At 59.2% G+C, this 57,671-nt stretch carries 53 protein-coding genes (1 of these 53 cut by a window edge); 36 read left to right on the top strand and 17 right to left on the bottom strand.

Features of this window, described 5'->3' with window-relative positions; all coding sequences use genetic code 11:
• Positions 1-110 precede the first annotated feature (110 nt).
• The 10 genes from Q7C20_RS00745 to arnC all read right to left on the bottom strand — a co-directional run bounded on the left by Q7C20_RS00745 (position 111) and on the right by arnC (position 10,725).
• Positions 111-821, bottom strand: coding sequence for an HPP family protein (locus Q7C20_RS00745; RefSeq protein ID WP_375064461.1), 711 nt, complete (start codon positions 819-821; stop codon positions 111-113).
• 164 nt (positions 822-985) lie between these two features.
• Positions 986-1,201, bottom strand: coding sequence for a hypothetical protein (locus tag Q7C20_RS00740; RefSeq protein WP_348055178.1), 216 nt, complete (start codon positions 1,199-1,201; stop codon positions 986-988).
• Positions 1,202-1,410: 209 nt separating this feature from the next.
• The gene (locus tag Q7C20_RS00735) at positions 1,411-3,033 is read right to left on the bottom strand and encodes an ArnT family glycosyltransferase (protein ID WP_375064459.1); all 1,623 of its coding nucleotides are present in this window, start codon (positions 3,031-3,033) and stop codon (positions 1,411-1,413) included.
• Positions 3,034-3,036: 3 nt separating this feature from the next.
• A complete protein-coding gene (locus Q7C20_RS00730; RefSeq protein ID WP_348055174.1) occupies positions 3,037-4,416 on the bottom strand; it encodes a UDP-glucose/GDP-mannose dehydrogenase family protein in 1,380 nt (459 codons plus the stop codon).
• The gene (arnF, locus tag Q7C20_RS00725) at positions 4,413-4,826 is read right to left on the bottom strand and encodes a 4-amino-4-deoxy-L-arabinose-phosphoundecaprenol flippase subunit ArnF (protein ID WP_348055172.1); all 414 of its coding nucleotides are present in this window, start codon (positions 4,824-4,826) and stop codon (positions 4,413-4,415) included. The genes Q7C20_RS00730 and arnF overlap by 4 nt, the downstream gene beginning before the upstream one ends.
• Positions 4,823-5,170: a 4-amino-4-deoxy-L-arabinose-phosphoundecaprenol flippase subunit ArnE gene (gene arnE / locus Q7C20_RS00720; RefSeq protein ID WP_348055170.1), complete on the bottom strand. Its 348-nt coding sequence runs from the start codon at positions 5,168-5,170 to the stop codon at positions 4,823-4,825. The genes arnF and arnE overlap by 4 nt, the downstream gene beginning before the upstream one ends.
• A complete protein-coding gene (arnT, locus tag Q7C20_RS00715; RefSeq protein WP_375064456.1) occupies positions 5,167-6,822 on the bottom strand; it encodes a lipid IV(A) 4-amino-4-deoxy-L-arabinosyltransferase in 1,656 nt (551 codons plus the stop codon). The genes arnE and arnT overlap by 4 nt, the downstream gene beginning before the upstream one ends.
• Positions 6,819-7,703, bottom strand: a complete 885-nt coding sequence (gene arnD, locus Q7C20_RS00710) for a 4-deoxy-4-formamido-L-arabinose-phosphoundecaprenol deformylase (protein ID WP_375064455.1) — start codon at positions 7,701-7,703, stop codon at positions 6,819-6,821. The genes arnT and arnD overlap by 4 nt, the downstream gene beginning before the upstream one ends.
• Positions 7,703-9,694, bottom strand: coding sequence for a bifunctional UDP-4-amino-4-deoxy-L-arabinose formyltransferase/UDP-glucuronic acid oxidase ArnA (gene arnA / locus Q7C20_RS00705; protein WP_375064453.1), 1,992 nt, complete (start codon positions 9,692-9,694; stop codon positions 7,703-7,705). The genes arnD and arnA overlap by 1 nt, the downstream gene beginning before the upstream one ends.
• Positions 9,691-10,725, bottom strand: coding sequence for an undecaprenyl-phosphate 4-deoxy-4-formamido-L-arabinose transferase (gene arnC, locus Q7C20_RS00700; RefSeq protein WP_375064451.1), 1,035 nt, complete (start codon positions 10,723-10,725; stop codon positions 9,691-9,693). Before arnC ends, arnA begins: the two co-directional genes overlap by 4 nt.
• A 472-nt stretch (positions 10,726-11,197) precedes the next feature.
• On the opposite strand from arnC, the gene Q7C20_RS00695 reads away from it, so the two are divergent.
• Together Q7C20_RS00695 and xerC are read left to right on the top strand one after the other, a co-directional pair.
• Positions 11,198-12,016: a M949_RS01915 family surface polysaccharide biosynthesis protein gene (locus Q7C20_RS00695; RefSeq protein WP_348055160.1), complete on the top strand. Its 819-nt coding sequence runs from the start codon at positions 11,198-11,200 to the stop codon at positions 12,014-12,016.
• Between the two features lie 108 nt (positions 12,017-12,124).
• Positions 12,125-13,039 (top strand): tyrosine recombinase XerC, encoded by a 915-nt coding sequence (gene xerC / locus Q7C20_RS00690; protein WP_375064449.1) that lies wholly within the window; start codon positions 12,125-12,127, stop codon positions 13,037-13,039.
• 216 nt (positions 13,040-13,255) lie between these two features.
• On the opposite strand, the gene Q7C20_RS00685 is transcribed toward xerC, so the two are convergent.
• The 4 genes from Q7C20_RS00685 to Q7C20_RS00670 form a co-directional block, all read right to left on the bottom strand.
• The gene (locus tag Q7C20_RS00685; RefSeq protein ID WP_375064447.1) at positions 13,256-14,113 is read right to left on the bottom strand and encodes a glucose 1-dehydrogenase; all 858 of its coding nucleotides are present in this window, start codon (positions 14,111-14,113) and stop codon (positions 13,256-13,258) included.
• A gap of 179 nt (positions 14,114-14,292) precedes the next feature.
• The gene (locus Q7C20_RS00680) at positions 14,293-15,501 is read right to left on the bottom strand and encodes a multidrug effflux MFS transporter (protein ID WP_375064445.1); all 1,209 of its coding nucleotides are present in this window, start codon (positions 15,499-15,501) and stop codon (positions 14,293-14,295) included.
• A gap of 123 nt (positions 15,502-15,624) precedes the next feature.
• A complete protein-coding gene (locus tag Q7C20_RS00675; RefSeq protein WP_375064443.1) occupies positions 15,625-16,227 on the bottom strand; it encodes a TetR/AcrR family transcriptional regulator in 603 nt (200 codons plus the stop codon).
• Positions 16,228-16,539: 312 nt separating this feature from the next.
• On the bottom strand, positions 16,540-17,094 hold the full coding sequence (locus Q7C20_RS00670) for a hypothetical protein (protein WP_375064441.1): 555 nt from the start codon (positions 17,092-17,094) through the stop codon (positions 16,540-16,542).
• 324 nt (positions 17,095-17,418) lie between these two features.
• Between Q7C20_RS00670 and Q7C20_RS00665 the strand changes: the two genes are divergently transcribed.
• The 24 genes from Q7C20_RS00665 to Q7C20_RS00550 all read left to right on the top strand — a co-directional run bounded on the left by Q7C20_RS00665 (position 17,419) and on the right by Q7C20_RS00550 (position 45,172).
• A complete protein-coding gene (locus tag Q7C20_RS00665) occupies positions 17,419-17,550 on the top strand; it encodes a hypothetical protein (protein ID WP_375064440.1) in 132 nt (43 codons plus the stop codon).
• Positions 17,551-17,729: 179 nt separating this feature from the next.
• Positions 17,730-18,311, top strand: coding sequence for a DedA family protein (locus Q7C20_RS00660; RefSeq protein WP_375064438.1), 582 nt, complete (start codon positions 17,730-17,732; stop codon positions 18,309-18,311).
• Between the two features lie 676 nt (positions 18,312-18,987).
• Positions 18,988-20,748 (top strand): AMP-binding protein, encoded by a 1,761-nt coding sequence (locus Q7C20_RS00655; protein WP_375064841.1) that lies wholly within the window; start codon positions 18,988-18,990, stop codon positions 20,746-20,748.
• A gap of 34 nt (positions 20,749-20,782) precedes the next feature.
• Entirely contained in the window at positions 20,783-21,877 is a 1,095-nt protein-coding gene (locus Q7C20_RS00650) for a hypothetical protein (protein WP_375064436.1), read from the top strand.
• 26 nt (positions 21,878-21,903) lie between these two features.
• Positions 21,904-22,158, top strand: a complete 255-nt coding sequence (locus Q7C20_RS00645; RefSeq protein ID WP_348055145.1) for an acyl carrier protein — start codon at positions 21,904-21,906, stop codon at positions 22,156-22,158.
• 139 nt (positions 22,159-22,297) lie between these two features.
• Positions 22,298-23,056, top strand: coding sequence for a hypothetical protein (locus tag Q7C20_RS00640; RefSeq protein WP_375064434.1), 759 nt, complete (start codon positions 22,298-22,300; stop codon positions 23,054-23,056).
• Positions 23,053-23,625, top strand: a complete 573-nt coding sequence (locus tag Q7C20_RS00635; protein ID WP_348055141.1) for a hypothetical protein — start codon at positions 23,053-23,055, stop codon at positions 23,623-23,625. The genes Q7C20_RS00640 and Q7C20_RS00635 overlap by 4 nt, the downstream gene beginning before the upstream one ends.
• 2 nt (positions 23,626-23,627) lie before the next feature.
• Complete coding sequence (locus Q7C20_RS00630; RefSeq protein ID WP_348055139.1) at positions 23,628-24,617, top strand: ferritin-like domain-containing protein; 990 nt, start codon at positions 23,628-23,630, stop codon at positions 24,615-24,617.
• 13 nt (positions 24,618-24,630) lie between these two features.
• Positions 24,631-25,608 carry a hypothetical protein gene (locus Q7C20_RS00625; RefSeq protein WP_375064431.1) on the top strand — a complete coding sequence of 326 codons (978 nt, stop codon included), beginning with the start codon at positions 24,631-24,633 and terminating at the stop codon, positions 25,606-25,608.
• Positions 25,609-25,615: 7 nt separating this feature from the next.
• Positions 25,616-26,779, top strand: coding sequence for a PLP-dependent decarboxylase (locus tag Q7C20_RS00620; protein ID WP_375064429.1), 1,164 nt, complete (start codon positions 25,616-25,618; stop codon positions 26,777-26,779).
• 10 nt (positions 26,780-26,789) lie between these two features.
• Positions 26,790-28,355, top strand: a complete 1,566-nt coding sequence (locus tag Q7C20_RS00615; RefSeq protein ID WP_375064427.1) for an acyl-CoA ligase (AMP-forming), exosortase A system-associated — start codon at positions 26,790-26,792, stop codon at positions 28,353-28,355.
• A gap of 4 nt (positions 28,356-28,359) precedes the next feature.
• Positions 28,360-29,355, top strand: a complete 996-nt coding sequence (locus Q7C20_RS00610) for a hypothetical protein (protein ID WP_375064425.1) — start codon at positions 28,360-28,362, stop codon at positions 29,353-29,355.
• 36 nt (positions 29,356-29,391) lie between these two features.
• Positions 29,392-32,388 carry a citrate/2-methylcitrate synthase gene (locus tag Q7C20_RS00605; protein ID WP_375064423.1) on the top strand — a complete coding sequence of 999 codons (2,997 nt, stop codon included), beginning with the start codon at positions 29,392-29,394 and terminating at the stop codon, positions 32,386-32,388.
• Between the two features lie 54 nt (positions 32,389-32,442).
• Positions 32,443-33,105 (top strand): class I SAM-dependent methyltransferase, encoded by a 663-nt coding sequence (locus Q7C20_RS00600; RefSeq protein ID WP_375064421.1) that lies wholly within the window; start codon positions 32,443-32,445, stop codon positions 33,103-33,105.
• Positions 33,106-33,130: 25 nt separating this feature from the next.
• Positions 33,131-34,180: a TauD/TfdA family dioxygenase gene (locus tag Q7C20_RS00595; RefSeq protein ID WP_375064419.1), complete on the top strand. Its 1,050-nt coding sequence runs from the start codon at positions 33,131-33,133 to the stop codon at positions 34,178-34,180.
• A gap of 2 nt (positions 34,181-34,182) precedes the next feature.
• Positions 34,183-35,160 (top strand): ATP-binding cassette domain-containing protein, encoded by a 978-nt coding sequence (locus Q7C20_RS00590; RefSeq protein WP_375064417.1) that lies wholly within the window; start codon positions 34,183-34,185, stop codon positions 35,158-35,160.
• Positions 35,153-36,244 carry an ABC transporter permease gene (locus tag Q7C20_RS00585; protein ID WP_375064415.1) on the top strand — a complete coding sequence of 364 codons (1,092 nt, stop codon included), beginning with the start codon at positions 35,153-35,155 and terminating at the stop codon, positions 36,242-36,244. Before Q7C20_RS00590 ends, Q7C20_RS00585 begins: the two co-directional genes overlap by 8 nt.
• A 48-nt stretch (positions 36,245-36,292) precedes the next feature.
• Complete coding sequence (locus Q7C20_RS00580; protein ID WP_375064413.1) at positions 36,293-36,835, top strand: permease; 543 nt, start codon at positions 36,293-36,295, stop codon at positions 36,833-36,835.
• Complete coding sequence (locus Q7C20_RS00575) at positions 36,832-38,247, top strand: FAD-binding oxidoreductase (protein ID WP_375064411.1); 1,416 nt, start codon at positions 36,832-36,834, stop codon at positions 38,245-38,247. The genes Q7C20_RS00580 and Q7C20_RS00575 overlap by 4 nt, the downstream gene beginning before the upstream one ends.
• 50 nt (positions 38,248-38,297) lie before the next feature.
• Positions 38,298-39,872, top strand: a complete 1,575-nt coding sequence (locus Q7C20_RS00570; RefSeq protein WP_375064409.1) for an aldehyde dehydrogenase (NADP(+)) — start codon at positions 38,298-38,300, stop codon at positions 39,870-39,872.
• 290 nt (positions 39,873-40,162) lie between these two features.
• Positions 40,163-40,888, top strand: coding sequence for a gluconate 2-dehydrogenase subunit 3 family protein (locus Q7C20_RS00565; protein ID WP_375064407.1), 726 nt, complete (start codon positions 40,163-40,165; stop codon positions 40,886-40,888).
• Between the two features lie 82 nt (positions 40,889-40,970).
• Positions 40,971-42,749: a GMC family oxidoreductase gene (locus tag Q7C20_RS00560; protein WP_375064405.1), complete on the top strand. Its 1,779-nt coding sequence runs from the start codon at positions 40,971-40,973 to the stop codon at positions 42,747-42,749.
• Entirely contained in the window at positions 42,746-44,101 is a 1,356-nt protein-coding gene (locus Q7C20_RS00555) for a c-type cytochrome (protein WP_375064403.1), read from the top strand. The genes Q7C20_RS00560 and Q7C20_RS00555 overlap by 4 nt, the downstream gene beginning before the upstream one ends.
• 60 nt (positions 44,102-44,161) lie before the next feature.
• Positions 44,162-45,172 carry a LacI family DNA-binding transcriptional regulator gene (locus Q7C20_RS00550; protein ID WP_375064401.1) on the top strand — a complete coding sequence of 337 codons (1,011 nt, stop codon included), beginning with the start codon at positions 44,162-44,164 and terminating at the stop codon, positions 45,170-45,172.
• 482 nt (positions 45,173-45,654) lie between these two features.
• Here Q7C20_RS00550 and Q7C20_RS00545 read toward each other — a convergent pair whose 3' ends face one another.
• The gene (locus tag Q7C20_RS00545; protein ID WP_375064399.1) at positions 45,655-46,119 is read right to left on the bottom strand and encodes a DUF3429 domain-containing protein; all 465 of its coding nucleotides are present in this window, start codon (positions 46,117-46,119) and stop codon (positions 45,655-45,657) included.
• A 196-nt stretch (positions 46,120-46,315) separates the two neighbouring features.
• Here Q7C20_RS00545 and Q7C20_RS00540 point away from each other — a divergent pair, with 196 nt between their 5' ends.
• The 9 genes from Q7C20_RS00540 to Q7C20_RS00500 all read left to right on the top strand — a co-directional run bounded on the left by Q7C20_RS00540 (position 46,316) and on the right by Q7C20_RS00500 (position 55,034).
• A complete protein-coding gene (locus Q7C20_RS00540) occupies positions 46,316-46,780 on the top strand; it encodes a thiol-disulfide oxidoreductase DCC family protein (RefSeq protein WP_375064839.1) in 465 nt (154 codons plus the stop codon).
• Positions 46,781-46,860: 80 nt separating this feature from the next.
• Positions 46,861-47,421, top strand: a complete 561-nt coding sequence (gene folE / locus Q7C20_RS00535) for a GTP cyclohydrolase I FolE (RefSeq protein WP_375064397.1) — start codon at positions 46,861-46,863, stop codon at positions 47,419-47,421.
• A gap of 36 nt (positions 47,422-47,457) precedes the next feature.
• Positions 47,458-48,168 (top strand): SDR family oxidoreductase, encoded by a 711-nt coding sequence (locus Q7C20_RS00530; RefSeq protein WP_375064395.1) that lies wholly within the window; start codon positions 47,458-47,460, stop codon positions 48,166-48,168.
• A 388-nt stretch (positions 48,169-48,556) separates the two neighbouring features.
• A complete protein-coding gene (gene ltnD, locus Q7C20_RS00525) occupies positions 48,557-49,570 on the top strand; it encodes an L-threonate dehydrogenase (RefSeq protein ID WP_375064393.1) in 1,014 nt (337 codons plus the stop codon).
• 10 nt (positions 49,571-49,580) lie between these two features.
• Positions 49,581-50,873, top strand: a complete 1,293-nt coding sequence (otnK, locus tag Q7C20_RS00520; protein ID WP_375064391.1) for a 3-oxo-tetronate kinase — start codon at positions 49,581-49,583, stop codon at positions 50,871-50,873.
• A complete protein-coding gene (locus Q7C20_RS00515) occupies positions 50,870-51,508 on the top strand; it encodes an aldolase (RefSeq protein ID WP_375064389.1) in 639 nt (212 codons plus the stop codon). Before otnK ends, Q7C20_RS00515 begins: the two co-directional genes overlap by 4 nt.
• A gap of 132 nt (positions 51,509-51,640) precedes the next feature.
• Positions 51,641-53,101, top strand: a complete 1,461-nt coding sequence (locus tag Q7C20_RS00510; RefSeq protein WP_375064387.1) for an SLC13 family permease — start codon at positions 51,641-51,643, stop codon at positions 53,099-53,101.
• A gap of 22 nt (positions 53,102-53,123) precedes the next feature.
• A complete protein-coding gene (gene otnI, locus Q7C20_RS00505; protein ID WP_375064385.1) occupies positions 53,124-53,906 on the top strand; it encodes a 2-oxo-tetronate isomerase in 783 nt (260 codons plus the stop codon).
• Positions 53,907-53,972: 66 nt separating this feature from the next.
• A complete protein-coding gene (locus tag Q7C20_RS00500; RefSeq protein WP_375064383.1) occupies positions 53,973-55,034 on the top strand; it encodes an alpha/beta fold hydrolase in 1,062 nt (353 codons plus the stop codon).
• On the opposite strand, the gene Q7C20_RS00495 is transcribed toward Q7C20_RS00500, so the two are convergent.
• Both Q7C20_RS00495 and Q7C20_RS00490 read right to left on the bottom strand, forming a co-directional pair.
• A complete protein-coding gene (locus Q7C20_RS00495; protein ID WP_375064381.1) occupies positions 55,031-55,852 on the bottom strand; it encodes a DeoR/GlpR family DNA-binding transcription regulator in 822 nt (273 codons plus the stop codon). The two genes, Q7C20_RS00500 and Q7C20_RS00495, sit on opposite strands and share 4 nt — an antisense overlap.
• Before the next feature lie 84 nt (positions 55,853-55,936).
• On the bottom strand, positions 55,937-57,034 hold the full coding sequence (locus Q7C20_RS00490) for an NADH:flavin oxidoreductase (RefSeq protein WP_375064379.1): 1,098 nt from the start codon (positions 57,032-57,034) through the stop codon (positions 55,937-55,939).
• 102 nt (positions 57,035-57,136) lie between these two features.
• Between Q7C20_RS00490 and Q7C20_RS00485 the strand changes: the two genes are divergently transcribed.
• Positions 57,137-57,671: the 5' portion of a LysR substrate-binding domain-containing protein gene (locus tag Q7C20_RS00485; protein WP_375064377.1), read on the top strand. The gene runs 362 nt beyond the window's last position; 535 of the gene's 897 nt are visible here — the first part of the coding sequence; it begins with the start codon at positions 57,137-57,139; its stop codon lies off the right edge, out of view.

Raw genomic sequence — 57,671 nt, 5'->3', positions numbered from 1 at the left:
GTTCTTTATCAAGATGTTCGCGGGCGAACCTTCTCGCGATCGTACCAGTGCAAATTTGCCCCGTACAACCCGGAATCATGCAGGTCGTTTTTGCATTTATGCAGGACGCGTCAGGCGACGCGCCGGGCCAGTACCTCGCCGATACTGCGCCGACGCGCGTGGCCTTCAGCCGCGTGGATCAACTGCTCCAATTCCGTCGGCTCCACGTCGTAGAACTGCTCCATCTCAGCCAGCGCCAGCTTCAAATCGGCTGCAGTGATCGTCGGGTCGGTAGCCACTGGCGCACTGCCCATCACCACTGCCGGTGACTCGGCCGCGCCCTTGGGGTAACGCGTGCGCGTGGCATTGTTATAGGCCAGCGCGCACCCTACCAGCGCCCCTGCGCCAAGCATCACCGCACCCATTTCGTGCCAGCCCAGGGCAATAGACGCCGGGTCCGCTACCACCAGGGTCATGGCAAGGCCGCCGGCCGGTGGGTGCAGGCAACGCAGCCAGCACATCAGCACCACCGTCATACCGGCCGCCAGGCAAGCGCTGCCCAAGGTCCGCCCCAGCACCCTCGCAACCAGCAGTGCAACCACGCCCGCGCACAAATAGCTGCCAATGATCGACCACGGCTGCGCGAGTGCGCCGGAGGACACGGCAAACAACAACACCGCCGAAGCGCCAAGCGGTCCGAGCAGATGCAGCGCCACGTCCATGCCAAACACTTGGGCACACAGCCACACGCTGAACAGCGTGCCAGAGGCCATGCCAATGGCGGCGCGGCTCCATTCGGCAGGGCGGGTATTGATGGCGGCGGGTAAAAGGCGAGCGAGCATGATGGAAAAGGTCCTGAAACAGCGGGCAAAAAAAAGGCCTGCCTGGTCGCCCGGGACAGCCCTTTGAACGTTCCAACAGTCGGGAAGGAACCCGTGCAGTGTGCCGACCCATTTGGCGTCGCGCAAATGCATATTAATGAAGGGTGAATGCAAAAATAATGAAATTAACCGAGTGGCGCCTGTTCAACGGCAACCCGCAAAACTTCGATTCTTTCTTCTGCCTGAAGGCTGTCGATGTCCTCGTCGAACAAGCGTTTATGCAGGCCTTCATGCAGTGCGGGGTCATCCGCCAGCGGGCCTTTCAACGCTACCAGCGCATTGCGCAGGGCCATCAGTCGATACAGCGTCGGTGCTTGTATCAGTAGTAAATCTTCTCGCACGGCATTGTCCTTAATAGAGCGGAGTCGACGCGGTGGTACATAGTTAGTGCGCGTGACGAACGAGTCTACATTTGGGTTCCAGGCACAGGAAGACGCAGCGCACCCGCCATTACGCATAGCTATGTAGGTGCTTTCTTGACAGTTATAACGAAAAACGCCCACTCCTTTCAGAGTGGGCGTCGTTTCTTACAACCGCGCTGGAAGTGCCATCAAGGCGACGGGGCTTTTACCAAATGCAGCAACACAAAAGGGTTCTTGTCGAACTCCCCCGCGACGGTCGGGGTGATCGCGTGCCAGCGCGGGTCTTGCAACGCGTTGTAGTCGTCCGCGCTCATCACCAGCCAGGCAGGCGCTTGCAAGAGGGCCAGGTCTGCAGCGGACTGCGTAAACAGCGGCACCTTGTCGCAATCGAAGTTGACCATGAACTTGATGGCCTTGGCGTCTTTACCCAGGCCATGCAACACCACGGGTGCCGGTTGCTGCGTTATTTGCGCTTTGACGGCCAGGGTGAAGGTGCGCGTGTCGTACAGCGAGCGCTCCAGTGGTTCGACCACAATGATGTAGGTCGACCACAGCGCCAACACCGCAGCAAACGCCGGGGCCAACGGGCGCAGCCTGGATTTGAGCAGGGCCGTCAGCGCCAGGACTTGAAGCACTGCCAGCACCGTGAAGATCAACCCAAGGCTGCTCAGCTGTTCCGGGTAGCGCCGCCGTGCGACCACCAGCCCGATGGCCAATAGCGCCGGCAACACCGTCCAGATCCCCAGCATCAAGCCGCGCAACAGGCCAAACAGTCGCCCTTGAGTGACCTGAAACGGGTAGGCCGCGATGATCGCTGCCATCGGCAACATTGGCAGTATGTAGCGTGCCTTTTTTGCCTGCGGGACCGACAGCCCCAGCATCACCAGCAAACCGGCGGCCGCGCAGTACATCACCAACTGCAAGGCCGGGCCCGGCGTGCGGCGGCCGCCAGCGGCGATAGCGAGCAGTACCAACAGCGCCAGCGGGTAGGCCAGGGCGTAATTGCCCAGCGAGCTGGTGAAGTAATACAGCACGCCGCTGGAACCTTCGGTGCCGTCCATGCGCCCCAGGAATTGCATGCGGATCACGTCCTGCATGAACTCCTCGCCACCACTGAGCTTGGCCAGCAACAACAACAGCCCGACACACGCCGCCAGCAGCGCCAGTGCCAGCACGCCGAAGGTGAACAGTTGTCGCCACTGCCGGTTGAGCGCGTAGTAACTGCACAGCACACCGGTTGGAATGACCAGGCCGATTGGCCCACGGATCGCAAAGCCGAGGATCAGCAGCAGGAACAGCCAGTGCAGGCGTTTCGCGGCGCCAAAGTGATCATGGGCGTAACCCAGGTAGAACACCGCCAACGCCACCGCCGCGAGCATCTGGTCGAGGGACACCGCACGGGTTTCGCTGATGAAGGTGCTGCTGAGCAACAGCATCGCGATGCTCAACAGGCCCCAACGCGTGGAGTAGGGCGCCGTAAGGCGATACACCAGCGTGACGATAAAACCCGAGGCAATGGCCGTCGGCAACCATGCCGTGAAGCTGTTGACTTGCCCCAGGGGCAGGGAAAACAGCCAGGTCAGCAGTGTCGAGGTCGCCAGGTAGTCGGCATACGGTTGCCCATAGGTGGTGGGGAAAAAGCTTGGGCCATGGCGCAGCATCTCCTGGGCAAACACCACGAAGCGCGAGTCAAAGCCGATGATTTCCTGATGCCAGTTACCGACGATAAACAACACCAGCGCCAGGAGCCCAAGCCCCAGCGACTGGTGACGGATCGTTGCCTTCAGCACGGGCGGATGCGCTTTGTTCACCTATCAGGCTTCCTTGACCTGCTGCACCCAGTTTTTCTGAGGAATCGGCAGCTCACAGGAGTCGCCACGCCCCATTGGGAAATACTTGAAGCCTTTGCGTGCCAGACGCTCGCCGTCGTACAGGTTACGACCGTCAAAGATCACCGGGTTTTTCAGGCGATCATGGATCAGGTCGAAATCCGGCGCCTTGAACTGTTGCCATTCGGTGCAGACGATCAGCGCATCTGCGCCGCTCAATGCAGATTCCGGCGTGCCGAGCAGCGTCAGGCGAGATTCGTCGCCGTAGATACGCTGGGTTTCCTGCATGGCTTCAGGGTCGAACGCGCGCACATTGGCGCCTGCGGCCCACAGCGCTTCCATCAGCACGCGGCTTGGCGCATCGCGCATGTCGTCGGTGTTGGGTTTGAACGCCAGGCCCCACAAGGCAAACGTCTTGCCTTTGATGTCGCCTTTGAAGTACGCATTGATGCGCTCGAACAGCTTGCTCTTCTGGCGCTGGTTGATGGCTTCCACCGCTTGCAGCAGGTCGCTGTTGCAGTTGGCTTCCTTGGCGCTGTGGATCAGGGCGCGCATGTCTTTAGGGAAGCACGAGCCACCGTAGCCGCAGCCCGGGTAGATGAAGTGGTAACCGATGCGCGAGTCGGCGCCGATGCCGAGGCGCACGGCTTCGATGTCCGCGCCCAGGTGCTCGGCCAGCTCGGCGATCTGGTTGATAAAGCTGATCTTGGTGGCCAGCATGCAGTTGGCGGCGTACTTGGTCAGTTCGGCGCTGCGCAGGTCCATGAAGATGATGCGGTCGTGGTTGCGGTTGAATGGCGCGTAGAGGTCGCGCATTACTTCACGCACTTCTTCGCGCTCGCAGCCGATGATGATGCGGTCCGGGCGGCGGCAGTCGGCAACGGCCGAGCCTTCCTTGAGGAATTCGGGGTTGGAGACGATATCGAATTCCAGGTGGCGGCCCGCTACGCGCAGGCTTTTTTCGATGTGGGCGCGCAAGGTGTCGCCGGTGCCGACCGGAACGGTGGATTTTTCCACCAGAATCACCGGTGCCACGCGGTGACGAGACACCGCATCGCCCACCGATAGCACGTATTTGAGGTCAGCCGAGCCGTCTTCGTCCGACGGTGTGCCGACTGCAATAAACAGCACTTCGCCGTGTTCAACGGCAAGTTTCTCGTCAAAGGTGAAGTGCAGGCGTCCACTTTCCAGGTTTTCCTTGACCATCGCAGCCAGCCCCGGCTCAAAGATGGTCACATGGCCTTTCTGCAGCGACTCGACCTTGTTCTTGTCTACGTCCATGCAGATAACATCGTGACCGACTTCGGCCAATACAGTGGCCTGCACCAGACCGACGTAACCACTACCAAATACACTGATTTTCATGGGGCATTCCTGGGACTTGTGGTGCTAGCACGACGAGAGTTAATAACCAGTACTCCGAGGATGACCAGTGCCACCCCCAGGGTTTTTGAAAGCGAAAAATGTTCGTTGAACACCGGCAGGCTCGCAGCCAGCAGGTAGACCAACGCGTAGCTGATGCTGAGCAGCGAGTAAGCGCGGCCCAGCGGCAACTGTTTGAGTGCGCCGAGCCAGCAGAGCATCGACAGCGCGTAGGCGATGATCGCCAGCACCACCACGCCCAGGGCGGCCAGGTCGATGGCATTGCTGTTGAACGCGTTGAGCCATTCGGTGGGCAACGGCAGGCGCGTCATGCTCCAGCGCATGCCCAACTGGGCGGCGCTGACCAGGCCGACACTGCCCAGCGCCAGGGCAAACCCTTGCGCGCGGCTCATACGTGACGCCCCAGCAAGACCACACCGCCGATCACCAATGCCACGCCGAGCCAGTGACGGCCGTCGATGTGTTCATGAAACACAAAGCGCGCCATCAGCGTGACCAGTACAAAATTCAGGCTGAGCATGGGGTAGGCAATGCCCACTTCCAGACGCTGCAGCACCAGCAGCCACACCAGCAAACCCAGGCCCAGGCACATCAGCGCCGACCACAGCCACGGCGAACGCAGCTTCGGCGCCAGGCCGTCCGGCTGATCGCGCCAGCTCTCCACGGCAAACTTCTGTGAGACCTGGCCCATACAGGTGAGCAAGCACGCGCCTAACAGGAGACACAACGTGATCATTGCGCGACCTGTGGGAAAATCAGGATCACCAGGTTGCCTTGTTCATAACGCTTGCCGTCCTGAGGCAGCAGGTTCAACTCAGCAACTTCGCCTTCGCCCTTGACCCGCATGACCACGCCGACCGAGCCTTGTTTGCGCGCATCGGTCATCCATTGCTGGACTTCGTTGACGTCGATCCGGCGGTGGGCGGTGTCCGGGTAGGCGATGCCGTATTTCACTTCACCGACGGTGTTGTAGAGGGCAATGTCCGGGCGCCCCAGGCGCCATGACAACGCCGACGCCGCGCCCAGGTCATTACTGAGCAAGGCGCGGGTGGCCTGCAATTCCTGCTGGTGATCAATGATGAACTGATCCGGAATTTTGTTGTAAACCACCGAGTGGGGCAGCGCGGCGGGCACCAACGCCATCAGCAGCCAGCTGCCAACAACCGGCGCAGCCCATAGCTGCAACGGGCGGCTGGCTTGCAGCAGGTTGGCGATGATCCAGCCGAACAGGAACACAAACACCAGGACAAGGCTGGGAGTTTCATGACCGTGCTCATACAGTGGCTGCTTCAACTGGAACCAGCTGATCGCCAGCAACGCCAGCACGCCGAACGCCAGGTTCAGCCAACCGTTGATGCGCAACGCGCGGTCGCGGCCCTGGGTCAACTTGTCGCTCAGGGTCGAGCCCATCAACAACGCCAGCGGAAGAAGGCACGGCATGATGTAGGACGGCAGCTTGCCTTTGGCCAGGCTGAAAAAGGCCAAAGGCATTAACAACCACAGCAGAACAAAGGCCGTTTTAGGCAGGCGTTTCTCTACCCATGCCTGCTTGAACGTGGACGGCAACAATGCGATCCAGGGCAGTGAGAACGCGACCAGCAGCGGCAGGTAAAACCAGAACGGTTCAGCGTGCTGGGCGTCATCGCCGGCAAAGCGCTGGATATGCTCGTGCCAGAAGAAGAAGTTCCAGTAGTCCGGCTCTTGCAGGTGCACAGCCAGCGCCCACGGCAGGCTGACCACAATCGCCACCACCACTGCTACAACGCCGTAGCCGAGCAACTCACGAAAACGTTTCTGCCAGAGAGCGTAGGGCAGGGCGATCAACACCGGCAGCAGCCAGGCAAGAAAGCCCTTGGTCATAAAGCCCATGCCGCAGGCAAACCCGAGCAGCGCCCACGACCACAGGCGAGCGCCGCGCGTGGTGCTGTCGAAGCAGAACCACAACGCAACGCCGGTCAGGTTGACCCAAAAGGTGAACTGCGGGTCGAGGTTGGCGTAGCCGCCGAGCAACGCCACGCTGACAAAGCTCATGTACAGCACGGTGCTGATCAGGCTTTTTTGCGGGTCGTTCCACAGGCGCCGCGACACCAGATACACCAGCACAATGCTCAGCCCGGTGCTCAGCGCCGAGGCAAAGCGCACGCCAAACAGGTTCTGGCCGAAGATGGCCTGGCCCAGCGCAATCATCCAGTAGCCGGCAGCCGGTTTTTCGAAGTAGCGAATGCCCATGAAGTGCGGCGAGGCCCATTTGCCGGTCAGCAGCATTTCCTGGCTGATCTGCGCGTAACGGGTCTCATCGGGAATCCACAAGCCGTGACTGGCCAGCGGTAACAGGTAGAACACGCCAAACGCCAGCAGGAGCAGGGGCAATGCCAGACGCTGAATCATGCCTGCTGCACTCCGAGCCAACCCTCGCGGCCGCTCAGCGCGCCACGTACCAGGTGTTGCTGGGGCAAGGTGGTCACGTCCGCGGGCAACAGCTCGCCCAGGGGTTTAAAGTCGATGCCGCGCTGCCCGGCCTGGGCGAGCAACTGGCGAAAATCTTCAGCCATCAGAATCCCTTCCACTTCTGCGTGAATAGTGTAGACGTTCAGCTTTGACTCGCTGAACCGGTCAAGAATAAAGCTGTTGAAGTCTTTGGCAGCCACCACCGGCCCGACGACTTCGTCGAAGGTCGGCAGGTCCACCGGAATTTGTGGGGTGCCCGCGCTGCCATCGGCCAGTGTCGGCCTGAACAGGCTGGTGCCCCGGCAATCGCTGTTGTAGCGAAAGTTGAAACCTTGCTTGGCTTGCACCACGCGTTCATCGGCGCGCCAACCGGCGGCCGCTGAACAGTCGATACGCTCACCGACGATGTCGCTCAAGGTGTCTACGCCACGTCGAATTTGCTCGATCAGCTGTGCGTCGCTCCAGCGCCCGGTGTTGGCCTGCCAGCCATGGTGATCCCAGGCATGCAGGCCCACTTCATGGCCGGCAGCCTTGGCCTGGCGCATCAAATGCCCCAAGTCACGGCCGATGGGTTTGCCCGGCCAGGCAGTGCCGGCCAGCAAAATATCCAGGCCATACAGGCCAACGGCATTGGAGCGCAGCATCTTCCACAGAAATTGCGGACGGATGAGGCGCCACAAGTGGCGCCCCATGTTGTCCGGCCCAACGCTGAAGAAGAACGTCGCTTTTACCCCTGCTTCATCCAGGGACTCGAGCAACCGCGGCACACCTTCACGGGTGCCACGGTAGGTGTCGACGTCAATGCGAAGACCTGCCTGCATCAGCGCTTGTCCGCGATTTCGAGCATGGCTTCCTTGAGGAAGAAGTCCAGGGTGTTACCGATGGTTTCGCTCATCTCTACGGTCGGCTCCCAGTTCAACAGGCGCTTGGCGTTTTCGATGCTTGGCTTGCGGTGTGCCACGTCCTGGTAACCGGTGCCGTAGAACGCCTTGCTTTCGACGTCGCGGAAACCGGCGAACGGAGGGAAGTTGCTGCGCAGCGGGTGAGCTTCGAACTGACGCAGCAGCTCTTCGCCCAACTGACGGATGCTGGCTTCGTTTTCCGGGTTGCCGATGTTGATGATCTGGCCGTTGCAGACATCGTTGTCGTTATCAATGATGCGCGCCAGCGCTTCGATACCGTCAGCGATGTCGGTGAAGCAGCGTTTTTGCTCGCCACCGTCGAACAGGCGGATCGGCGTACCTTCCACCAGGTTCAGGATCAGTTGGGTGATGGCGCGGGAGCTGCCGATACGTGCCGAATCCAGACGGTCGAGGCGCGGGCCCATCCAGTTGAACGGACGGAACAGGGTGAAGTTCAGGCCTTTGTCGCCGTAGGCCCAGATCACGCGGTCGAGCAGTTGCTTGGACACCGAGTAGATCCAGCGCTGCTTGTTGACCGGGCCAACCACCAGGTTGGAGGTGTCTTCGTCGAAGTACTGGTCCTGGCACATGCCATAGACTTCGGAGGTCGACGGGAAGATCACGCGCTTGTTGTACTTGACGCAGTAGCGAACCAGTTTCAGGTTCTCTTCGAAGTCGAGTTCGAATACGCGCAGCGGGTTACGGGTGTATTCGATTGGCGTGGCGATGGCCACCAGCGGCAGGACCACGTCGCACTTCTTGATGTGGTACTCGATCCACTCGGAGTGAATGCTGATGTCGCCTTCCACGTAATGGAAGTTCGGGTGGCTGCGCAGGCGCTCGATGGCGTCGGAGCCGATGTCCAGGCCGTAGATTTCATAACGGTCGTCACGCAGCAGGCGCTCGGACAGGTGGTTACCGATAAAGCCGTTCACACCCAGGATTAGCACGCGGGTGCGGCGCGGCTTGCGGCCGGACTCGGCGCCGCGCAGCACGGAGCCATCAACCAGGCCCAGTTCGTCAGCCAGGGCAGGGCCGGCCAGGAACAGGCCGTTCTCGTTGCGCTGGCCGAACTTGACCACCAGGGAGTCTTCGCCGCAAGCGATGCGCAGCGGGTTAACGCTGATCACGCGACCTGGCGCCATGCCTTCGTTGCCCTTGACCACGTCGGCTTGCCAAACGATCAGTTTGTGCTCGCCCACCGCGCAGAAAGCACCCGGGTACGGTTGGGTGACAGCACGGACCAGGTTGAACAGTTCTTCAGCCGGCTTTTTCCAGTCCAGCTTGCCATCGGCCGCGGTGCGGCGACCGAAGTAGGTGGCTTCGCTTTCGTTCTGGGCCGTTTCACTCAGCTTGCCTGCGGCCAGTTGCGGCAGGGCGTCGCGCAGCAGGTTGGCGGCGGCGTCACGCAGTTTGGCGTGCAGGGTCAGGCCGGTGTCTGTACGGTCGATGATGACTTTTTGCTGGGCGAGGATAGCGCCGGCATCGGCACGTTTGACCATGCGGTGCAGGGTCACGCCGGTTTCGGTTTCACCATTGACCAGCACCCAGTTAGCCGGGGCGCGGCCACGGTATTTAGGCAGCAGCGAGCCGTGCAGGTTGAACGCGCCTTTGCGGGCGGTGGCCAGCAGCGGCTCGCTCAGCAGGTTGCGGTAGTAGAAGGAGAAGATGTAGTCCGGGTTCAGCTTGGCAATACGCTCAATCCACAGCGGGTGGTTGGCGTCTTCCGGTGCGTGCACCGGGATGCCGTTGCGGGCGCAGAGTTGGGCGACGGAGCCGTAGAAATTGTTTTCCTTGGGGTCGTCGGCATGGGTGAACACGGCAGCAATGTCGTAGCCGGCAGTCAACAGGGCTTCAATGCCTGCACAGCCAATATCGTGGTAAGCGAAGACAACAGCTTTTGAATTCATGACGAAACCTGATCGGAAGGAGAAGTAGAGGTGTGGGATGACACCAGGCCGTCAACAACGACGACTGGAGCCGGTGCTGCCGGTGTATTGCGCAGCACTTTTTCAATAAAGAAGCGTGGGCGAGCCCGCACATCGCTGTACATGCGGCCCAGGTATTCACCCAAGAGGCCCATGCCGATGAACTGGCCACCGGTGAACACGAACAACACCGCGAACAGCACGAACATGCCGTCGCCAGCCCACTCGGCACCGAAGGCCAGCCGCAGGATGATCAGCGCAAGGGCGAACAGCACGCCCAGCGCGGCCAGGCTGAAGCCCACAATGCTGAGCAGGCGCAGCGGGGTGGTGGTCATGCAGGTGAGCAGGTCGAACATCAGGCTGATCAAGCGCATCGGGCTGTATTTTGATTCGCCGTGTTCACGCTCGGCGTGATGCACCAGAATTTCGGTGGTGTGGCGGGCGAAGCCGTTGGCCAGGATCGGAATAAACGTGCTGCGTTCGCGGCAGGCGAGCATGGCGTCGACGATGGTGCGGCGATACGCGCGCAGCATGCAGCCGTAGTCGGTCATGGCCACGCCGGTGGAGCGTTGCACGGCCAGGTTGATCAGGCGCGAAGGCCAGCGGCGGAAAGCCGAGTCCTGGCGGTTGTTGCGTACGGTGGCAACCACGTCGTAGCCCAGGGCGGCTTGTTCGACCAGGCGCGGAATCTCTTCGGGCGGGTTTTGCAGGTCGGCGTCGAGGGTAATCACCACCTCGCCACGGCACTGCTCGAAGCCGGCCATGATCGCGGCATGCTGGCCGTAGTTGCGGTTGAGGATCACCGTCACCACGTGGCTGCCTTCTTCAGCGGCTGCGTCTTCCAGCAGTTGGGCCGAAGTATCGCGACTACCGTCATCCACCAGGATGATTTCGTATTCGTAGGCCAGTTGCTTGCAGGCTGCCGTTGTGCGGCGCAGCAATTCAGGCAGGCTCTCTTGTTCGTTGTAGACCGGGATGACGATCGACACGCAATGAATAGGGTAGGGTTTCAAAGATTCATGACCTCGGGGCTAGAGCAGGTTGGAGCGTGAAAACAGCAGTAATCAGCGGCTGATGGCTCAGTAACACTGATTAAATATAACGTGGGTTTACGGTGTTCATTTGACGTTCCTGAGACAGGCAGTGGTTTCTTCCAGGGTTGATCGCAGTAAAGACCAAAAACGTGAAAGGTAAAGCGTAATCAACAGGTTAGTCGTAGAACACGCGGCTTGTTCTCAAGTCCTGGGGCAGAGATTAAGCGGAAAAATGTTGAACGAATATGAAAGGCTGATGAAAAACTCGTTTATTTGACAGGTAGACAGCTAGGGTTCAGCTAAGTAACTAGCCTGCCAACGGTCACCGTTACAGGGTCAAAACTGCGCGATTTTGCGAGAGTGCCATCACTCACTTATTTTATTCAACAATCTTCTCTGCATTGGCCTTCAAGTGCCGGTAAAGTAAGCCATCTCTTGCCAGGGTACTCGGATGAACAGCGTGCAGGTTTTACGCGGCCAGATACGGCCCGCTTTGATGGGATTGTTGATGGCGGTGGCGTGTGTCACGACGGTGCGAGCCGATGACAGCGTAGCACTGACCAGCATCGATCAGGTGCCGGAAGGTGTGGAAGTGCGCGGCAAACAGGTCGCGGCCTACACCTGGGACGACCATCAGGGTAAAAACCTGCTGGTACTCGCCGAACAAGTCAGCGAGCGGGACGATGATGGCACTCAATCGGCCTTCGTCTACGCGGCCCAGTACCTGTTGAGCGGCGATCACCCCAAGCGCGTGTGGATGCTCTACGACGATGTGCAGCATTGCCAGTTCGATGCGTCGCTGCGTTTTGACATGGCCGCCACCAAGGTCACCGACCTGGCCGGCGATGGCATCACCCAGGCTACCGTGGGCTATTCGCGCACCTGCACCAGCGACGTCAGCCCCAATGAATTCAAGCTGATCATGCATGTTGGCAAGTCCCGCAAGTACCGCCTGCGCGGCGTTGACCGCATTGGCGCGAGTTGGTGGGACGAGGAAGCCGGCGCCTTGCGTGGCATGCCACTGCCCAAGGATTGCAGTGTGGCTGCGCAGCAAGCGCTGGTCAGCCAGTACAAGGAGCAGGGCACCGAGCTGCCACTGCCGGGCTGTTATCGCGAAGAAAAGGATTTTGATAACGCACCCGACAGCTACCTGCCGTTTATGCGTCAACACTGGTTTGCGCTGATGCAAAAGCAGGACAGCGACTGGAGCCAGTCCCAGACCCAGCCTGCGGCGCAGGACCCGACCGAAGACGACGATTTGGCGCAGTGACTTTGTGCGAGGGCCGGTCCTGCGCTAGACTCGACCCTCGCCAATTCACTAAATACCTCGACTAAACAATAGTTTGCTTGAGGTATTTAATCCAAAGGCTGATCTACCTTGACTGAGTCTATCCGCAACCCCCTGACCCTTTATTTGACCCGCCTGGCGCCCTCCAGCCAATTGACCATGCGCTACGTGCTGCAGGACGCCGCCGACCGCCTGGGGTTTGAAGACGTCAACCTTGAAGACATCGACTGGCACTTGCTGCAGCCCGAACACGTGATCGCCCTGGTCGCCGCATTGCGCGAGGACGGCTATGCGCCGAATACGTCTTCGCTGTATGTGAACGCGGTGCGCGGGGTGATAAACGAGGCGTGGCGCCTGAGCCTGATCAGTCAGGACCACTTGCTCAAGATGCGCTCGGTCAAGTCCGCGCCCGGCACGCGCCTGGGGAATGGCCGTAATCTGCGGCGTACGCTGATCCGCGAAATGATGGACGCCTGTGCGGCGGACCCACGCCCCCAGGGCCTGCGGGATGCGGCGGTGATCGGCATTTTGTATGGGTCGGGGATGCGCAAATCGGAGTCGGTCAACCTCGACCTGGCGCAGGTCAACTTCGACGAGCGCAGCTTGCGCGTGACGGGCAAGGGTAACAAAGAGTTGATCAAATACGCCCCGGCCTGGGCGTTCGGCAAGTTGCAGGATTGGCTAGCGTTTCGTCGGGAGCAGCTTAAGGAAGGGGAGCAAGACGACACGTTTCTGTTTAATAGGATTCGCCGGGGGAGCCATATCACCCGCGAGCGGATTACCAAACATGCGATCTACTACATCGCGCGCCAGCGGGGTGAGCAGGTAGGTGTGAAGATTATGCCCCATGATTTTCGTCGCTCGTTTATTACCCGGGTGATCGAGGAACATGACTTGTCGATTGCGCAGAAGTTGGCGCATCACACTAATATTCAGACGACTGCCAGCTATGACATGCGGGATGATAACGAGCGGCGGCGGGCGGTGGATCGGTTTGATTTGTAGTGTGTGGGCCTGATGTAGCGAGTTGTCTGTATCGCAGGCAAGCCAGCCCACAGAGAAGCAGAGTGGTGAGGTTATGAAAGTTGTACTCGGTCAAAACTGTGGGAGCGGGCTTGCTCGCGAAGGCGGTGTGACCGTCGAATTATCGATCAACTGATACACCGCATTCGCGAGCAAGCCCGCTCCCACAGTTGGATCTCCCTACAGTCCCCAAAAGCGTCAAAGAATCGGCTTACCCCCCGTAACCGCATACCGCGACCCAGAGATATAGCTCGCCTCATCCGACGCCAACAGCACATAAATCGGCGCCACCTCCACCGGCTGCCCCGGCCGGCCCAGCGGCGTCTCGCTGCCAAAAGTCTTCACATCCTCATCCGTCATGGTCGCCACAATCAACGGCGTCCAGATCGGGCCCGGCGCGACGCTGTTCACACGAATCCCTTTATCCCCCAGCAACTGCGCCAACCCGCCAGTGAAATTGGCAATCGCGCCTTTGGTCGCCGCATACGCCAGCAACGTCGGCTTGGGCATGTCGGAATTGACCGAACTGGTGTTGATGATCGAACTGCCCGCCTTCATGTGCGGCAAGGCTGCCTTGCAGAGGCGAAACATCGCCGTGATGTTGATATCAAACGTCTTGACCCATTCCTCATCTTCAATCTCTTCAAGCGTTTCGTGGGTCATCTGGAACGCTGCGTTATTGACCAGCACATCAATACGGCCAAATTGTTCAACGGTCTTGTCCACCAGCGCCTGGCAGACGGATTTTTGCGCGATATCACCAGGCAGCAGCAGACACTGGCGACCCGCTTCCTCGACCCAGCGTGCGGTTTCTTGCGCGTCTTCATGCTCATCCAGATACGCGATGGCCACATCTGCGCCTTCACGGGCAAACGCTATGGCGACTGCGCGGCCAATACCGCTGTCGGCCCCGGTGATCAAAGCGATCTTGCCTTCCAACCGCCCCGAGCCTTTGTAACTCTGCTCGCCGCAGTCCGGATAAGGATCCATTTTCTTCTGCGAACCGGGCACGGATTGGGCTTGTGGGGTGAAGGGCGGGCGAGGGTAGTCAGTCATTTCTATCTCCATAGGTTTCGATAAGCGCTATGGGTTTAGTAATGAGGCCGCAGGTGATAGTTGTAGTGGATACGGGTCAGGCCCGACGAATGGTTGGCTTTAAACCGGTGCAAAAGCCGCGTGTTTGACGTCACGTCATGCGGGTGCTGGAGGCTCACCCGCAGAGCATTGGGCAGCAATCAGGAGGCGGGCGGGGCGCTCACCAAATGCGCCGGCAGACGGCGCAGCGTCCACAGCGTGACCAGCATTGCGGCGATGGCACACAGCGCGATCCCGATCAGCATGGGCGCGGGGGTGTGGTCGGCGAACACACCGACCAGCGTCATGGACACGGCGGCGGTGATCATCTGGATCGCGCCCAACAAGGCGGATGCCGACCCTGCCACGGCGCCGTGGTCCTCAAGAGACAACACGCTGGCGGCAGGCAGCAGCAAGCCAAGAAACCCAAAGCCGATAAACAGCAGCGTCATCATCAGTGCCAGATGATTGCCCCACAGTGTGGTGGCCGCCAGAGTCGCCATCACGCCTGCAACGGCGATCACTGACAGAAGAATCACCCGCGCCAGGCCATACCGCGCGCTCAGCCGCGCCGTAAGTTGGCTCATGGTGAAGAACGATGCGGCGTTCAGGGCAAAGCACAGGCTGAATTGCGTCGGCGTCAGGCCGAAATACTCGATGTACACGAACGGTGCGCTGCCAATGAACACAAAGAACGTCGCCAGCCCAAAGCCGCTGACCACCGCCAAACCGATGAATACCGGGTCGCGTAACAGCGCGCCGTAACTGAGGATCGCCGAGCGCAGGGTCTTGCCTGTACGGCGTTCGGCCGGGTGGGTTTCCGGCAACTGCACGACGGTCATTACCAGGCACAGCACCGACACAATCGCCAGGGCAGCAAACACTTCGCGCCAGCTCCAGAACGAGATCACCACGCTGCCAGCCAAAGGCGCGAGGATCGGTGACACGCTCATCACCAGCATTAACAGCGCCATCAACCGCGCTGCTTCATGGCCGGTGTACAGGTCGCGAACAATCGCCCGAGGAATCACCATCCCGGCACACGCCCCAAACGCTTGCAGGGCGCGAAAGCCAATCAGCACTTCAACGGTCGGTGCCAACGCACAGCCAACGCTGGCCACGGCGAAAATCACCAGCCCGGCATAGATCGGCGGCTTGCGCCCGTAGACATCACTGATCGGCCCGTAGAACAGTTGGCACACGCCGATGATCATGAAAAACACCGTGAGGCTCATCTGCACCGCAGCCGGCGAGGCATGCAGGCTGGCGCCGAGCGTTGGCAAGGCGGGCAGGTAGCTGTCGATGGCAAATGGGCCGATGGCGGTGATCAACCCCAGCAGCAAGGCGAGGTGGGCGATAGTTCGAGACATGGGAATTCCGGGGTACGGCGAAAGATCGGCCAGCTTAGAGAGTGGGTCGATGAGGTACAAGGAGGCGTTTGCGAGCAGCGCACTGCAGCGCCGCGATGAGCGACACACTGCTCACGTCATGAATCAAGGCAGGTTAAGAATCTGGCGGGTGATGGCCCTTGCAGTGTCGAAGGGTTTGACACTCTTGTTGATCTTCACCATAACGCTGGCACCGACCCACAATTGATAGAGGCTCTGCGCGACGTCGTGAGGGTCACCGGTGATGGTCAGTGAACCCTCAGCCACACCGACCTCAATGGCGTTCGCCAAGCGATCGGCAATTCCGGCTGTACCTCGCATGAGTACAGCACGCATGGCTTCGGAAAGGTCGGCAACTTCCACGCCCAACTTCACCGCCAGGCACTTGCCCTGGCAATCATGAAAGGACTGGGTGTCCTGCCAAAGGTCAAAGTAGCTCAGTAGCCGTTGCGCCATCGTCAGGTTTGGCTGAGCGAGCGTGCGATCGATATCACCGAGGTAGGCCTCGAAATAGCTCTCGAGCATGGCTTCGCCAAACGCGTCTTTGGAGCCGAAGTAGTGATAGAAGGAGCCCTTAGGCACACCGGCAGTGGCCAGGATCTCGTTCAGGCCCACGGCGGAATACCCTTTGGCGGCCATGATGCGCTGGCCTACATCGAGTATTCCCTGGCGGACGTCGGATGTTTCGCGGGTCTTTGGAATATTCATGGAGAAATGGTAGTGCCAAATAGTTGATCGGTCTACTTAGAGTTTCATTTTACGCGCGTCATGCAGCGGATTGGCAGAGATGCTCAGGCAGTGGACTCTTAGGTGTGTAACGAAAAAGCCGACCATAAAGGTCGGCATTTCAGGGAGGATGAGTGCTTCGAATACCAGGTCATGATGTTCAAACTTATGAGGATAAGGAGAAGGGTGGTGATTTGCTCTTAAGGAAGATGAAGGAGTGATAACTCAACTAAATGAGTATTTAGCATAGTTATATTATTTAGCTATTAGAGTAGAGTAGGGCACACCTAAACCTTAAGAGGATTTTCCGGCCTTTAAGAGAGCCTGGAAAGCTTCTGCAGTGGCTTGTTCCGCCTCTTTGATTTGGTTGAGAACCGCCATTAGGTGCTGGGAATTTTCTTCTTCTCGCGCCGAGTCTGGTAGATCAGCTAGGAGGCTCGACATTTTTTTTAGACGGTTCACTTGTGAGAATGCATTCGCAAGCCTGTTGTTGACTGTCTCGCTGAAGATGTCAGCTTTATCTAGGAATTGAGATGGTAGATCGATGGTGATTTTCGACGCTTGAGCAGCCAAATCTTTTCGGGCGTTTTCATCATTTAGCAGGTCCAGTAAGTATGTTTGGTCGCTATCAGAAGGCACCACATAGCATCTGAATTTTGCGATTTCTATCTGGGTAGCTCCAACCGGTGTTGTCATGATCTGAGCTAGGAGCTTCGCGCTTGCGGCCCGTTCACGTTTTCTTTGAGCCTTGTCAAAGCTCCAGATAATAAGTGCGATGATTGCAGCAGCAGCCGTTGCGACAGCAGCTACAGCGTCCCAGTCGATTTTCCATTCTGTACAAAGCCACATGCAATTTCTCCGTCAATTGGTGAGGCAGCGTTGTTCGGGCGGCATTCAAGCTCGCAGTGATCAGGATCGCCAAGCTGAAAGCAGGAGGCGCCGTCAGGCTTCAAATCTGACCGCCAGAGCCCTCCAGCTCCGTATAGGGCGGTTCGCATAATGTATATTATGTTAAATTGTGAATTACGTCTTATCCGATGTGCTCGCCTACAACATGAAACGGGTCATGAAAATCATCGCTGCTCAAAGAAGCTATTAGGCCAGCTGTTCATCACTGCATGTCCACGACCTATGGCCGAACGACCAACACCAACTGCTACTAGGAAAAGTTTGGTGAAATCTCAATCAGAAGATGATAAATACCTTTTCTTTCTTGCTGGCATGGTGCAATTGATCGCCGATGTTCCTGCTGTTGGTAGCGAAGCACAGAAACTCCTACCGGGCGTATGGATATTTTCGCAGTGAACTAATTGATGCCCGCAGCACGACCCAAGCAGGAGCCATAAACAATCGGCGTAAAAATGCCAACCAGAAGCCGAACGAGTAGGAACATCGCATCAGGTACGCTCAAGCCCAGGCATCAAACGCTGGGTACGTGATGTTTAAGGAGCTCTGCCGCGTTTTGCCCCAACTTAGGAATGCCAATGTTTGAACATGCCGACCTCAACGCGCTGATTGCCGGTTACGGCTACTGGGTAATCTTCCTGGGCTGCCTGCTGGAAGGTGAAACCGTTCTGATCCTCAGCGGTATGGCTGCGCACCAAGGCACCCTCCAATTGTTGCACGTGATCGGCTGGGCCACCCTGGGCGGTGTACTCGGCGATCAGTTGCTATTCTGGACCGGACGTTATTACGGGGAGCGCCTGTTGCCCAAGCTAAAGCGTCACCAGCCTGCAATTGAACGGGTCAAGGGGCTGATTCATCGCTACCCCACTACCTCGGTATTCGCCGTGCGCTTTCTGTATGGAATGCGTCTGGTGGGGCCCATGGTCATAGGTACAAGTGGTCTCGCGCCCTGGCGTTTCGCCCTGATCAATGTGTTAAGTGCACTGATCTGGGCCTCCCTGTTCGTCATCGCTGGCTACTGGGCTGGCGAAACCTTGCAGCGTGTATTTGGCGACTTGAAACCCTATCGACTTCCGATTTTCCTCACGATGATTGCAGTGGTCACCTTTGCGGCACTGGTGCGGTATCTGCGAAGCCGAACCAAGACATCACAGCGCTGATACTGGCCGGGAATACTGATCGTTGGCTGTAAGGTACTCGATCACCTCTTCAAGCGTGCCTATGTCAGGAGCAGCGTTCACTAACGCTTGCGAGCGACACCATGGGTAATCCAAACGCGATACCCAGTTCATAATGCAGTGCCAATCACTCGCATGCCGACCAGCTACTCAAGCACCAGCCCCACCTTTACCAACACCGGTTCGAGACCAGTAATGGGTACGGCAGCCAGGACCTGAATTTACAATTCGATCTCCGTTGGTGCGACACCTCAGTCCCCTCTATGAAGTCCCAAGAGCTTCGCCAGATCGGCAAACGATCTAATCATTAAACAGTGAACAGGTTTTGTTTAAAAATTTTGATGTATTCGCGTCTTTTTGAGTTGCACAAAACTGTGTAGCTTAGAGATCGCACCCAAGTCAACGAGTTAACTAATAGCGTTCGATGCCGCAATGGCAGCCTTAAGGTCCAATCATAAAATTATGACAAAACATAGCAACTATCCGAACATGAAAAATTATTAATGTCCCGTGTGTTCTGTTTACACATCCTGTCTAGTGCCCTAGCATTCTTCAAACAGGAGTGATTGAGGTTTGTTTTTTATTCAAGCGCTGCCATCAATTTGAAATAATTAACATGCTAGTTAATCGACTTGCTGGAGATCGGAACTTGGAAACAATGATCGATGCTATTTTGTCTGCTCTGGATAATCCACAGCACAGCGCACCGCAACGGATCACTGTTATAGAAGAGAGCGGCGAAGAAAAAAGCATTTCCTATGAAGAGTTGGCGCAACAAGCGTTAGCTGTTTCTTCTGCGTTGCTCGAGTTTGGGGTGGCACGCAAGGATCTAGTACTTCTGGCTCTGCCGGCATCCATTGATCAATTGGTGCTACTGACAGGATGCATTTTGATCGGCGCCCTGCCCTGCACCGTCGCAGTGCCTGGGAGAATGACAGCAGACTCTCCGCAAAACCAGATTTACGTGGCTTGCCAGATGTTCGCGCCGCGCATGTTGATCGCTTCCGCCAACAACCTACCCAGACTGCAGAATTTGCTTGCTCACATGCCAGTGCGTGTGGTCTCGACCGCAGAGCTGAGCGTCGCTGCCAGCGCAGGGTTTCCGATCCGCGTTGAACGTTGCGACCCAGACAGCGGCCATCATGTGCAACTGACCTCGGGTTCGACCGGCCTGCCCAAGGCAGCCATATTGAGCCATCGCAATGTCATCGCCAACGTATGCGGAATTGGCGGAGTTGTTGGCTACAGTGCTGAGCGTGGCGACGCCTCTGCGTCATGGTTGCCGCTGTACCACGACATGGGGATGGTGACGTTACTGTCGAACATCTATTGCAAGGCGCCCCTGCTGTTGATGCAACCAGCGAGTTTTATTCGTAACCCGCTTGGCTGGCTCAAGCGCATGGCCCATTTTGGAGCAACCACTACTGCGGCTCCGACCTTCGCCCTGCAATATTGCATCCGCCGATACCGCGAAGCGTCGATGAAGGATATCGACCTCAGCAAGTTGCGTAATATCTTTATCGGCGCTGAACGGGTGGATGAAGTCTGCCTGAGAGACTTTGCTCAGACGTTCGCGCCGCACGGTCTTTCACGCTCTGCACTGCAACCTTGTTATGGCATGGCGGAATCGACGCTCGCGGTAACAATGCATGACACTACCTTTGATTATGACGCCCAGATACTTGGCTACGTTATTCCTGACCGTATTGACTCACGTACGCTGATCGAGGATTGGAAGGCACGCCGCGCCGACGATGACAGTCAGAAAGTCGAAACCGTGCTGTCTATGGGGCGCCCGATTGTCGGTATGCAGGTCTGCGTGAGGGCCCCGGACGGTACCGATTTAAATGACCGCGAAGTTGGCGAAATTTTCATACGCGGTTCTTCGATCATGTCCGGTTATCTTCCCGTCAAAGGCAAGACCGAGCAGTACAAGAGCAACGACTGGCTGGCCACCGGTGATATAGGCTATCAGGTGGATGAACACTTGTTTGTCCTCGGCCGTCAGAAAGAACTCATCATCATCCGTGGCAGCAATTATTTCCCGCATGAGTTCGAAGATGTCGCGTCATCACACCCATTACTCGCCAGCGGTGGCAACGCGATAGCTGCCTTCGGCGTATATGACGAAACCCAGGGTACCGAAAACCTGGTGATTCTAATCGAACTTGAAAAGAAACAGTCTCAAACCGATCTGCACAGCCAACTTCAAGCCCAGTTGCGCGATATATTCGGATTTGGCGCCCATGTCATCACTTTCGTGCCAGCCGGAAGTTTGCCACGCACCACCAGTGGCAAACTTAAACGCCTGGAGTGTCGTAACGTCTATATCCAAACAGCGTTGAACAACAAAGACACCATTGATACAGCACCGCTTATTGTCGACAGTAAAATAGAACCAGTGACTGCACACCTCTGACGCCATGTAACTTTAAAATTCTGGATCACTCATTATGCAACTATTGACGCAAGGCATTGATACGAGTCAGCCAACCCCTTCATTGTTGCAACTTTGCGCAGAGCCGGTTCTGCACCGATTGTCGATATATGGCGAACTTCCTCAACAGCTGATCCAGATTATTTCGCGCGCCACGGTGCGTCTTATGGATTCAGATATGTTGATTGCACAGACGCTGAATAACGATGCGCCTGCCGAACCCTTGAACAGGCCCTCGGTGGCACTCACGCAGCCCACTCATGAGTTGGAACATGTTCTGAAGCGTATCCAGCACGACGGTCTGGCGTTGCACTACCGATCTTTCATGCAGAACTTCGCCCATTTGTTTTCGCTGTTCCTGACACCGGATCAGTACGACAGGGCACGCGCCAGTATCGATGGCGGCAGCGCCCTGCGCTTCCTGATGAGTGATGCCGGGGGCCCTACCCTCAATAGCTGGCGCACGATCGCCGAGCCGGAAGGTGATGGTTTCAAGCTGCATATCGACAAAGTATGGGGCATGTATGCCCACCTTGACGGCATGGCAATCGTGGCCGCCCGCACCCCCGGCTCGTTTTTTCCTTCGGCCTTCCTGGTGTGGCCCGATCAGTACAAGAAACTCAAGCCAACCCTCTGCGGCGCGCCCTTCCTTGGCGATGTCGTGCAGTTGGCGAACGTCAGGGGCACGGTGCAGGTTTCCCAGGATGACCGCCTGAAAGTGGGCGGCCCTGCCGTGCTCAACAAATACCTCACGACCGTACGGCCTTTCCTGGTGCGCGCGCTGATGGCTCATGTGCAATGGCTGGCGAGTCAGGGACGCATCGAACTGACCCGGGAAGAACGCGCATCATGCGAGTTCATCGCCGCCGCCGCCCGCACCAAGACACAATCAGAGCGCTACGAGAGCGAAGACGTACATCGCGTGCTCGCCCTCAAATTCGCCTGCAATGAACTGCTTTTGCATCTGGTCAGCCGCAACGCCGTGACGAGTTTTCTCGACCAGCGTGATCTGCTGGCGTTCACCAAAATGGAAGGCAGCTCTTACCGCTGTTATCACGAATTGCGCGCCAGCATGCGCCGCGTGGCCAAGCCTGTTTCCGAAGCACTCTAACCCCTCTCAATCAAGGAGAAGCACCTGTGACCACTAAGACTGAAACCCTCAACACTCTGGAACTCTTGAAGAAGGAAGCCGCCAAGATCCTCAACATCGAAACCGTCGATACACATGTCGGCCTGGGCGAACTCGGCATCGATTCGCTCAACGTGGTTGAACTGATCGTTTACTGCGAACAGCTCTACGGATCCATTGACCCTGAGCAACTCAATATCACGCAGTACACCACCCTGGAGCAAATCGATACGCAGTTGCACCAGCAACAACAAGAAGCTTGATCGCCAGCCAACCTCATACCAGAGACTCAACATGTCCCTTGCCTCACCGCCATCGCTTTGCGCCTTACCGGCTTTCAGGGTACATACGGTAGCGTACCGGCGCACAGAAACACCTTTTGTGTCGTCCCAGGTGAACACGGTGGATGCAGCGTTGGCGTTGGGGCAACGAGTCGGCGATGAGGCCTGCCTTTATGCAAGCGATGCAGGCCCTATCGACGATTACGTGGTGAGTTCCACGGTGCTGTCACAGTTTTTGGCCGACGGTTCGCCACACGCGGCATATTTCCAGCAAGCGATAGCCAGCCGCTACGGTCGCCTACCAGACTGGATTACCAACGCCTATGAATGCACTGGCTGGGGCTTCATCCTGCGGTACATCCAGGGGAAGGCGCAGTTCAAAGGCCGTCGCAGGTTGTTACTGCAGATTGTCGATACGGATATTCACAACTTCACTTACTGGTTAGGCAACAATCGCTGGGGTAATTCCGGTTTTGGCATATGCACGTTAGTTATTGACGTGATTCCAGATGCCAAAAACATGTTGGTCATCGGCACCTCAAGCCAGGCTAATGCGCTGCTGCAATTGGGGCGAAGCCTGCGCAGCTTTACCGAAGGTCGGCCTGGTTTAGGCATCGCGGTGCCTTTCTTTCCAGAGATGTCCCGCCGCGCGCTATTCAAGTGCTTCGATACCACGTCCGTGCACGCTGATCATTACCCACGATTCGGGCACTCATTCGGCAGCGACCCGTGGCTTTCGCTGTTGGCAGAGCTGGGCGAGGGTTCCGTAAACACCGGCAGCGACTGCATCGTGTCGTCGCTGGCGATGAATGGCTATTTTTCGATTGCTCAGATAAGTCTCGCACCCGATATGCACTATGCATTGGAAGGTGAATCATGAGTAGCGCGCAGACCTGCTCGCTGCTACTGCAGCGCAATCCTGATCGTAACCTTGCTATCCCTTGTTCGGCTCGCAATTTGCCACTGTTCGAAACCCAGGACTATGCACGCAGAAGTGCTTATGCCCACGACAACACCACGCCTGTCCTTGTTAACAACCAGCAGTACTACGCCCTGCTCTCCACGCTGGCCCAGCATGTCTGGGATAACAGTGGTGAACACACGCTGCTCCTGATGCAAGTTCGGATGCCCTCCATCGACCTTGCGTTGCCAACTAACCTGCTCGATCCACGCGTGACGCTGGGCGCCCATTTATGGAGCGAAGCCTTGTTTTGGGCACGCCAGCTACAGACGCCGGTGATCTGGGTTAGCGCCGAGAATATTCGGCGCGACCTGTGGGACGGCGGTGATAACTGCTTGCAGTTCGCCGGCTGGAATACCCCACAAACGTCAACCATCAGCGACTGGTTCTTGCCCGACCTTGACTACTTGGCGGTTCGGGTGCCGCCATCACCTGTTCGTGAGCAGTTCACAACATCTCAACCGATATTCATGCAAGTACAGGGGTGACCATGCACACAGAGCACGCACAGATATTGGATGACAGCCAGCCGATCAAGTGGAATTTCTCGGTCGACGCTTACATGTCGCAGACCTACGATTTCAGCGATGACAACTTGAATGCGCTGTATCAGAAAACCAAGGCCAACCAGTGGGATGTCAATACCGACATCGACTGGAGTTACGAGCTCAATCCAGACAATCCACTGGGTATGCCAGACGGAACGCTGCTGATCTACGGCACTGATATCTGGAACAAAATGAATGAAAAAAACCGTGCCGAAATTCGCCATCACTCACAAGGCTGGACGCTCTCGCAGGTACTCCACGGTGAACAGGCAGCGCTGATTTGCGCGGCGAAACTGGCGGTGGCAGAAGAAAGCCTTTCGGCCCGCCTGTGCGCCGCCGGACAAATCATCGATGAAGCCCGGCATATCGAAGCATTTGGCCGCTTGGTGAACAGCAAGCTGCCGATCAGCTACCCCATGAGCAAGGCGCTCAAAGGCCTGCTCGAAGACACCATTACCAGCAGCAAGCTCGACATGACCAACCTCGGTATGCAAGTGCTCGTCGAGGGCATTGCGCTGTCACTGTTTCAAAGCATGGTCGCCTACACCAAAGACCCTTTTATCAAGGACTTGATGACCCGTATCCAGCGCGATGAAGCCCGCCATTTTGCCATTGGCCGCATCACGCTGGGCCGAGTTTACAAGGACATGACCGCTACTGAACGCAAGGAACGCGAAGAGTTTGTGATTGAAGGCGCCTACACCTTGTACGAGCACCTGTGCGCCGACGACATCTGGGAACCGATGGGCTTGTCCAAAAAAGAGTGCGGCCACCTGGTCAGGAACTCGGAAGTCGCTAACTCCATGCGCCGTTCCATTTTTCGACGGCTGGTGCCAACCATCCGAGAAATGGGTTTGCTGACGCCCCGTGTGAGCGATGCTTTCGAGAAGCTCAAAGTGCTGGACTACGCCGCAATGCCTATGCCGGTCTGACAGGAATACAGCCATGACGTCCCCAACTACCGCTGCGAAAACCCGTCCCCTCCCCTACACGATCGGCATTGAAGCCGCCGCGTACGAATTGCCCGGCGAGCGTCAGGATATCAATGACTGGGGGCCGCAGCACAGGTTGCCAGCCGAACGGATTGAGGTGATCCGCAAAGCGGGTTGCCGTTATTTCCATGTTGCACCGGACATAGACGAGGTCGAGCTGGCTAAACGTGCCGTCGCTCGCCTGCAAGATGAGCAAGGCTTCAAGGCAGGCGACATCGGCGCGTTGATCCATGTGCATACCGGGCTGTATAGCGTCCCGCCGGCGCCACGCAGTCTGCCGATGGAAGTGGCGACGGCCTTCGGCATAAAGCCGATCTGGGCCGGCTCAATAGCACAGCTCAATTGCTCGTCGATCAGCGTAGCCATTCAGATGGCCAATGCCTTGATGAAGGTGCATACCCAATTGAACTCGGTGTTGATTGTCACTTCCGACCGGGTGTTTATCGAACGTTACCGCGTGCTGCAGGCGAGCATATTGAGTGATGGCGCGGCTTGCTTGCTGGTCGTTCGTAACAGCCTGCGCAACCGGGTCGGTGCAACGGTGGTGCGCAACTATGGCAGCTGGTATTTGGGCTCCGTGACCAACAACAATGTGAAAAAGCAAATGTTCAATTTGGAGTGGCACTACACCCGCAAAGTCATGCAAGAAGCGGTGGCCCAATGCGGCATGGCACTCCGCGATTTTTCCTGCATTTTGCCCTACAACTCCAACTATTCCGGCTGGAATGCCTTCTGTAATGCGATGGCAATTCCACTCACCGCGCTTTACTCCGACAACATTCTGCTCAAAGGCCATTCCTTCGGCTCGGACCTTGCGATCAACCTCGCCGATATCGGCTTGAGCAAGGTCGATGAGGGAGCGCACCTGATGAATATTACGGAATCGGACAACGGTTCTTTTTCGGCATTGACCCTTCATCCGGTGAACTGAAATGACAATGACCGACGTCTCCATGCCTGTTCGGTGCGACGAATCAACGAGCGACCTACGGCTGCTGGATCTGAAAACGCCCTGCTATGTACTGGACCCGACAGTGGTACTGGCGCGTTTCGCCGATTTGCGCGCGCGTCTGGGTACACCTTTGATTGTTTCGCTCAAGGCCAATCCCAATCTGGACCTGTTGATCCGTTGCGGCCACGCATTCACCGACGGTATTGAGCTGGCCAGCATCGGCGAACTCGATATTGTCGCGGGTCGCATCAACGCGCCCAAATACGTGAATAACCCGTCAATGGATGAGGTGTTCATGCGCGCCGCCCTGGCCTCGCGCTGCACCTTCATTATCGACAGCCTGGAGCAGGCACAGCGACTGATTAAGGTGATCGGCACACACCCTGCGCCGAACACGGTATTGCGCTTGAATGCGGGCCTGCTGGTCGCCTCAGGCAAACACCCGGCGGACCATTTCGGCATGAGTCAACACGACGCCCTGCTGACAGCCGGTGCATTGTCTCAGGCAAACGTGCCGGTCATTGGCCTGCATACGTTTGCCGGCTCCAACAGTTTTCACAGCGATGACACGGGTGCCGCCGACCTTGCCCATGCGCTCGCCGCCTTCGCGCTGCACATAGCTCGGCTCACCGGCATGCCGATTGAGTTTCTTAACGTCGGTGGCGGTTTCGCCGACCACTACGCCAGCCAGCCCCACAAGTTTGAGGCTTATCGCCAACGCATCGCACCGTTGCAACGCTTGTTTAAGGTCGTGCACGAATCCGGGCGCGGCATCTTCGCTGGCGCAGGCACCTTCGTTACCCGTGTTCGTTCGGTAAAAGCGCTGGGTGAACGCTACGTGGCGGTCTGCGACGGCGGGTTGAGCCACAACTTCCTGCTGGCCAAAACTGAATCCATGTTGAAGAAATACGCCACGCCGCGCGTGCTGCGCCGTCAACCGCCGCCGGTTGACTCGGCGCAGTTGCCGATCCAGTTCGTGGGCAGCACGTGCAGCCGCGCCGACGTGATCGGTTGGAGCGATGGGGTGTCGGCCCCACCGAACGTGGGCGACCTGGTGATCTTCGACAATTGCGGCGCCTACAACCAGACGTACAGCGTCAGCGGTTTTCTATCGCAGGGCTCGGCGCACACCTATATCCACGAATCCTAGGGACGCCACCATGACCGCCCACATCAGTGTGTACGACCTCTTGCAAGACAGCGCCGAACACCATGGCGACCGCCGTGCGTTTGCCCAGGGCGCGAAGACGGCGACGTACGCTCAACTGCTGCAAGACGTGCGGCTGACGGCCCAAAGGCTGGGCGACAGCGGTGTGAAAGCGGGTGAACGCATCGCGGTATATAGCGCCAAGCAGTATGAGACTGTGGTGATGTTGCTGGCGATCAATGCCCTGGGCGCGATCCTGGTGCCGATCAATCCCCAGCTCAAGGCGCAACAGGTACGCCATATCCTGCTTGACTGCGGCGCTCGCCTGCTCGCCAGTACCGGCCCACGCCTCAGGCGTATCGAGGCCGCGCTGACGGACATCGAACTGGCGACCTGGTCACTGGAAAAAATGCCCCTCGCCGACCTGAATACGCAGGCAAACACGGGGCTGTGCAACGCCGTCACAGACAGTGATCCTGGCGCAATCCTCTACACCTCCGGCTCAACGGGACGGCCCAAAGGCGTGGTGTTATCGCAGCGCAATCTGGTGGCCGGCGCCCAGAGCGTCGCGCACTACCTGGGCTTGCGCTGTGATGACGTCATCCTGGGCATCTTGCCGTTGAGCTTCGATGCGGGGCTCAGCCAGTTGACCACGGCGCTGGCAAGCGGAGCGTGCTACGCCCCGCTGGACTTTTTGCAAGCGGGCGAAGTCCCGACGTTCTGCGAAGCTCATGGCGTCACCGCGATTACCGGCGTGCCGCCGCTGTGGATGCAACTGGCGTCGGTGCCATGGCCGCAGCAGACCGGCGCACGCATTCGATGTTTTGCCAACACCGGCGGGCATATGCCGAGCCCTTTGCTGGAAAAGCTCAGAGGCGCATTTCCTGATGCCCTGCCCTACCTGATGTACGGCTTGACCGAGGCGTTCCGCTCGACGTATCTGGCACCGGACGCGGCCCTCACGCGCCCCGACTCCATCGGCAAGGCGGTGCCCAACGCCGATATCCGCGTGATGCGCCAGGACGGCAGCGAATGTGCCGTCGGCGAGCACGGCGAATTGGTGCATCGCGGCGCGTTCGTGACCCTCGGGTACTGGAATGACCCGCAGCTGACCGCACAGCGCTTTCGTGCCTGTCCACGCCCTGGCTTGCAGCTTTCGCGCGATGAAACGGCGGTCTGGTCGGGCGATATCGTCTACCGCGACCACGACGATTATCTGTATTTCGTGGCGCGCAGCGACGACATGATCAAAACCTCCGGCTATCGCGTCAGCCCCACCGAAGTCGAAGAAATCCTGTTTGCCGCGCACGACGTCACGGAGGCCGTTGCGTTTGGCGTGCCGCATCCGCAACAGGGCGAAGCGATCATCATCAGCGTGTTTAGCCACCCGCAGGCGCCTGCCAACGCTAACGCACTGATCACGCTGTGCAGGGAAAAACTGCCAACTTACATGGTGCCGCTACACGTATCCATTCATGACTCGCCCTTGCCGCGTAATCCGAACGGCAAGATCGACCGAAAGCAGTTGAAGCATCAGTTTTTCGAGTTTTTCTCAACGCCACTTACCGTCACGGAATAACCTCATGCTTCGAATATGCGGTATCGCCTCCCACGTTCCTGACGCTGTGCCCTTTCAGGCGGTACAGGCGCAGGAAAAAAACATCGGCTACGGCCATCTTCTGTACAAGTCGGCCGCATTCTCCATGCCGCGCGGCCGTGGCAGGCTTGACGCCGAAGAAGCGCTTCGGCTGCTGCCCACGGCGAGCATCGCGCTGCCGGTAGCACCACCGTTGCAAAGCGGCGCCGACTTGGCGCTGGAAGCCGTCGAGCTGCTACGCGAACAAATCCCGGCAGAAACCCTGGCAACGATCACCCACATTGTAGTGACCAATACCGCGCTCAACCAACGCATCAATGAGTCCGTCGCAGGGCGTATCCAGCATGCCCTGGGTTTGCCTGACGCGCTGCCGTTCGCCATCGGCCAATCCGGAACGGCCGGTGTGTTCAACGCACTGAGCATGATCGAAGCGCTGGTGAGCATGGGCGGCAAGGTACTGCTGGTGGCGTCGGACAAGTGGCTTTATCCGTTCTTTCGCGGCTGGGGCGATCTGGTGGTGTACGGCGACGGCGCCGCCGCCATTTTGCTCGGTGGCGATGATCTGCCTGCTTCAGGCTGGGGCTCGATACGCGCCTGTGCGATGCACTATGGCGCGGCCATCGATAACCCATGGGCACTCGAACCCGCCGCCCTGGCGGAGCTGCTGCACCCGATGGCGGTGAGCGTCGCGCAAACAGCGCTTGAGCGTTGCGCACTGAGTGCCAGCGATATCGACTGGGTGTTGCCCGCAGGCTTCAGCGACCACTTCACCCTGGGCGTCAGTCGCGAACTGGGTATTGCCCACGAGCGACATTTCGAACTTGGCGCCCGTGGCCATCAGTCAAGCGCTTCACCCTTGCTGTCGCTGCTGCGCCTGCGGGCGAGCTTGCCTCGCGGAACAACGGCTACCGCCTTGCTGTGGGATGCGGGTTTATGTGGGACCGCCGGCGCCATTGTGGCCGAGATAACGGCTGCGGCCTGAACCAACACGCACACCGCCTAATGATCAGGAACCCCTATGTCTGCTTATAAAGTCAGCCTGCGTGAGCTTCGTTTTTTCTTGTGGGAACTGCATAAAACCGACCAGCAGTTTCTTGCCCGGGCGCCGTTCAACGACAAGCATCGCGCGTACTACGATGCTTTGCTGGAGCGCGCCAAAGGGTTCGCCGATGAGTTGGGCAAAGCCTACCAAGCCGCCGACCGCCAGGAATGCCGTCTGCTCGAAAACGGCAACGTCGAAATCCCCAAGGAGTTTCACGGCCTCTGGCAACGTTACAAGAATGAGTGGATTCAGGTGTTGGGCAACGACAGCGAATCGCAGCAACCGTCGATGCCGCCGCTGATCCGGCAGACCATTCAGGAGATGTTCATGGGCGCCAATCCGGCGTTCATGACCTACGGCGGCTTCAATTTACCGGCCATCAAGCTGTTCAAACTGCACGCCACCGCAGCACAAAAAGCCACGTACTTGCGCAAGCTTCAACGCCACGATTGGGACGCGTGCTTCTGCGCCACCGAGAAGCAAGCCGGCAGCGACCTGACCGCCGTCACCACCCTCGCCACGCCACTTGAAAACGGCGAGTACGCCGTGAGCGGCGAAAAGGTCTTTATCTCGGCGGGCATGCATACGCTGACGGAAAACACGCTGTATTTCGTGCTGGGCCGCATCAACACTACGACTGCGACCTCCTATTCCCTGTCCTGCCTGCTGGTGCCGCGTTTCTGGCCCAACCCGGACACCGGAGTGCTGGAAGATAACCATGTCGAGTGCACGTCTTTGCTGCGCAAGATGGGCTTGAAGGGCTGTGCCAATACCCAACTGGTGTTTGGCCGCAGCGGCACAACCCGCGCCGTACTGCTGGGCGATCGCAAGAATGCCGGCTTGCTTCAGCTGGTGCCCTTGATGAATCAGGCACGCATGAGCACAGCGATTATCGGGCTGGGCCTGGCGTCCAGCGCCTATTTGCATTCAGTCGAGTTCGCCGGCAAACGGCTGCAGGGACGCGCCATCGGGCGCACCTCCGATGCCAGCGCACCGCAGGTGCCGATCATCGAACATAGCGACGTGCAGCGCATGCTCCTGGAAATGAAGGCTCGGGTTGAAGGCTGCCGCGGGCTGCTGGGCAAGCTGACCGGCGCATCGACCCAAGCATTTGTCCTGGAGGCCGAGCCTGTACAGGATGAAGCCCAAGTCGAAAAGTACCGCAAGCTGGTGCTGCTGTTTACCCCTGTATGCAAGGCGTTCGTCTCGGATCAGGCGTGGAAAATCTGTGAGCTGGCGATACAGGTGCATGGCGGTGTCGGCTACACCGACGCCTACCCCGTCGAACAAAATACGCGCGACGTAAAAATCCTGTCGATCTGGGAAGGCACCAACTACATCCAGTCTCAGGACTTGGTGCGCGACAAGCTGGGGTTTGGCCGCAACTCTCGGCTGATCAAGTATTTGCGCGAAGAGCTGGATGCTTTCCTGGCCAGCAAAACACAGTTCAGCGCAGCACTGCAGGACCAATTCCTGCTGCTGGAAAACGCCATGGACGCCGTCGAGCAGGCGCTCTCGGTGATCGGTGAACACGTACGTGCAGGGCGCACCCACGAGACCAGTCAGTTCTTTACCCGTTTTCTGGAAATGATCGGCCTCACCGCCAGCGCCTGGGTGCTGCTCGAATCGGCCTGCCTGGCGGAGCGCCAACTCCACCAGCCACTGGCTGACGCAGAAGCTGCTTTTTACCGGGGCAAGGTCAAGACCGCCCATTACTTTTTCGCCAATATCCTGCCGACGGTGACGCAACACGCACACACCCTGCAAAACCTGCTGACCTCACACTGCAGCATTGCGCTGGATGAACTGGCGCAGGCAGAGGCGCAGGTTCCCCCCCAAACCTTGTTTGGCGCGCCGCGCACGCTGTATCGCGGCACCAATATCGACGGCGCCACGCTGGAGCCAAATGAAGGCCTGTGGGTGCGCGGTCGCAACCTCAATGACCTGATCGGCATCGTCGATTTCGCCGCAGCGCTATGGCTGGCGTGGTTTGCCAAGATGCCGTCCGACACCGAGAGCCAGGCGGTTGACGCCGTGCTGGTGCAGATTGCCGGCCACCTGTCGCAGATGCCCGCGTATCGGCGCGGTATCGAAGCGGTGGCCGATGGCGGCGCCAGCATGGTGCAGGCCGCGGCGTGCGGCTATCTCGGCGACCTCGCTGCGCTGGAAAACCTCGCCCTTACCGAAGCCGCAGCGCGCGGTTTGCCCACCCATCAGGACTTTATCCACGGCCTGGTCAGCATTGCGGCTGCACCGCACTTTTTGCAAGCGGCACTCGGTTACGTAGCGCTAGGCGCGGCACCGACCAGCCACGCCGAGTCTGTGCTGATGGCCTTGGGCGCGCCTCACGGCGATGCCGTGTCGGTACGTGTGGTGGACGCATTGCTCGTGGCCTGGCACGCCGGGTTCGGCTACATCACGCCGACGGTGCTGGTACCGCGTACCGCCATCGGCACCGGCGTCACCCTGGCCCAGGCCGTGGCGGCAGGTTTTATGGCAAGCGGGCCCAAACATGTCGGCGCGGCCGAAGAGGCGATGACGTGGCTCAAGACCTTCAGTGCCCACGACAGTCATGACGACATACGCAGAGCAGTCGACCAAGCGCTGGATCAGCCTGGCAACCTGTTGTTCGGTTTTGGCCATCCGCTGTTTGTGCAGGACCCCCGGCCGCCGCATCTGCGTGCGCTGTTTGCCGCATGGGGGTTCGGCGCACGCCACCTGGAAATCTACGATGTCGTCTGTGCCCACGCCCTGGCGCGTAAAGGGCTGCGTCCCAATATTGATTTCATCACCGCCGCGGCCCTGCTCGATCTGGGTGTGACGCAAGCGTGCTGGGGCGTCGGTCTCGGGCTGTGCGGCCGGGTGGCGGCCATGGTCGCCCATGCCGTCGAGCGGCGCGATCGACCCGCGTTCGGGGTGAGCAGCAAAGCCGCGCGCACGCTGTTGGCCACCGTTCCGGTTGGCTGGTTGTAGGACCTACTTTGACACTCTGCTGCATAACCACGCACTTAACACGGGAGCTTACCCATGCTGTTGAAAAACCTACGACCTGCCGATGAATACGATCACTTTGCCACCCAGGCACTGGAGCCCTGGGATGTGCTGTTCGTCACCCGCATCCGCCAGATTGCCCGCGACCTGCCGCCCGGCGTGCTGGTGGATATCGGCACCGCCACGGTTGTGGTGCCGGTGCGTCTGGCCGCCGAGCCGGTATTGAAGGGCTGGCGTTTCATCGGCCTGGATCTGGACGAGACCATGCTCGACGGTGGCCGACCGCGCATCGAATCGTTGGGCCTGAGCGATGTCATCGAACTCAAGGTGGGGGATGCCATGGACCTGCCCTTCGAGGACGCCAGCATTACCATGGCAGTCAGCCGCGCCACACTGCATCACTTGCCGGACAAGGTGAAAAGCCTGACCGAGATGTACCGCGTATTGCAACCCGGTGGCGTCGGCGTGGTGCACGACATGCGCCGCGACGTTGCGGCTGACCTGCTGGAAAAATTCACGCAAATGCGCGCGTCGGTGGGTTATCCACCGACCCATGTTGAAGAAAAAGTCACGCTGGAGGAGGCACGCGCCCTGGTCATTGAGGCGGGCCTGGAGCATTGCACGGTGGTGAGCAGCCCCCGCTCCGGCATGGGCGCCTTGGGTTTCGAAATTCTCATCAAAAAGCCCTTGCTGGCCTGAGACGCACGCTGCCGGAGAAAAGACTATGGAACAGCTAAAGCACTTTCAGGAACTGCTGGGCAGCTCGCAGGTGCACTGCGGGTTCCTGGAACCCAAACGCCTGCCGCTGGTGATTACGCCGATAGACACCACGCTTAGCGCTGACAGCGAGGCTTTTGCGACGTGGTATCGCCACAACCAGGCGCTGTTCGACCGCATGCTGCTGGAGTTTGGTTGCCTGCTGTTCCGTGGTTTTGCATTGCGCGACAGCTCAGACTTCCAGGCGATTGCCCACGGTTATCCCGAGCATGCGTTCGGGTATATCGGTGGCGCCACGCCGCGCAAGCACATTACGGCCAAAGTCTACGAGTCGACACGCATCCCGGCGACCCTGAGAATCGGCCTGCATCAGGAAAAGGCCTACATGGCGAACTTTCCGCACAAGCTCGCCTTCTTTTGCAGGCAGCCCTCCACTGAAGGCGGCGAAACCGTACTGTGCGACATGCGCGCCGTCACCCGCCGCCTGCCGGCGCAATTGGTCGAACACTTTCGCGCGGCGCGCATCCTTTACGTGCGTAACTTCCGCGCACCCAGCACGCCCGAGAACCAACCACGCAATGCCAATATGCGCGAATACCATCGCCCCTGGGATGAAGCCTTCCTGACCGATGATCCGCAGCGCGTCGAGCAGCTTTGCCGCGATACCCAACTCGATCACCGCTGGCTCGAAGATGGCAGCCTCACGGTGTCGCATATCGGCGACGCGGTCTTGAACCATCCGCTGACGGGCGACGCGATCTGGTTCAATCAGCTGTCGACCCAACATAACAATGCCCGCTCAATGGGAGAACAGGGTTTCGCCTACATCCAGCGCGTTTTTGGCGACAAACCGGCACGCCCTTACGATGTAAGACTGGGCGATGGCACGCCGATCCCCGCGCAGGAAATAGCGCCGGTATACGATGCGTTGGAAGCGGAGCAAGTGGCCGTTGCCTGGCGCAGCGGTGACATGCTGCTGATCGATAACATCGCCGTCGCCCATGGCCGCAACCCGTTCAAAGGCGAGCGCGACGTTCAAGTCGCGTTGTTCGATTGAACATGAATAGCCAAATCCTGCTGACTGACGAAACACTCGCGTCGAGCCTGCCACGCACACGCAGCGACGGACCCTGTGCGGTGTCGGCCAGACTGATCCAGGTCGCCGCCGGCAGCTTTCGCTTTGAGGTGCGCGACCTGCATGTCCATCGCGGTCGGCATACCGCCATCATCGGCCCCAATGGCGCCGGCAAGACCACCCTGATCGAAGCGTTGCTCGGTTTCCGCCAGGCGCACCTGGATGAGGCGCAGATTCTGGGGGTTGCGGTGGCGCATTTTCTGCAAAGCACCCGGCACCGCAAGCGGCTGGGGGTGCAGTTGCAGCGGGTCGAATATGAAGACTCCTCGAATGTGCGGGAGATTCTTGACTTGCATCAGGTGCTTTACGGCAAGCAATGCCCGCAGGTGGCGCAGGCGCTGGATATTGATGCGCTGCGCACACTGCCCTATCGGGCACTGTCACGCGGGCAGAAGCAGCGGCTCGATCTGTTCGTTGCGCTGGCACACCATCCAGAGCTTGCCGTGCTTGACGAACCATTCACCGGCCTTGACCGCGCGTATATCGAGCGCGTCGCGCAACTGCTGCGCCATGACTTGGCCGACCTGACCATCCTGATGATTTGCCACTCGGTGGAAGAGTTGGATACCGCAAGCGATGTGCTGTGGGTGTGCAACGGCGGTGTTGAGTATTGCGGCAACAAGGAAGCCTTGAAGAATCGTCTGGTCGGCGCCTTCCACGCCTCTCTGCGGCTGGACGATCCTGAGCGCCTGAATGCCATCCGTCGCCAGTTAGAAAGTGATAGCGCCACACTGCGGCTGACAATGCGATCCGATACTGAAATCAGCGTCTATGGCACGCAGCAACTGGACCTGTCCATACGCAGCCTGATCGCGGATGTGGCGTTCCAGCATTTTGAATTCGGCCCCACCGATTACCGCGATCTGCTGCACATCTGCGCCGGGGGTGAACAGCATGTTTAGCATACTGGCAATATTGACGCGCAACGAGCTGCTGGGCTTCCTGCGCAGCAAGTCTTCACTGTTCTGGGCGATGGGCTTTCCCGTCCTGTTGCTGACCGTAATGCTGATGGCGTTCGGTCAGCGTGGCTCACTGGGGACGGTGAAGGTTGAGTTTGTGGAGGGCGGCGCTCAGGAAAGCGCGGACCTGCGCTGCGAAGCGGCGATCCGCCAGGCCTTCGCTGGCGCAGATCCGGTAAAGGCCGAGTTTTCAACGGTCAGCAGCCCTGCCACCGTCGCAGCCAATACGGTGCGTATCGTATTCCCGGCAGGCGCCGGCCCGCTGCAGGTGCACTACGACTTCAAGGGCGCGCTGGCGGTGCGCGCCGCAGCCCGTGTGGTCGAGATCGCTGCGGTACGGTGTGCAGCGGCAGAGCACGGCATTGTGTCGGCAGACCTCGTCCAGTTTAAGGACGCGGCGTCCGGTGCCAAGGCGTTCGACTATGGCCAGTTTTTTACCACCGGCATTCTGGTCATTGTGTTGATGTCACTGGGCATCATGTCCACCGCCCTGTCGATCGCCAGCCTGCGTGAACACAATGCGCTCAAGATCTACGCGTGCTTTCCCGTGCCGAAGCTGGTTTTTCTGGCGTCCGTGCTGCTGTCGCGAGTGGTGATGATGCTGGTTTCCGTGGGGACTTTGCTGCTGGTTGCACGTTTTGGCTTTGGTATCGATATCTCGTTGTGGAGTATGCAGACCCTTCGTGCGGTGCCGGTGATCCTGTTGGGCGGCGCCATGTTGCTGTGCGTCGGCATCCTGCTGGCCAGCCGTACCTCTTCGGTGAAGGAAACCGAGTTGCTGTGCCACCTGATCCACTATCCGGCGCTGTTCTTCGGCAACCTGACCATCCCATTGAACGATGCGCCGGCCTGGATCAGGCACGTGCTCTCGGTGGTGCCGATCAACCAGTTCGTCTCGGTACTGCGCCAGGTGATGCTCGAAGGCGCGTCCCTGACGTCGCTGTGGCTACCTCTACTGACCATGGCCGGCTGGACCGCGTTGTTTATGACCGCCGCCACCTTAATGTTCCGCTGGCACAAGCGCTGAGGTTCGAACTCGATCATTTCATTGCATCACTCTTTCAAGGAAACAAGCATGTCAGTCAGCAAGATAACGCGAGCCTATTTGTCCAATGCCAGCGCGTTCATTCCGGTGATCGTGTTCCTGATGTGGGGACGTTTCGGACCCGGTGAGCCGGGCGTGCGCTGGGATACCGCGTATGTGGTCAGCGGCATTCTCAGCATTGGGCATATATTCTGGCTATTCAAACGCCGGCCCGGCCATTGGATCGCGCTGGGCGTGGACCTGTATTTGCTGATCGGGGCGCTGTTGGCGGCGTTATCTGGCGCTGCGTTGCAGGTGTGGGGTCAGGAACTCGGCGCGGCGCCCGTGCTGGCCTGCGTATTGGTGATCGGCGTGGGCGCCACCTGGTTTTCCCCGCTGGGTTTTATCGGCGAAGCCAGCAATGATCAGGCGTTGGTGCGACGACTCTCGGTGTGGCTGCTGATTGCCGCTGCAATCGCCGTCACGGTGTCGCTGATTCTGCGCCATAACATCTTGCTGGGCGGCGTGCTGCCGGTTATCGCACTGGTGCTGGCACGCAGCCAGTTGCAGAAACGCGTGGCTGTGGCGCAATGAGCGAGGTGGCAAACATCCAGCTGTTTCTGGCCGAAGTGGCCGAACAGCTGGGACAGGCCTCGCTCCTCACCGGGGATGCCTGTGCGCCCTATGAAACCGACGTGATGCAATGCCGCGGCCGCGCTGCGGCAGTGGTCATGCCGCGCGATACCGATGCGGTCAGCGCGCTGATGCGCATCGCTGTGCGCCATGGCATCCGGCTGATTGCCCAAGGCAACCGCAGCGGGATGGTCGGCGGCGCCGTACCCGACAATTCCGGCAAACAGGTGATTGTCTCCCTGTCGCGCTTGCGCCGCGTGCGCGAGGTTGATCCGCTGAACCGCACGGTCACCGTCGAGGCGGGCGCGCTGTTGTCAGAATTGAATCGCACACTGGAACCCCATTCGCTGCACTTTCCCATTGATATCGGCAGCGATCCGGCGATAGGCGGGTTGATCGGCGCCAACGCTGGCGGCAGTCGCCTGCTCAAGCATGGTGACGTGCGCCATAACCTGCTCGGCATCGAAGTGGTGCTGGCCGACAGCGACGGCGCGGTGGTGCAGTTGCTCGCGCCATTGCGCAAGAACAATACCGGGCTGGACTTCAAGCAGATGTTTGTCGGCACCGGCGGCGCCTTCGGGATCATCACGGCAGCGACGCTTGAGCTCAAGCGCATCGACCAGTCCACCCAAAGCCTGTTTGTGGCCTTGCCTGACCATGGCACTGCGCTTGAGGTGTTGCAGGCCTTCGAACAGCAGTTTGGCGATCTGCTCTGTGCGTTCGAAGTGATCTCGCAGGCGGCGCTGGCCATCACCCTTCGCACCTTCCCCACGTTGCGCCACCCGTTCGGGCAGTCGTCGGCGAGCTGTTATGCGTTGATCGAAATCGCCAGCAGCATGCCTGGCTTGCATACGCTATTTGCGCAGCGCACCGAGCAGTTGTTGGAACATTTGTATGAAGGTGAGCGAATTGTTGATGCCGTCTTGGGACATTCCAGCAGCTTTTGGCCGCTGCGCGACAACCTGCCGTTGGCGATTGCCAGCGAAGGCATCCCGCTCTCGTTCGACGTGGCGTTCTCGCGCTCACGCCTGGTGGCTTTCCGCGAGCAGGCAGTACGGTGGCTGGAGCACGAACACCCACTGCTGGCGCTTTACGATTTCGGCCATTTTGCCGACGGCGGCTGTCATTTGATTGTGCTGGTGCCCCATGCCCATATCGCTCAATACGGCATCGCACGCACAGTCGCTGTGCGCAGCGGCATCTATCGACTGGTGTGTGAAAACGGCGGCTGCTTCAGTGCAGAGCATGGCGTCGGGCCGGTGAATGCCGCCTATTACAGCAAGTACACGACGCCCAAGGTGCAGGCCATCAGCAGGTCCATGCAGCAGTTGATGGACCCCGAGGCGGTGTTGGGCCGCTACCGCTATACCTAGAACGAAAAAGTGCAGGTTCGACTTTGGCGCAGCGAGAGAGAGGCAATTCGATGATTAGCGGCAACATGCTTATCGGCCAGTCGGCCGTGCGGGGCGAAGACGGCGTGCTGTCGGCGATCAATCCGGCCACCCGTGAAACGATCGGCCCGGACTTCGGCGCTGGCGGTATTGCTGACATTGAGCAGGCCTGCCTGCTTGCCGAGCAGGCGTGCGATAGCTATCGCGAGACCACGGCGCAGCAACGCGCGCAGTTCCTGGAAGCGATCGCCAGTGGCCTCCTGGCGCTGGGGTCGACGCTGATCGAACGCGCGGCACTTGAGTCCGGGCTGCCGATAGGACGCCTGCTCATGGAGCGCGGCCGCACCGTGAGCCAGTTGCGGCTATTTGCGAAAGTGGTGCGCGACGGCCACTATTTGGGCGTCACCCTCGACTCTGCGTTGCCGGCGCGTATCCCTGCTCGCGCCGACTTGAGGTTGCGCAAGATCGCGCTCGGGCCGGTTGCTGTATTCGGCGCCAGCAATTTCCCCCTGGCTTTTTCGGTGGCTGGCGGCGACAGCGCCGCCGCCCTGGCCGCTGGCTGCCCAATAGTGGTCAAGGCCCATGAGGCTCATTTGGGCACCTCTGAACTAGTCGGGCGGGTGATCCAGCGAGCTGTCGCTGACCACCAGTTGCCGGAGGGCGTTTTTTCTCTGCTGATGGGCGACGGTAATCAGTTCGGCCAGGCCCTGGTCAGCCATCCTGCGATCAAGGCCGTCGCCTTTACGGGGTCGCGCCAGGGCGGCATGGCGCTGATACGAACAGCAGCGCAGCGGCCCGAGCCGATTCCGGTGTACGCGGAGATGAGCTGCATCAATCCCGTATTCCTGTTGCCCCACGCACTGTCGACGCGTGCCGGGGAGATCGGTCGTGGGTTTGTTGAGGCCATGACCATGAGCGCCGGGCAGATGTGTACTCAGCCGGGTCTGGTGATTGCTGTAGAAGGTCAGCACCTGGACCGGTTTTGCAGCACGGCGCTGGACGCTCTGGGTAAAAAAACCGCGCAGACCCTGCTCACGCCGGGTATTCATCAGGCCTATCTGGAGGGTATCGAGTGGATGGGCAATAGCGAAGGGGTTACGACGCTGGGACGGGGTTGCACGGCAGAAAGTCCATGTGCCGCGCAGGCCACCTTGTTCGCCACGCAAGCGAGCAGCTTTCTGAGAACGGGACGACTGGGAGATGAAATATTCGGCCCCAGCTCGCTGATAGTCGCCTGCAAGAATGAAGATGAAATGCTGGCGGTCGCCCAGTACTTGTCAGGGCAACTGACGGCGACATTGCACCTGGATGACGCTGATCATGCGCTGGCGAGAAAATTGTTGCCCATCCTTGAGCGCAAGGCGGGCCGCATCGTGACCAACGGTTATCCCAACCACGTCGAGGTATCCCATGCGATGGTGCACGGTGGTCCCTTCCCGGCGAGTTCGGACAGCCGCAGCAGCGCAGTAGGCGCCGGTGCCATAGACCGGTTCCTGCGGCCTGTGTGTTATCAAGACTTACCTGCCGCCTTGATGCCAGCGGCGCTACAGGATGGCAACCCGTCAGGGCTGTGGCGCACGCTCGATGGGAGTTGTGTTTCTGCCTGAGCCAAGTAGATCCGGGGAACTTCAAATCGCATAAGCGCATGCGTAATAATCATGCGTATTTTCAATGGCTTAACACTTCATCCCGGCAAAAAAAATTGAGGGTTTTACGTCAAAATATTTAATGGCGCGGTTATTTGTCGCACCCTAAACTCATTCTCGAAACATTTTGAATCACCTCGCTCGTTCTCCCTGCGCAGCCCATGTTCATGTAATTGCCGCTGGCTCCAAGCCCTGCGGGCGTTGCCGTGTGCGCGCGGAAAACACGCGCCCTCCCCTTCAAAGGAAACTTCATGCAGCGCAGAGACTTCTTATCGTCGGCCATCGCATTGGCGGCTGCGTCGGCATTGCCCGTTGCCCGCGCAGAAGAAATCACCGGTGGTCAACCCTGGGAACCCGGCACGGCCAGCCTGCCTGCGCTGGCTAACGTGCGCCAGGGCGGCCTGGCGTTTTTCAATCAGCATGAATTCCAGACAGCTGAGGCGATCGCAGAACGGTTGATCCCCACCGATGCGCTCTCCATCGGCGGTAAAGAGGCGGGTTGTGCCACGTTTATCGACCGCCAATTGGCGGGTGACTATGGCAAAGGCGCGACCCTTTACCGGCTGGGGCGTTTCGTCAAAGGCACGTTTGAGCAAGGCACTCAGTCTGCACTCACTCCCGCTGAGCGCTGGCGCAAAGGGCTGGTGGCGATTGATGAATATTGCCAGGCCCGGTTTGCAAACCCCTTCCTCCAGTTGCAAGGCGAGCAACAGGACGAGGTGCTGCAACTCTTTGAGAAAAATGCAGTGAAGGTCGGGACGGAGTTTGACGACGGCGCCAAGGAGATTTTCGAACAGTTGCTGGCCAACGTGCGTGAGGGCTTTTTGTCCGACCCGATCTACGGCGGAAACAAGGGCATGGCCAGCTGGAAGATGCTCGGGTTCCCGGGCGCGCGATACGACTTCCGTGACGTCATCGCCAAGAAGGGGCAGAAGCTCAACATCATCCCCACCAGCCTGATCGACAACACGCTCTGAACCACCCAGAACACTCGAGCGCCGTGGCACCGCCAACAGCGCCAACTCACCGTGATTTGTTGCACTGAAGAGGAATTCTCCCATGGCCCATGTACGCCCCAAAGCCGATGCTGTGATCGTCGGACTCGGCTGGTGCGGCTCGCTGATTGCCGAAGAACTGACTCGCGCCGGGTTGAATGTAGTCGCCATCGAGCGCGGCCCGTGGTTCGAAACCTCCACCGATTTCCCGCCCTCGGTCGACACCGACGAACTGCGCTGGGACACCCGCCGCAGCATGCTGCTGCCGCCGGCCATCGAGACCACTACCTTCCGCAACAACCGCTCGCAAACCGCCCTGCCCACCCGCGATTGGAGCATGAACGAGCTGGGCTATAACGTCGGCGGCTCGGGTACTCACTGGGCCGGCATGGCGTGGCGTTTCCTGCCATTCGACTTCGAGCCTTACAGCTTTACGCTCAAGCGCTATGGCAAGCAGCAGATTGAAAAGGGGCTGATCGTGCAGGACTGGGGCGTGAGCTATGACGACCTGGAGCCCTTCTACGAGCGCTTTGAAAAAATCGCCGGTGTGTCGGGCAAGGCCGGGGTCTTGAACGGCGAGAAGATCGACGGCGCGAACATCTTCGAAGGCAACCGCAGGAGTGAATTCCCGCTACCGCCCCTGGCCACCACGCGCCTGACGGACCTGTTTACCGAGGGCACCAAAAAGCTGGGACTGCACCCGTTCATGGTGCCTGCCGGCCAGGCGTCGCAGGCCTATACCAACCCTTTGGGTGTGCGCATGGGGCCTTGCACCTATTGCGGTTACTGCCTGTATTACGGCTGCGGCAACTTTTCCAAGTCGAGTCCCAATGCCTGCGTGATTCCTGCATTGATGCAACGCAGCAACTTTACCGTGCTAACCGAGTCGGCCGTGCTGCGTGCCAACCTTGCCGAAGACGGCAAGACCGCCACCGGCGTGAGCTACCTTGACCGCAATAAAATCGAATGGGAGCAACCTGCAGACATTGTGATTTTCTCGGCATTCCAGATGCAAAACGTGCGTTTGCTGCTGCTGTCGAAAATCGGCAAACCCTACAACCCCGAAACCCGCACGGGGGTAGTTGGCCGAGCCTACAGTTTCCAGACCGTATCCGGGGCCAACCTGTTTTTCGAAGACGAACAGCTCAATCAGTACATTGGCGCAGGCGCCCTCTCCGCACAGGTTGACGACTATAACGGCGACAATTTCGACCACGCCGGCAAGGGTTTTATCGGCGGTGCCGGAATCCTCGTGGTCGCCCGTGGCGCGCGACCCATCGGCAACGCCGACGCCGTACCGCCAGGCACGCCACGCTGGGGCAGCGAGTGGAAAAAGGCCTATCACCATGCCTTCCAGAACGGCACCTTCATCTTCAACCAGGGCACCAGTTTCTCCCACGACGAGTGCTATCTGGATCTGGACCCGGAATACAACGATGCGAACGGCGACCCGTTGATTCGCGTGACCTTCGACTACAACGAAAACGACCGGCGCATGGCCATTTTCACCGAAGAAAAGGCCGTGGAAATCGGCAAGGCCATGGGCGCGAAAATCGTCAATGGCTTTGATTCCGCCGCCGTCAACTACGGGCCGTACTTGCCGGCCAGCGACCACACCATCGGTGGCGCGGTAATGGGTCTGGACCCGAAAACCAGCGTACTCAACCGCTATCAGCAGAGCTGGGATGTGCACAACGTATTCGTGCTTGGTGCCTCGTCGTTCCCCAACAACGCCGGCTACAACCCCACCTCGACCATCGGCGCCCTCAGCCTGTGGACCGCCAAGGCCATCATCGATCAATACCTGGCCAAACCTGGCCCACTGGTGGAGCTGCCAGCATGAGGCCACGTCTTCGCATGGCCCTGACGGCCACCGCCGTATTGTCTCTGGGCTCAGCCATCGCTTTTTACGGTGCATTTGGCGTAGCCGATGCAGCCGACAGCATTGCTCAGCCCGGCCTGCAGTCCGACAGCAGCGCGGGTATCAAGGCACCTGCTAACCAGGCCCAGGAGGCGCCGGCAGTGACGCGCGGCCGCTATGTGGCCATCGCTGGTGACTGCGCGGCCTGCCATACCGACCCGCACCACGGCCAACCGTTTGCCGGTGGTTACGCACTCCAAACCCCGTTCGGCACATTGCTCGCCAGCAACATTACCTCCGACAAAAACACCGGCATTGGTGCCTGGACTGAACAGGAGTTCACCCGTGCGGTGCGCGAAGGCAAAGGCCGGCACGGTGAAAACCTGTATCCGGCGATGCCCTACAACGCCTACGTGAAAGTCAGCGACCAGGACATGCACGACCTGTGGGCCTACATGCAGACCGTGCCGGCGGTGAACAACGAAGTGGTGTCCAACCAACTGCCCTTTCCGTTCAACATCCGCTTAATGATGATGGGCTGGAACCTGTTGTTCTTTGACAACACGCCATTCAAACCGCTGGCAGGTGCTTCGGAACAGATCAACCGCGGCGCCTATCTGGTCGACGGCCTGGGCCATTGCGCGGCTTGCCATACCTCAAAGAACTTCCTCGGCGGTGACAAGGGCGGCGCGTACCTGCAAGGTGGGGATCTGGCCGGCTGGCATGCACCTGAAATCACAGGCAACCCATACGTCGGTATCGGCGGCTGGAGCGAGGCGCAAGTGGTGCAATACCTCAAGACCGGCAGTAACCACGTGGCGGTAGCATCCGGGCCAATGGCCGAAGCGATCACCAACTCGACCCAGCATATGCGCGACGAAGACCTGTACGCCATCGCCAGTTACCTTAAAACCCTGCCGGGTTCGCAGAGCCGCAGCCCGCGCCCTCTCAAAACCAGCGACAAGACCATGCAGCAAGGCGCCAACGTGTATTCTGCCAACTGCTCGGCGTGCCACAACAGCGATGGCAAAGGGATCAATCAACTGGCTTCGAGCTTGGCGGCCAACCCTGGCGTTCAGGCTGAAAATGCACAGAGTTTGATCACCACGGTGCTGGAAGGCGGCCGCGGCGCGGTAACCCTCGACAACCCCACCAGTGGCGCCATGCCCAGCTTCGCGTGGAAACTGTCGGACCAGCAGATTGCGGCAACGCTCACCTACATCCGCAACAGCTGGGGGAATGCTGCGCCGCAGGTGAGCGCCAAAAACGTTGCCGAGGTGCGCGAGCAGCGTAAATTACCGGCGCAATTGAGCGCGGACGGCAGCTCACGCTGACCCGACGTGGGCCTGCACATACAATCACCGTTCCAATCCACCACAGGAAGGCTGTATCGCATGGGCAAAAGCATCAAGCGCCATGGCCTGTTGAAGGTCGCAGAATTGGCTGGCGTCAGCTTGAGCACCGTGGACCGGGTGCTCAATGACCGTGGCCAGGTGTCCGACCTTAAACGGCGCAAGGTGCTGACCGTGGCGCGTGCCATGGGCATCCGTCCCGGTCTGCCTACGCCATATACCGGCCCGATGATTGTCGACGTGTTGTTGAGCGACAGTGCTTCCGACCACTTCAAGCGCTTGGAGGCAGCCTTCGAACGCCAAGCCCAACGCCTCGGTGCCCAACTCACCCTGCGCCTTCAACGCTGGGCAGAGAGCACGCCCCAGCAATTGCTCGACGCCCTGCAGAAACCCCGTTCACGACGCCACGGCATGATCGTGATCGCCCCGGATACACCCGCCATACATCAAGCGTTGAACGCCATTGTGCAGGGCGGCACGCCCACGGTTTTACTGACCAGCAACCTCCCGGATGTGCAAGGCGCGGTGTACGTGGGCATCGACAACCACGCCGCCGGGCGCAGCGCTGGACGGCTTATGAGCCAATGGGTCGGCCGGCAGCCGGGCGTGGTACTGCTGGTGGTTAATTCATTGGCCTTTTTTGCCCATCAGGAAAGGGCCAAGGGCTTCATCGACGTGATGGCGCAGCACGCTCCCGGTATCCGCATCGTCGGGCCGATCGAGTGCTTCGATGACGATGAATTCACCGGCGCCGCCGTTGCGCAATGCCTCGCGGAGCAACCGCTCGCAGGGCTGTACGACGCCGGTAGCGGGTCACTGGGTATTCAGGCTGCTCTCACCCACGTGGACCCAAAACCGGTATGGATCGGCCATGAGGCCAGCGCATTGCATGCAGCCTTGCTGCGCCAGGGCGCCATGTCACTGGTGTTGGATCAGGACCCGGAAGGCCAGGTGCAGGCGAGCATCGATTACCTGATGCACCAACATGGCATGATCGATTCACCGCCTCAGTTGCCATTGGCGATGAAGATTGTTATCGACGAAAGCCTCTGACATCGCTGTACGTGAAGCTCAAGCAATAAGGCGGCATCTTGATCTCCGGCGACCTTTATCACTGTACGACGCCCCGTATGCGTGGACCTGGTTTTGGCGTGTGCCTGAAGTCGCGCTCGGCACTTAATTCCAGCCCTTTCAAGGTCTTTAGAAGCCGGCTATATCTGGCTGATGCCGGCGAATACTATCCCTGTGGCGAGCGGGCTTGCCCCGCGTTGGGTTGCGAAGCGACCCCAAAACCAGCAGCCGAGGAGTATCTGACTCACCGCATTCTTCCCCTTCAGGTTCGCTTCGCAACCCAACGCGGGCGGTGCGACGATTCGACAAGCCCGCTCGCCACAGGGACAGTATTCGCCCTTAACGGGCTGGTATCAGACAGATTTCCTAAGACCTTGAAAGGGCTGGCTCAACCGGTATCACACGGGCTTACGGCCACGTCAGAAATCGCAAAGTCACTGGCAACGAGCCGGGCACGCAAGGTCTCATGAATGAAGGGCCTCAACTGTCGCGGCAAGCATCAAGCAGACGCTCGCCACGAGGGTAAGGCGTAATCGCATCGGTAGGTACCAGGCGGGCAAGTTCATGAACCGAGATAGCTGCCTGTCCTGCCGAAGGTGGGCAACGAAGCCGATGACCAACAGCACGTAACCCAAAGGCATTGGCAGTAAGGTGGCAATCCAACCAATAAGCGCGGGAATGACACTCCAGACGAACAAGTCGCTGCCCTGCTTGGCGCTCATGTCCCGCACAGTCATGGCGAAGCCCCAGTGCAAGGCGCCGACGAAGCTCAGGATGACTGCGCCGTAGTTAACAAGCGCAATCGCAAACAACTGCCGATAGTCGAGAGAGAACGGGATCAGCAGCGCCAGAAAAATAAACGGCAACAAACCGCCATAACCCAGCAGGCTGACGTGCTTTGGCGCAGAGGTTGATGGCAACGCGTTCATTTGTATTCCTTGCAGTGGGCGACGCTCAAGACTTTAGGCCCAAAAGCCCCGCTTGGGCGAGAGATTGATGGCGAGGTGGTGCATGCCGTTTACGAAACCGGGCGTGAGAGCCCATCGCGCAACTACTGCATACCGCCCATTGTCAGTCGGTTTCTTTCAGCATATCGTGTACAAACCTTATACAAGAGCAAGGTCGATGTACAACAAAATGAACTGGCCACTGACGCTGTACTTTGACGGTGAATGCCCTTTGTGTGCGCGCGAAATCAAGCTCCTGCGCGGGCATGCCGTAAAGGATCGACTGCTTTTTGTGGACATCAGTAGCGGTGCATTCGACGCCAAGGCACTCGGGTTCACCCTGGAGCAGATGCAGTCCGCGCTGCATGCCCGTTTCGCTGATGGGCGCTGGGTCACCGGCCTGGATGCCACCCTGTGGAGCTGGCGAGCCGCCGGTTTGGGCTTTTGGGCAACGCCACTCACGTGGCGTGTATTGCGCCCGCTGCTTGAATTCGGTTATCGGCTTTTCTGCCGCTTTCGTCCCCATTTGGCGTGGTTACCTCATCCAGATAATGGCCGCCGCTGTGTCGATAACCGTTGCGCGGTGCCGGCGTCAAAACCCGAATCAGACGAGCAATCCACTTCGGAAAAAAAGCACACGTAGTCAGATCGTGCGCAGCAAACACTCAACTATCGCCAGGGATTGCCGCCACATAACGCGCAGCATGGCTGCGAGGAATCAAGATGAACTCATCATTAGCCGAGTATTACCGTGAAATTCTCGTGGGCGTAGGCGAGAACCCAGAGCGTGAAGGGCTGCTGGACACACCCAAGCGCGCAGCCAAAGCGATGCAGTACCTGTGCAATGGCTACACGATGAGCCTGGAAGACGTGGTCAATGGCGCTTTGTTCGAATCGAAAAACGATGAAATGGTCATCGTGCGCGACATCGAGCTGTATTCATTGTGTGAGCATCACATGCTGCCCTTCATCGGTAAGGCGCATGTCGCGTACATTCCCACAGGAAAGGTACTCGGCCTGTCGAAGGTCGCCAGAGTGGTGGACATGTTCGCCCGCCGCTTACAGATACAGGAGAACCTTACAAAACAGATTGCCGACGCCATTCAGCACGTCACCCGTGCAGCTGGCGTGGCGGTGGTGGTTGAGGCGAAGCACATGTGCATGATGATGCGCGGCGTGGAGAAACAAAATTCAGTGATGACTTCTTCAGTGATGCTGGGAGCTTTTCGCGAGTCATCCGCTTCGCGTCACGAGTTTCTGCAACTGATAGGGCGAATAGGTTAGTACCGAAAAATCGCATCAGACTGTGGGTGAGGCTAAATGAATAGTTCCTTCAAGATGAACTCCTTTGGCGACGGCTATCGGGCCTTGGTGATTGGCGCCAGTGGCGCACTGGGTTCGGCTTTTTGTGAGTTGCTCAATCAGGACCCACGGTGTGCGTCTGTTCGCCAGCTGGGGCGCGGCAGTGTTCCAAACCTCAATTTAGAGGACGCCGACAGTATCGCCAGGGCGGCCTCCGAATTAGCTCAAGAAGCCCCGTACCAGTTGATTTTGCACGCTGCCGGCCTGCTCCATCGCGACGAAATCAAACCTGAAAAAAGTTACTCCGCTATTGAAGCGGATACGCTCCAGGCAGTATTCCAAGTCAACACAATCGGGCCTGCGCTGGTTTTGCGTCATTTTTTGCCATTGCTTGATCCTCGTGGCGCGATGGCGATGCTCTCTGCCAAGGTGGGTAGCATCGGCGATAACCGCCTGGGCGGCTGGTACTCCTATCGCGCCTCCAAGGCAGCCCTGAACATGATGATTAAAACGGCTGCCATCGAACTGGCACGAACGCGGCCTCAGACCCGATTGTTGAGCCTTCATCCCGGCACCGTTATTTCGGGCCTCTCACAACCCTTCCGTGGCGCCTCTGAAGCCCGGCCGGCAAGCATCGCAGCACATGAGCTGTTATGCCTGATTGACCGCTTGACCCCTGCTGACAGCGGCAATTTCTTCTCCTATAGCGGAGAACGCCTTCCTTGGTAGCAAACCTTCAGCGGATTTTGAAGGCGTTGTGAGCAGCGAACTTTGTAGGTCCCCCCTCTCCCCCTGGGTCTGAAACCGGCTCAGGCACGCCATGCATCGCACCCACCGAACTGCTCAGCCAAAGGTGGACGTAAATAGCCGCGAGTCACCGGGCGTCACGATCACCCAGGCCACTTTGCCGTCCTTCAGGAAAATCGTCTCTGTCATTGAAGACACACCCATCCAATCGGGCGTCCCTGCTGTGAACGATGGAGTCGTGATGTTAAATAATGTTAAACACAAAAATAACTTCACATAATTCGATCATTGGAGGATTATCTCTCCAACACGAATGACGCCCTGACAAAAAAACAAAACAGGATGGCAACGATGATCGACCACTCCCTGAATGCTCAGCCAGCGAACACACTGGCGCCTCCCTCCCCTCACGGCTACCTGGACAACGGCCTGCACTGTTGCGGTCTTCACGTATCCGCTGCCTTTCCAAGGAGCCTCCATGAATAACAAGAACGTTGGTGTGATCGGTTTAGGCGCGATGGGGCTCGGTATTGCCCGGTCGCTGTTGCGCAGCGGCTTCAATGTGCATGCCTGTGACGTGCGCGAAACCGTCACGCAGCAGTTCGCCAGCGAAGGCGGCGTTGCCTGTACCTCGCCTGCGCAGATGGCGGCCGCGTGCGATGTGATCATCACCGTGGTGGTCAATGCCGAACAAACCGAAACGGTGCTGTTCGGGGAAAACGCCGCCGTCGCCGCATTGCGCCCAGGCAGCCTGGTAATCGGGTGCGCCACCGTGGCCCCGACCTACGCCGTGGACCTGGGCCAGCGCCTGATGAACGCAGGGTTGTTGTACCTGGACGCACCGATCTCCGGTGGGGCGGCTAAAGCCGCCGCCGGTGAGATGACCATGATGACGTCCGGCCCCTGCGAGGCTTATGCAAAAGCCGACGGCGTGCTTGCTGGCATGGCCGGCAAGGTCTATCGCCTGGGTGACGCACATGGCCTGGGCTCCAAAGTGAAGATCATCAATCAGTTGCTGGCCGGCGTGCACATTGCAGCCGCCGCAGAAGCCATGGCGTTGGGTCTGCGCGAAGGGGTCGAGGCCGATGCCCTGTATGAAGTGATTACTCACAGCGCAGGCAACTCGTGGATGTTCGAAAACCGCGTGCCGCACATTCTCAAGGCTGATTACACGCCATTGTCGGCAGTCGATATTTTCGTCAAGGACCTGGGCCTGGTGCTGGATACCGCGCGGGCCAGCAAGTTTCCACTGCCGTTGTCGGCCACGGCTCACCAAATGTTCATGCAGGCCTCCAGTGCCGGTTTTGGACGCGAAGACGATTCGGCGGTGATCAAGATTTTCCCTGGCATCGCGCTACCGACTGCCAAGACAGACCCCGTATAAGGACACCCCCATGAGCCTACCTTCCGCACGCCCCTTGCTGGGCTGCATCGCCGACGACTTCACAGGCGCCACGGACCTGGCCAACATGCTGGTACGCGGCGGGATGCGTACGGTCCAGAGCATCGGTATTCCCAGCGACGACGTCGCCAGCGAGCTGGATGCCGATGCGATCGTGATTGCGCTCAAGTCGCGCACCGTCCCGGCAGAACAGGCTGTGGCCGACTCCCTGAAAGCGCTTGAGTGGCTACGCGAACAAGGGTGTGAACAGATATTCTTCAAATACTGCTCGACCTTCGATTCAACGGCCGCCGGCAATATCGGCCAGGTCAGCGAGGCCCTGCTCAACGCACTGGGCAGTGATTTCACTCTGGCCTGCCCGGCGTTTCCGGAAAACGGCCGGACGGTGTATCGCGGGCATTTATTCGTGCAGGACCAACTGCTCAATGAGTCAGGCATGCAGCATCATCCGCTGACCGCCATGACCGACGCCAACCTGGTTCGTGTGCTGCAATCGCAAACCACGCAAAAGGTGGGCCTGCTGCGCTACGACAGCATCGCGCGGGGCGTGGCGCAAGTCCGCGAGCAAATTGCAGCGTTGCGTGCGCAAGGTGTGGGCATGGCGATCGCGGATGCCCTTAGCGATCAAGACCTGTACACCCTCGGCACCGCCTGCAGTGATTTGCCATTGCTAACCGGAGGCTCCGGCTTGGCGCTGGGCCTTCCCGACAACTTCCGTCGGGCTGGCAAACTGCGTGACTTCGACCCCGCATCGCTGCCAACCGTACACGGTGGCGAAGTGGTCCTGGCAGGCAGTGCCTCCATCGCCACCAACGCGCAGGTGGGGGCATGGATAGACGCCGGGCGACCATCGCTGCGCATAGATCCGCTGGCACTGGCGGCCGGTGAACCGGTAGTGGCCCATGCCGTGTCCTTTGCACTCAACCAACCCCACACCGTGTTGATCTATGCCACCAGCACTCCGGACGAGGTCAAGACGGTGCAACAGCAACTGGGCGTCGAACGCGCCGGCCAGTTGGTGGAAACCGCCCTGGGAGAGATTGCCCAGGCCCTGCGTCTCAATGGCGTACGGCGTTTTGTGGTCGCGGGCGGTGAAACGTCCGGCGCAGTGGTTACCGCACTGGGCGTGCGCCTGTTGCAGATTGGCGCGCAGATTGATCCTGGAGTTCCCGCGACCGTCAGCAACACCGCCGAGCCGCTGGCGCTGGCGCTCAAATCCGGCAACTTCGGTGGCCGGGACTTTTTCGACAAGGCCCTGAAACAACTGGCGGGAGGTGCACAATGAGCAACGAAAGCGCCTTGCGCGAGGAAATCTGCACCGTCGGTCACAGCCTTTATCAGCGCGGGTACACCGTGGGCAGCGCCGGCAACATCAGCGCGCGGCTGGAAGACGGCTGGTTGATCACACCCACAGACGCCTGCCTGGGGAGGCTTGACCCGGCGTTGATCGCCAAGGTCGATCTGAGCGGTAAATGGGTTTCTGGCGACAAACCGTCGAAAACCCTGGCCCTGCATCGCCAGGTCTACGATCGCAACCCGGGTGTCGGTGGCGTGGTGCATACCCACTCCACCCATCTGGTGGCCCTTACCCTTGCCGGTGTCTGGCAGCAGGATGACATCCTGCCGCCACTCACGCCGTACCAAGTGATGAAAGTCGGGCACATACCTCTGATCAACTATCAACGCCCCGGCGCGCCCGATGTGGCGGACCAAGTCGCGCGCCTCGCCAACAGTGTGCGTGGCGTGATGCTCGAACGCCTGGGCCCGGTGGTTTGGGAAAGCTCGGTCTCCAGGGCGAGCTACGCCCTGGAAGAACTCGAAGAAACCGCCCTCCTGTGGCTGATGAGCAACCCGCGTCCGACCCCTCTGGATGCCGCGGCACTGGCCGAACTTAAAAGGGTTTTCGGCGCCCATTGGTAGGCATCGGTTGCCCACTGCGACACCCCTGACAATAAAAACAACAGGACCTTCCAGCATGACCACTATCGAGTTTCGTGTTGATGTTTGCACCGACAAAAAACCTCTTTGCATTCGACATGAAGGGGCGCGCTCATGAGCCCGCTTATCCTGATGGCGACCGCAGGCTTAGGCATAGCTTTGCTGCTGTTCCTGGTACTCAAATACAAATTTCAGCCGTTTGTGGCGCTGATGCTGGTGAGCATCCTGGTGGCCTTGATCGCCGGGGTCAAACCCGCCGACCTGGTCGCCACCATTGAAGGTGGCATGGGCAAGACCCTCGGCCACATTGCGATCATCATTGCCCTGGGCGCGATGATTGGACGCATCATTGAGTTGTCGGGCGGTGCCGAGGCGCTGGCCAAGACTCTGATCGAACGCTTCGGCAATCGACGCACGCCCCTGGCGCTGACGATTGCCGGCTTCATTATCGGTGTGCCGGTGTTCTTCGAAGTGGGGGTGATTATCCTCATGCCGCTGGCCTACGGCGTGGCACGTCGCGCTCGCAAGCCGCTGCTAATGTTCGCGTTACCGATGTGCGCTGCGCTGCTCACGGTACATGCATTTCTGCCACCGCATCCCGGTGCTGTCGCCGCCGCCAGCCAATTGGGCGCCGACCTGGGCCGGGTGCTGATGTTCGGGCTGCCGCTGACAGCGTTCTTGTGCTACGTCGGCTATCGCGTCGCCGGACGCATGACGCGCCGCTTCTACCCAATGTCCGATGATATCCGCGCCGAAGTCTACGGCCCACACGTCACCAACGACGACCTGCGCGCCTGGCAAGATAGCAACACCCAGAATGTGCAACAGAATGCGCAAGCCGTCTCGCACATGGGCCTGGAAGAATCCACCAGCAGCATCGTCGCCAAGCTTCCACCCGCCCCGGCGCCGGGTTTCGGCTTGATCGTCAGCCTTATCCTGCTGCCCATCGTGTTGATCCTGCTGGGCACTCTGGCGACCTCATTGCTGCCGATCGAATCGACCCTGCGGGGCATCATGACGGTGCTCGGCGCGCCGCTCGTGGCACTGCTGATCGACACCTTGCTGTGTGCCTGGCTGCTCGGTTCCCGTCGCGGCTGGAGCCGCACCCAGGTCTCCGATGTAATCGGCTCGGCACTGCCAGGTGTGGCCATGGTGATTCTGATCGCCGGTGCCGGCGGCGTGTTCGGCAAGGTGCTGGTAGACACCGGGATCGGCGCAGTGGTCTCCGACCTGCTGCGCACAACCGGGCTGCCGGTGCTGGCGCTGGGCTTTTTGCTGACGATGTTGCTGCGCGCCGTGCAAGGTTCAACCACGGTGGCGCTGGTGACGACTGCAGGCATCATCAGCCCGCTGATCGCCACGCTCAACCTGACGCCCAACCACATGGCTCTGCTGTGCCTGGCCATGGGCGGTGGCGGCCTGGCAATGTCACACATCAACGACGCCGGTTACTGGATTTTCACCAAGTTGGCTGGCCTTAACGTGGCTGACGGCCTGCGCACCTGGACGGTGATCACCACCCTCCTCGGCACGCTTGGATTCTTTATTACCCTGTTGATCTGGCCTTTTGTCTGATCGTTTTCGACCAGGAGTTCACATGCCTCGCTTTGCCGCCAACCTGAGTATGCTTTACCCCGAACACGCTTTTCTGGAACGCTTCGCAGCGGCCGCGGCCGATGGTTTTGATGCCGTGGAGTATCTGTTTCCGTACGAGTACAGCGCCCAGTTGCTCAAACAACACCTGGGCGACAACGGCTTGGTCCAAGCCCTGTTCAATGCGCCGCCCGGCGACTGGGCAGCGGGCGAACGCGGCATCGCCACCTTGCCGGGGCGCCAAGCCGAATTCCGCGCAGGCTTCGACCGTGCGCTGGAGTACGCCGCGGTGCTGGGCAACACCCGCATCCACGTAATGGCCGGCTTGCTGCCTTCGGAGCAGCACCGCGAGCGCCATCACGCGGTGTACTTGGAGAACCTGGCTTACGCGAGCGCCCAGGCGCGTCAGGCTGGGGTGACAGTGTTACTGGAGCCGATCAACAACCGCGACATGCCAGGTTTTTTCCTCAATCGACAGGACCAGGCACACGCGATTTGCAAAGAGGTGGGCGCAAGCAATTTGAAGGTGCAGTTTGACTGCTATCACTGCCAGATCGTCGAAGGAGATCTGGCCGTCAAACTGCTGCGCGATATCGACGGCATTGGCCACATTCAGATTGCAGGCGTGCCCGACCGACACGAACCGAACCTGGGTGAATTGAACTACCCCTACCTGTTTGAGCTGATTGATGAGTTGGGGTACGACGGCTGGGTCGGTTGCGAATACCGCCCCAAAAGCGGCACCTCGGCCGGTCTGCAATGGTTACGGGACTGGAAGGCGCGCTAGGTTAACGCTATCCCCTGCTCCTCTCGAAGCAGGGATTCTAAAAACAAAAATAACAGGATACTTCCCATGCAGCATTTGACTTCCTGGCTTGCGCTCGGACTGCTGTTGCCTCTGTCGTTTTCCGTCAACGCCGCGCCATTACCCGCTGCAACCGAAGGCGACTGGGTGGCCCCGCAATTCACCTTCCATACGGGTGAAACGCTCGCGAATCTCAAGCTGCACTACGTTACTTTGGGCAATCCAAAGAACCCCGCCATCCTCTATCTGCACGGTACCTACCGGCCCGGCAGCGATGTGTTAAGCAAGGATTTTGGCGGCGAACTGTTCGGCCCGGGCCAACCGCTGGACGCCAACAAGTACTACATCATTTCCACCGACGGCATCGGAGTGGGCCAGTCCAGTAAACCCTCCGACGGTCTGCGAACCAAGTTTCCCGAGTACAACTACACCGACCTTGTTCAAGCCCAGTATCGGTTGGTGACCGAAGGCCTGGGGGTCAAGCATCTGCGTCTGATCATCGGCAACTCCATGGGCGGTATGCAAACCTGGATGTGGGGCCAGACCTGGCCGCAGATGATGGACGCGCTGGTGCCCATGGCATCGCAACCGGCTGAAATGTCGTCCCGCAACTGGATGATGCGCCGCTTGTTAGTGGAATCGATAAAGCAGGACCCAGCCTGGAACAACGGCAACTACAGCACGCAGCCACCGTCCCTGCGCCTGGCTAACGCGATGTTCAGCGTGGGCACCAGCGGCGGCACCCTGGCCTATCAGGCGGCAGCGCCGACCCGTGCCCAGGCCGACAAGCTGGTGGATGAGCGTCTCGGCGCCCCGCAAACTGCGGACGCCAATGACTTTATCTACCAATGGCAATCTTCTGCTGACTACAACGCCGCCGAGGGCTTGGATAAAATCCAGGCACCGATGCTGGTCATCAATTCGGCGGACGATGAGCGCAACCCTCCGGAAACCGGAAGGCTGGAAGCGTCGATGAAAGCGCTCAAGCATGCGCGGCTACTACTCATCCCGGCCAGCGCCGACACCCGTGGCCATGGCACCACGAGCATGGCGAAGTTCTACAGCAAGGAACTCCGGCAATTCATGCAGGAGACTGAAACGCCGCGCTAAGCGGGCTGCGGGTCGGAGGGCAACATCAATTCGACGCCTAGCTTGCGAATCCCATCCGCAGCCGCGTGCGCCAGCGCGTCGTCACTGATGATCACATCGAACTGCTCCAAGCCGGCTATTTTGTACATACTGAATGTGCCGTACTTGGAGCTGCTGGACACCAATACCACTTGGGATGCCGACTGCATGGCCACCTGCTTGACTTCCACTTTAAGGGCCGACGGCGTGGTGATTCCACGCCGCAGGTCCCAGGAACTGGTCGAGATAAAGGCGATGTCCGTCACGACCTGACGCAACGTCGCCACCGCCAGCCCGCCGACACAGGAATGATTGGAATGGTCCAACTGCCCACCGGTATGTATCACCGTCACCTGTGGCGCATCCATTAACGCCTGCACCACCCCGAAGTCGTTGGTCACCACCGTCATCCCGCTGAGCGACTTGATGTAGGGCACGATCTCCAGCGTGCTGGTGCCTGCATCCAGGTAAATAGTCATGTCCGCACTCAGCAGGCGCGCGGCAAGCTTGGCCATGGCTTGTTTCTGCGGCAACTCGACCACGGCCTTGAGCTGGTGGCTGGGTTCACTGTGCAACTGGCTGGCGATGCGAACGCCGCCTGTCACCGAATACGCCCGGCCTTCCTGTTCAAGCAAGGCGATATCGCGGCGCACCGTCATGTGTGAGCACTCGAACATCTCCATCAACTGATGAACACTCAGCACCTGATGTTTGCGCAACTGGCGCAAGATCAACTCGCGACGTTGTTCAGGAATCATCGGCGCGCCGCTTTCGGCGGCCATGTCCTTCTGGCTTGGCATTCGGTGCTCCAAAGGCTTGAATCGGGTTACGTCGGGTGGCCTACATAGTAGCGAATCCACCCGCCGATCTGAACCTTACTGCAGCTATTTCAACTCGCTGTCCTTGATATGCGCAATCGGAGCGAGGAGCGACGGGTCGAAAGCCTGCAGCGCACGCGATTCGAGCGAGCGTTGCAGCCAGTCCGGATTGGCCAACGCGGCCTTGCCCACTGCGACGATATCAGCCCCGCCCTGCATAGCGCGTTCAGCATCCTGCAACGTCTGCACACCACCGTTGGCGATCAGCGTGACATTCGGCGCATAGCGGCGAGCGAGCATCACCAGGCTGGACGCGTCGCCGACAAATGCCGGCTGCCAGGCCTCGTGCTCAGTCACATGGATGAAGTCGACCCCGGCTTCAGACAAGCTGCCGAAAATGGTCTGTGCGTCGTGCTCGCCTCCTGGCCATTTGTGCGTGAAGTCATTGACCTTGCCCTGGGAGATACGCACGCCCACGGGCGAGTGGCCCACAACCTTTTTCACTGCGCCAACCACCTCTAGCATCAGCCCCAAACGCTGCCGAACACTGCCGCCCCATCGGTCGGACCGCTGGTTGGAATAATCGGTGATGAACTGGTCAAGCAGGTAGCCGTTTGCGCCATGGATCTCGACACCGTCGAAACCCGCGATGGCCACGGCCCGCTGCGCCGCCTGTGCAAAGCCGTCTATGGCATCCGCAATATCTTCATCAGTCATCTCGCGGGGCACCTGGTACACGCCCTCGCCATAGTAAAACTTCATCTGCTCGCCTTTCGGGCGAATGGCCGAAGGCCCGGCTGAGTGATCGACAAAACGGTTCGCCTGGCTCAATGCCCCAGCGTGCATGATCTGCGCAATCGCAGCGCCTTCGTGTTGATGGACCGCGTCGACAACCACACGCCAGGCGAGCGCCTGTTCCTGGTCGGTGATACCCGGTTGGAACGGGTATCCCTGGGAATACAGGCGATCGGTATAAATCCCCTCGGTGATGACTAAACCAAAACCGCCCTGAGCGAAACGCTCGTAATAGCGTGCCATGGCCGGTGTGGCACTGCCGCTCTCGCTCGCGCTGACGCGCGTCATCGGGGCGAGCGCCATGCGATTTTTCAGCTTCAGGCTCCCCATATCGAATGGGGTTACAATGCTCGAGTTCGATGGGCTCATGGTGTTCACTCAATTATTCGAAAGCCACGAAGATAATCGCTGAAATTGAACGCTGGAAGCTTGCATACTGAATAAGGCGCTTTAACCTAAACGGATATAGTCATGCAGATTTGCGAGGTAGAGGTCTTTGCGCATATCGCCACCAGCGGTAGCTTATCTGCGGCAGCACGGCGGCTGGGGTTGTCTGCGATGACGGTGTCACGCCGGCTGGCGTCGCTGGAAAAAGAGCTGGGAGTGCGATTGGTACACCGCACCACGCGATCCGTAGCACTGACCCCGGAAGGAGAAATGTACCTTCCTTATGCGAAGACCATGCTGGAAGCGAACGAGGCGGCACGCTCTACGTTGAAAACCAGTGCAGGCAGTGCCAGCGGCACGCTGAGGGTCACCGCCCCCAGCGTATTCGGCCAAACAGTGATCATGCCGCTGCTGCCAGCCTTACTGGCCGACCACCCGAATCTCAAGGTCGACCTCACGTTATCGGACAGCATCATTGATATTGCCGGGCTTGGCATTGACGTGGCCATCCGCATCGCCACACTGCGCGACTCGACCTTGGTGGCGACTACGCTGGCCCCCAACCCACGCGTTGTCTGCGCGAGCCCTGAGTACCTGGCGCGGTGGGGCACACCGAGGG

The organism is Pseudomonas sp. AMR01 (genome assembly GCF_041946035.1).
GTDB lineage: Bacteria > Pseudomonadota > Gammaproteobacteria > Pseudomonadales > Pseudomonadaceae > Aquipseudomonas > Aquipseudomonas antarctica_B.
The sequence above is the reverse complement of the archived record's forward strand: the minus strand, read 5'-3'. Positions and strand labels throughout refer to the sequence as shown.

Excerpts from the sequence above, each read along its gene's own strand:
- Q7C20_RS00745 (WP_375064461.1), bottom strand. The coding sequence starts at position 821 with ATGCTCGCTCGCCTTTTACCCGCCGCCATCAATACCCGCCCTGCCGAA.
- Q7C20_RS00730 (WP_348055174.1), bottom strand. The coding sequence starts at position 4,416 with ATGAAAATCAGTGTATTTGGTAGTGGTTACGTCGGTCTGGTGCAGGCC.
- arnF (WP_348055172.1), bottom strand. The coding sequence starts at position 4,826 with ATGAGCCGCGCGCAAGGGTTTGCCCTGGCGCTGGGCAGTGTCGGCCTG.
- arnE (WP_348055170.1), bottom strand. The coding sequence starts at position 5,170 with ATGATCACGTTGTGTCTCCTGTTAGGCGCGTGCTTGCTCACCTGTATG.
- arnT (WP_375064456.1), bottom strand. The coding sequence starts at position 6,822 with ATGATTCAGCGTCTGGCATTGCCCCTGCTCCTGCTGGCGTTTGGCGTG.
- arnD (WP_375064455.1), bottom strand. The coding sequence starts at position 7,703 with ATGCAGGCAGGTCTTCGCATTGACGTCGACACCTACCGTGGCACCCGT.
- arnA (WP_375064453.1), bottom strand. The coding sequence starts at position 9,694 with ATGAATTCAAAAGCTGTTGTCTTCGCTTACCACGATATTGGCTGTGCA.
- Q7C20_RS00695 (WP_348055160.1), top strand. The coding sequence starts at position 11,198 with ATGAACAGCGTGCAGGTTTTACGCGGCCAGATACGGCCCGCTTTGATG.
- Q7C20_RS00685 (WP_375064447.1), bottom strand. The coding sequence starts at position 14,113 with ATGACTGACTACCCTCGCCCGCCCTTCACCCCACAAGCCCAATCCGTG.
- Q7C20_RS00680 (WP_375064445.1), bottom strand. The coding sequence starts at position 15,501 with ATGTCTCGAACTATCGCCCACCTCGCCTTGCTGCTGGGGTTGATCACC.
- Q7C20_RS00675 (WP_375064443.1), bottom strand. The coding sequence starts at position 16,227 with ATGAATATTCCAAAGACCCGCGAAACATCCGACGTCCGCCAGGGAATA.
- Q7C20_RS00670 (WP_375064441.1), bottom strand. The coding sequence starts at position 17,094 with ATGTGGCTTTGTACAGAATGGAAAATCGACTGGGACGCTGTAGCTGCT.
- Q7C20_RS00660 (WP_375064438.1), top strand. The coding sequence starts at position 17,730 with ATGTTTGAACATGCCGACCTCAACGCGCTGATTGCCGGTTACGGCTAC.
- Q7C20_RS00655 (WP_375064841.1), top strand. The coding sequence starts at position 18,988 with ATGATCGATGCTATTTTGTCTGCTCTGGATAATCCACAGCACAGCGCA.
- Q7C20_RS00650 (WP_375064436.1), top strand. The coding sequence starts at position 20,783 with ATGCAACTATTGACGCAAGGCATTGATACGAGTCAGCCAACCCCTTCA.
- Q7C20_RS00635 (WP_348055141.1), top strand. The coding sequence starts at position 23,053 with ATGAGTAGCGCGCAGACCTGCTCGCTGCTACTGCAGCGCAATCCTGAT.
- Q7C20_RS00630 (WP_348055139.1), top strand. The coding sequence starts at position 23,628 with ATGCACACAGAGCACGCACAGATATTGGATGACAGCCAGCCGATCAAG.
- Q7C20_RS00625 (WP_375064431.1), top strand. The coding sequence starts at position 24,631 with ATGACGTCCCCAACTACCGCTGCGAAAACCCGTCCCCTCCCCTACACG.
- Q7C20_RS00620 (WP_375064429.1), top strand. The coding sequence starts at position 25,616 with ATGACCGACGTCTCCATGCCTGTTCGGTGCGACGAATCAACGAGCGAC.
- Q7C20_RS00615 (WP_375064427.1), top strand. The coding sequence starts at position 26,790 with ATGACCGCCCACATCAGTGTGTACGACCTCTTGCAAGACAGCGCCGAA.
- Q7C20_RS00610 (WP_375064425.1), top strand. The coding sequence starts at position 28,360 with ATGCTTCGAATATGCGGTATCGCCTCCCACGTTCCTGACGCTGTGCCC.
- Q7C20_RS00605 (WP_375064423.1), top strand. The coding sequence starts at position 29,392 with ATGTCTGCTTATAAAGTCAGCCTGCGTGAGCTTCGTTTTTTCTTGTGG.
- Q7C20_RS00600 (WP_375064421.1), top strand. The coding sequence starts at position 32,443 with ATGCTGTTGAAAAACCTACGACCTGCCGATGAATACGATCACTTTGCC.
- Q7C20_RS00595 (WP_375064419.1), top strand. The coding sequence starts at position 33,131 with ATGGAACAGCTAAAGCACTTTCAGGAACTGCTGGGCAGCTCGCAGGTG.
- Q7C20_RS00590 (WP_375064417.1), top strand. The coding sequence starts at position 34,183 with ATGAATAGCCAAATCCTGCTGACTGACGAAACACTCGCGTCGAGCCTG.
- Q7C20_RS00585 (WP_375064415.1), top strand. The coding sequence starts at position 35,153 with ATGTTTAGCATACTGGCAATATTGACGCGCAACGAGCTGCTGGGCTTC.
- Q7C20_RS00580 (WP_375064413.1), top strand. The coding sequence starts at position 36,293 with ATGTCAGTCAGCAAGATAACGCGAGCCTATTTGTCCAATGCCAGCGCG.
- Q7C20_RS00575 (WP_375064411.1), top strand. The coding sequence starts at position 36,832 with ATGAGCGAGGTGGCAAACATCCAGCTGTTTCTGGCCGAAGTGGCCGAA.
- Q7C20_RS00570 (WP_375064409.1), top strand. The coding sequence starts at position 38,298 with ATGATTAGCGGCAACATGCTTATCGGCCAGTCGGCCGTGCGGGGCGAA.
- Q7C20_RS00565 (WP_375064407.1), top strand. The coding sequence starts at position 40,163 with ATGCAGCGCAGAGACTTCTTATCGTCGGCCATCGCATTGGCGGCTGCG.
- Q7C20_RS00560 (WP_375064405.1), top strand. The coding sequence starts at position 40,971 with ATGGCCCATGTACGCCCCAAAGCCGATGCTGTGATCGTCGGACTCGGC.
- Q7C20_RS00555 (WP_375064403.1), top strand. The coding sequence starts at position 42,746 with ATGAGGCCACGTCTTCGCATGGCCCTGACGGCCACCGCCGTATTGTCT.
- Q7C20_RS00550 (WP_375064401.1), top strand. The coding sequence starts at position 44,162 with ATGGGCAAAAGCATCAAGCGCCATGGCCTGTTGAAGGTCGCAGAATTG.
- Q7C20_RS00545 (WP_375064399.1), bottom strand. The coding sequence starts at position 46,119 with ATGAACGCGTTGCCATCAACCTCTGCGCCAAAGCACGTCAGCCTGCTG.
- Q7C20_RS00540 (WP_375064839.1), top strand. The coding sequence starts at position 46,316 with ATGTACAACAAAATGAACTGGCCACTGACGCTGTACTTTGACGGTGAA.
- folE (WP_375064397.1), top strand. The coding sequence starts at position 46,861 with ATGAACTCATCATTAGCCGAGTATTACCGTGAAATTCTCGTGGGCGTA.
- Q7C20_RS00530 (WP_375064395.1), top strand. The coding sequence starts at position 47,458 with ATGAATAGTTCCTTCAAGATGAACTCCTTTGGCGACGGCTATCGGGCC.
- ltnD (WP_375064393.1), top strand. The coding sequence starts at position 48,557 with ATGCTCAGCCAGCGAACACACTGGCGCCTCCCTCCCCTCACGGCTACC.
- otnK (WP_375064391.1), top strand. The coding sequence starts at position 49,581 with ATGAGCCTACCTTCCGCACGCCCCTTGCTGGGCTGCATCGCCGACGAC.
- Q7C20_RS00515 (WP_375064389.1), top strand. The coding sequence starts at position 50,870 with ATGAGCAACGAAAGCGCCTTGCGCGAGGAAATCTGCACCGTCGGTCAC.
- Q7C20_RS00510 (WP_375064387.1), top strand. The coding sequence starts at position 51,641 with ATGAGCCCGCTTATCCTGATGGCGACCGCAGGCTTAGGCATAGCTTTG.
- otnI (WP_375064385.1), top strand. The coding sequence starts at position 53,124 with ATGCCTCGCTTTGCCGCCAACCTGAGTATGCTTTACCCCGAACACGCT.
- Q7C20_RS00500 (WP_375064383.1), top strand. The coding sequence starts at position 53,973 with ATGCAGCATTTGACTTCCTGGCTTGCGCTCGGACTGCTGTTGCCTCTG.
- Q7C20_RS00495 (WP_375064381.1), bottom strand. The coding sequence starts at position 55,852 with ATGCCAAGCCAGAAGGACATGGCCGCCGAAAGCGGCGCGCCGATGATT.
- Q7C20_RS00490 (WP_375064379.1), bottom strand. The coding sequence starts at position 57,034 with ATGAGCCCATCGAACTCGAGCATTGTAACCCCATTCGATATGGGGAGC.